We start from the raw sequence: 43,318 nt of genomic DNA on the forward strand, positions 1-43,318 counted from the left end.
GGGGCGGTCTTGATCGCCGTTCCATAGAAGAACTTGTAGGCTTCCTCCATGGAATAGCCGTAGATATGGGCATCCTGTGCCATCTTGTCAGTGATTTGTGCCATGAAGGCGTGGTAGCGATACATGATGCTGCCGCAAGGGATGACTTTCTCATGGTGCTCCACGCCTGTTCATCGTTTACACCCGCTCGAAATCCGCCAGCTTGAAGGTCTTGTGGTTCAACTCGTCGGTCGGGCCATAGAAGCGCATGGCCGGCAGCGGGCGTTTGCCACTGGTCGGGAGCCAGTTGTTTTCCTTGCCTGGCGGGGCGGTCGGGCCCACGTAGAGGGTGACGCCGCCATCCGGGTTCTTGGCCATCTTGTCGAGATCGTAGGAGGAGAGGGTGGTGCGGCCGCTGTCGCTGTAGATGAAGGATATGGAGTCGCGGTTGTAGACGGTCAATGCCCAGAACTGCTTGACCGGCATCTTGGCCGGGATGGTGAGCTTGTACAGTTGTCCTGCCTCCAGCAGCCTGCCCTCGCTATCAGCAAGCGACATCAGGTATTGGGTGGCGGGGGCATCGCTCAGCACCTTGGGCATATAGGTACACCAGAAGTACTCGGCGGCGCGATTGATGAGGTCGTTGCGATCCTCATAGGTGAAGGTCTTGTTGTCATCGCTCTGCAAGAGGGAGGAGTAGTGCCTGTCAGGCCAGTAGCGTTTCTCCTCCGGGAAATTGTCATACCAATGCTGCATGTAGAACCAGGCATCGATGGCCGCCTGGCGCAGCGCCTTGCGGGTTTTCTCATCCGGGTTGAATGAGGTGCCGCGACCTATGCCAAGGGAGGTGAGCATCCCCATCATCACCTTGTCCTGCTCGCGCACGGGCTCGACGCTGGCCACCGCGTGCAGGTCGTCGAAGTGACGCTCGTCGTAGTAGGGCAGGGTCGGGTAGCGCTTGTTGCCAGGATCGACGAAGCGCTGGGTCGGCGGATTGCTCGCCTCAGAGAGAGAGTACATGCGCAGGCGCTTGGAGTAGTGATAGGCATCGTTCGTCGACTTGCCGGGCGCCGGCACAGAGCGAAAGGCAAACGCCACGAGATAATTCGGGGAAGGAACATGCAGATAGCCGGCCGGGATCGGCTCGCTGTAGCCGGGGGGCGTCAGCAAAAACGTGCCGCCCTTGCCTTGGTCGAGCCCCGCCGGGCCTACATCTGCGATGGTGAATTGCCAGGCATCGACAATCTGCCCATACAGGCTGCCATCCGGGCCCGCAGCGGGCACTTCCAGCACGGTGGGGCCGTGTTGCAAGTCGGTGAAGGCCGTGATGTAGGGGGTGGTGCTGTTGGCCGTGATGGCCTCGAGATGCGGGGTGGCAGGCATGGAATAGGCGATGATGTCGTTGTCTTTGAGACCCAGATTGTCGAAGGCGGCGCGCCGGAAGTTGTAAATAGCGACCGCCGGCATGTTCCACAAGACAGCCTCGAAGGCCCGCTGGTACTTGAGCTGGTACTCAAAATCTTCGACCGAGCTGACGGATCCCGCTGGCGGCAGGCCACTCTCGGTTTCACCTGGTTGGCCGGCGCCATGGCGCAGTGGTGTCTTCAGTGACAACCCTTCGGTAAACGCCGGAGTCGGAAGTCTCAATGACGTCAGACCGACGGCGGATCCCAAGGCTAGCTTGTAAAACTCTCTGCGTGTAATTGGTATTTAAACATCCTTGCTGATGTGGGTCGCTTCAATTCTATCCCGATGACTATAGAAGGATTCTTGTGAAGACTCGGGCCTGAGTGTCATACGTGAACATTTCATGGGACGGCGATCATGTCCACTCATTGGAATGGGGTTGTGCCCATGAAGATGAGCGCGTCAGGCCCTGCAGGGGTAATTCCTGGTTTCCCGGGGCTGGGGGCATTGGCCATCTCCCCTTTAGCATCGATAAAAAAGCCCGGTAGTGATACCGGGCTTGGTGGTCGAGCAGTGCTTTAGCCTCAGGCGAGGTCGAAGCGATCCAGATTCATCACCTTGGTCCAGGCCGCCACGAAGTCCTTCACGAACTTCTCCTTGGCATCGGCACTGGCGTAGACCTCTGCCAGGGCGCGCAGCTGGGAGTTGGAACCGAACACCAGATCGACCCGGGTTCCGGTCCACTTCACCTTGCCGTTCTTGCGATCACGGCCTTCATAGACTCCCTGGCTGCCCGCCGCCAGCTTCCACTCCGTGCCCATGTCGAGCAGGTTGACGAAGAAGTCGTTGGAGAGGGTACCCGGGGCGGCGGTAAAGACCCCGTGGCAGTTGCCCGCGTTGGTGCCGAGCACCCGCATGCCGCCCACCAGTACCGTCATCTCGGGGGCACTCAGGGTGAGCAGCTGCGCCTTGTCGATCAGCATGGTCTCCGCGAAGCCCGCGCACTCGCCCGCGTAGTTGCGAAATCCATCGGCGAGGGGCTCGAGCACCGCGAAGGAGTCCACATCGGTCTGGGCCTGGGAGGCATCCATCCGGCCCGGAGTGAAGGGCACGATCACGGCGACACCGGCTCTCTTCGCGGCCTGCTCGACCCCCACGCCGCCCGCCAGCACGATGAGATCGGCGAGGGAGACCCGCTTGCCGCCGGTGGCTGAGGCGTTGAAGGCCTGCTGTATCCCGTCGAGGGCCTGAAGCACTTTCGCAAGCTGGGTAGGCTGGTTCACGGCCCACTCCTTTTGCGGAGCCAGGCGGATGCGGGCACCGTTGGCGCCACCGCGTTTGTCAGAGCCACGGAAGGTGGACGCGGAAGCCCAGGCGGTCGACACCAGCTCAGCCACGGACAGGGAGGCCGCCAGGATCTTCTCCTTGAGCAGGGCCACGTCCTTGTCATCGATCAGGGGATGATTGACGGCGGGGATGGGGTCTTGCCAGATCAGCTCCTCTTTGGGTACTTCCGGCCCCAGGTAGCGGGCAATGGGGCCCATGTCGCGGTGGGTCAGCTTGAACCAGGCGCGGGCGAAGGCATCGGCAAAAGCCTGCGGATCCTCGTAGAAGTGGCGGGAGATCTTGCCAAACTCGGGGTCAAAGCGCAGGGTCAGGTCGGTAGTGAGCATGGTCGGCTTGTGGAACTTGCCCGGGATGTGCGCATCGGGAATGATCTCCGGGGCATCCTTGGCCACCCACTGCTTGGCGCCGGCTGGCGATTTGGTCAGCTCCCACTCGTAGTTGAACAGATTTTCAAAGAAGTTGTTGCTCCACAGGGCCGGTGTCTTGGTCCAGGTCACTTCGAGCCCGCTCGAGACGGTATCCTTGCCATGGCCGCTGCCGTAGTCGCTCATCCAGCCGAGGCCCTGGGCCTCCAGAGGCGCGGCTTCCGGCTCTGGCCCCTTGTGGGATTCGGGCGCGGCGCCGTGGGCCTTGCCGAAGGTGTGGCCGCCCGCGATAAGGGCCACAGTCTCTTCATCGTTCATGGCCATGCGACCGAAGGTGGAGCGGATGTCCTTGGCCGCCTCCATGTAATCGCCGCTGGCGTTGGGCCCTTCCGGGTTGACGTAGATGAGGCCCATGTGGGTGGCGCCGAAGGGGGCCGTAAGCTCGCGATCGCCCTTGACCCGATCGGGATCGACCCCGAGCCAGGCAATTTCATCCCCCCAGTTGACGTCCTGATCCGGCTCCCACACGTCGGGCCGCCCACCGCCAAAGCCGAAGGTGCGAAAACCCATGGTCTCCAGGGCGACGTTGCCGGCGAGGATCAGCAGATCGGCCCAGGAGATCTTGTTGCCGTATTTCTGCTTGATGGGCCAGAGCAGGCGACGGGACTTGTCGATGTTGACGTTGTCAGGCCAGCTGTTGAGGGGGGCGAAGCGCTGTTGGCCACGGCCGCCGCCACCGCGACCGTCGGTGGTGCGATAGGTGCCCGCAGCATGCCAGGTCATGCGGATGAACTGGGGGCCGTAGTGACCGAAGTCCGCCGGCCACCACTCCTGGGAATCCGTCATCAGCTTGACCAGATCTTTCTTGAGTGCCTTGTAATCCAGGCTGGCGAAGGCCTTGGCGTAGTCAAAGTCCTTGTCCATGGGATCGGCGCCGGGGGAATGCTGATGCAGCAGATCCAGCCGCAACTGGTTCGGCCACCAATCTCGATTGGTTCTGCCGACGCCGGCGGTGTGGTTGAAGGGGCATTTGCTTTCTTCACTCATCTCTGTCTCTCCTTGGCAGTCATGTGCAATGCAGACAACTCAGTATGGGAACTTTTCCTGCAACCGGCGGGGCATGTGACAGGTTGGGCCTTGGACCGGCATCGGGGGGTTATCAATAACTCCTTATATTTCAGCTAATTGATTAAGGATGGGATGACCGTATTACGAAAAGATGAATCGGTGCCATCGAATTTGGCTGCTCCTGGACAAGGGATAAGAGAAGGAAGGAGCGCCCTGGCAGCCGTGTTATCAATCTTTTTATCCATAACACGAGGGATCAGACCTGGACTTGCGCTGGGTCATGGCATGAGGAGGGCTTGTCTTGAGCGGGGCAGAAAACCCCATTTTTGTGACGGCGGTCCGGATTGCGTCCTGAGCAGGGCGCCGAGCGCCAGAGGATGGGGTGGGGGCGTTGCGCCAAAAAGCGGACGGCGCAGAAACAAAAAGACCGGCCAGTGGCCGGTCCAAACAGACAGCGTGCTGCTGTCTCATCAGGCTGATCCCAGCCTGGAGGGGAATAATGGGGTGGCTGATGGGGCTCGAACCCACGACAACCGGAATCACAATCCGGGACTCTACCAACTGAGCTACAGCCACCACTGAAATCTGCCTTCGATACAGCAATCAAACTCATGTGTATCGATGGCGCGCCCTGCAGGATTCGAACCTGCGACCCACGGCTTAGAAGGCCGTTGCTCTATCCGACTGAGCTAAGGGCGCGTTGTATCAAGAAATCCTGGGATTTCCCGATGAACCTGGTCGGTGATAAAGGATTCGAACCTTTGACCCTCTGGTCCCAAACCAGATGCGCTACCGGGCTGCGCTAATCACCGAAAATTCGCCATCCAGCATACCTTCGGCGGCACCACTGGGCAACGGGCGGGCATCATACCCAAGCGCCAAAGTCAGCGTCAACGACTTTTTCCACCAGTAAATTCAAGTGCCTACTTATTGCCCTCCCTGCGAGAGCCGCTAACACCCGCGCCAAAAAAATGCGACAATGCGCCGCAGTTGAACACATGGTGAGTGAAGAACGATGTCTGCCAAAATCATTGATGGAAAACAGGTTGCGCAAACGATTCGCAATCAGGTCGCCGCGCAAGTCCAACAGCGGTTGGCGCAGGGGAAACGGGCACCGGGTCTGGCGGTGATCCTGGTGGGGCTGGATCCGGCCTCCCAAGTCTATGTGGGCAGCAAACGTCGCGCTTGTGAAGAGGTGGGATTTGTCTCCCGCTCCTATGACCTCAGCGCCACGGCGACACAAGCGGAGCTGCTGTCCCTGATCGACCAGCTCAACGAGGATCCGGAAGTGGACGGCATCCTGGTGCAGTTGCCCTTGCCGGCTCACTGCGATACCACCCAGGTGCTGGAGCGCATTCGTCCCGACAAAGACGTTGATGGCTTCCATCCCTACAACGTGGGTCGTCTGGCCCAGCGCATCCCGGCGCTGCGACCCTGCACCCCCAAGGGGATCATGACCCTGATCGAGACCACCGGCGTCAAGACCCACGGTCTGCATGCGGTGGTGGTCGGGGCTTCCAACATCGTGGGGCGCCCCATGACGCTGGAGCTGCTGCTGGCCGGTTGCACCACCACCACCTGTCACCGCTTCACCCAGGATCTGGAAACCCAGGTGCGCCGGGCCGACTTGCTGGTGGTGGCGGTGGGCAAGCCCAACTTCATTCCGGGGGAGTGGGTCAAACCCGGTGCCCTGGTGATCGACGTGGGCATCAACCGCCTTGCGGACGGCTCCCTAGTGGGAGATGTGGAGTATGAGACCGCGCGCAATCACGCCGCCTTCATCACGCCGGTACCGGGTGGCGTGGGCCCCATGACGGTCGCCAGCCTGATGGAGAACACCCTGAGCGCCTGCCAGGATTACCACGACGCCTGATGAGGGCGACGGGCAGAAAAGAGAAAGGGAAGGCATTGCCTTCCCTTTTTTTATTGCGTCACTCCCCCGGATCGCTACTGGATATCAGAGGAGGGCCAGGGCGGCGGCCAGATCGGCAATCAGATCGTCGGCGTCTTCCACCCCGATGCTGAAGCGGATGAGATCGTCATTGACTCCGGCGGCGAGGCGGCTCGCCTCGTCCATGGCGGCGTGGGTGGTGCTGGCCGGATGGCAGGCCAGGCTCTCGAGATCGCCAAGGCTCACCGCCTGCACGAAGAGTTGCAGGTTGTCGAGCAGGGTGGCGCAGCGCTCAAACCCGCCTTCTAGCTCGATGCTCACCATGCCGCCAAAGCCGCTGGCGAAGGCGCCGAGGGCATCGTGGCCCGGATGGCTGGCAAGGCCCGGGTAGATTACCTTCTTCACCGCCGGGTGGGCATCCAGGAACTCGGCCACCTTCTGGGCGTTGTGCAGGTGGGCATCCATGCGCAGGGGTAGTGTCTTGACACCCCGTTGCAGCAGGTAGGCCTCCTGGGGGCCGATGGGGGAGCCGATGTGCTTGAGGGCCACGGTGCGAATCGACTTCATCAGCTCATGGCGACCCGCCACCACCCCGGCGATGATGTCGCCGTGGCCGCCCAGGTACTTGGTGCCGCTGTGCATGACGATGTCGATGCCAAGCTCGAGCGGGCGCAGCAGATAGGGGGTGAGGAAGGTGTTGTCACACACCGTGATGGCACCCACCTTGCGGGCCGCCTCCACCACCACCCGCGGATCCACCACCTTGAGGGTGGGGTTGGTCAGGGTTTCGAACAGTACCACCTTGGTGGCGGGGCGGATGTTGGCCAGCAGCGCCTGATCGCTCTCGTAGGCGGTGATCTTGATGCCGGCGCGGCTGAAGGTCTGCTTGAGGAAGGCATCGGTGCCGCCGTAGAGGGGGCCGATATAGGCCACTTCATCACCGCTGTCGGCCAGGGCATACATGATGGCACTCACCGCCGCCATGCCGCTGGCCACCACCAGTGCCTCATCTGCACCTTCGAGGGCTGCCAGCTTCTGCTCCAGTTCGGCAGTGGTGGGGTTGCCAAAGCGGCTGTAGATGAAGCCGGGCGCCTGACCGGCGAAGCGCTCCTTGCCCGCCTGGGCGTTGAAGTAGCTGAAGGTGCTGCTCTGGTAGAGCGGGGTGGTGAGGGCGCCGGTCTGGGGATCGATCCGCTGGCCGCTGTGCACGCTCATGGTCTTGAATTTCATTTTTGTACTCCGTCATTGCCAGGCTGTTGCCCGACTGCTTGTGTTATCCGGGGCGCCATCGCGCCCCTTTTCTCATGTCGTGTGGCGGGTTGTCAGACTAGCGCTGGCTCGCGCTGCGGCTCGCCTGCATAGTGGCGGGCCGCCACATCCGGGTGGGAGCGCAGCCTCCCCTTGAGCACGTTTTCCCCCACCTGATAAAAGAGCGGGTTGGCGGGATCGCTCTGGGGCCCTTCGGCCAGCGCCGCCAGCTCGGGGGAGAGGCTAAGCAGTGGCACAGTCGCATCCAGCCTTGCCGCCATGAAGAAGGCGCAGGAGAGGCGCGATACCCCGGGAGGCGGGCTCACCACCCGGTGCAGGGTGGCCTTGAGGTAGCCGTCGGACGCGAGCTCCAGCAGCTCGCCGATGTTGACCACCAGGGCGCCCGGCAGGGGGGGCGCGGGGATCCAGCCATCTGCCGTCTCCACCTCGAGCCCGGAGTGATCGTCCTGCATCACCAGGGTCAGGTAGCCGGGATCCTTGTGGGCACCTACCCCCTGACCACTACTGCCTTCGGGTTGTCCGGGGTAGTGAATGAGCTTCATGTGCTGGTAGGGGGCACCGCGAATGCTCTCGTCAAATACGCCGGCGGGCTGCCCCAACACCTCTGCGAAGGCGTCCAGCAGGGTGAGGGTGATGTCGCTCAGTCGATCCTGCCATGCCAGCAGCCGTGTTTTCATCTCGGGCAGGGCGGCGGGCCACTGATTGGGGCCGATGAGGCGCTGCCAGGGTTCACGAATATGCGCCACAGGCAGGGCCTGGGCCTCATTCATGATATCGAACTGCTCCCGCAGATCCGGCCGTGCCCGGGTGAGCTCTGCCCCCACCTGGTTGTAGCCGCGAAAGTGCGGGGAGTGAACCATCTGCACCGCCAGTTTTTCTTCAAGTGGCAGGGCGAAGAAGCGGGCGGCGAGCGCCAGGGTCTCCTGGCGCGCCGATTCGCTCAGATCATGGCCCACCAGATAGAAAAAGCCCACTTCGCGGGCGGCCTGGCCAAGCTGCGCCAGCATCTGGCTGCGTGCAGCCGGGGTGCCTTTGAGGGCGGCGAGATCGATGATCGGCAATGATGGGGTGGTCATGGGCATCTCCTCACTTTCCGTGAACGGGGTCTGCGTGCCCCGGCGTGCGGGGTGTTGCGAAACCGGGGCGCACTCTTCTTGAGTGGCGCCGTTTGGGTTGAGGGTGATGCTACTGTTCGAGGTTATAAGGTGGAAGCAACAAAATATTCTTAGTTATATACAAAATTCGAAATGGAATTCGGGCTTGAGCGAATGGAACGAGCAACGGGCGGCTCAGGCGGCGATCGGCCGTACCGGGTTAGAGCGACATTGGCGTGACGGGATAGACGCGGGAGAGAAAAGACGGAGGGAGGCATCCGCCTCCCTCCGTGTGACTGTCATGGGAAGGGTTGCTGGCGCGCCTTTCCTCAATAACCCAGGGTGAAACGCTGGCGCAGGTGAGCCGGTGCTTGCGCCTCGTTCAGCACCCCGTCCGCCAGATCGCCGACCGTGATCCCGGCGGGCTGCTCGCCGCTGAACAGCACCTGATCCGTGCCAAGGCGGTAACCGCCGCGCTTCTCGCCGGGTTCGAGGAACACCGGTGGGGAGATGAAACGCCAGTCGAGGGTGGTTTCCCGGCGAAGGGCGGTGAGACCATCCCGGGCCGCGAGGGCCCCTTGCTTCCACTCTGCCGGGAACTCCGGGGTATCCACCAGCTGCACGCCCGGGGCGATTTCCAGACTGCCGGCACCGCCGACCACCAGCAACCAGCTCCCGGCGTCGTTGGCGGCGGCCACGATAGCGCTGGCCCCCTTGAGGTACTGATCGTAGATGTCCGGGGCACTCCAGCCCGGGTTGTAGGCACTGATCACCCGATCGTGCCCCTTGAGCACCCTGGCCAGTGCCTGGCTGTCCTGGGCGTCCACCGCCACGGCGGTGACTTGCGGGTGAGCGGCGACCTTGCTCACGTCACGCACGATGGCGGTGACCTGATGACCGCGGCTGACGGCCTCCTGGAGGATGGCTGAACCGACAAAACCGCTGGCACCGATGAGGGCAATTTTCATGGGAATTCTCCTTCACTGTGGGAATGGGGCTATCCTACGCCCCCGAGTGTGATTTAATAATCCACTTAAAAATGCATTCACTTGTAAGCAGGGCTTTATAATGGATCAACTCAGACGCTACGCCATCTTCGCCGCCGTGGTGGAGGCGGGCAGCATGACCGGCGCCGCCAAGGCCCTCGGCATGACCCCGTCCGCCGTCAGCCAGCATATCAGTCAACTGGAGAGCCAGCTCGGTCTGCCCCTGCTGCACCGCTCCACCCGCCGCCTCAGCCTGACCGAGGCGGGGGAGGTGGTGTGGCAGGGTTGCCAGTCGTTGCAGCAGACCCTGAACGACACCGAGCTGCGCCTCTCGGAGGTGCGCGACAGCCTGCTCGGAGAAGTGCGGATCACCGCGCCGGTGGGGATGGCGGGCCAGCCCCTGGCGCGGGCGCTCTCGCCGCTGCTGCAGGCGCACCCGGGCCTGGGCATCCAGATCATTGCCGACGACGAGAAGCGGGATCTCATCAAGGATCGCATCGACGTGGCGCTGCGGGTCGGCACGCTTGAAGATTCCACCCTGGTGGCGCGCAGACTGGGTCAGACCCGGATGCTGCTGTGTGCCTCGCCCGCCTATCTGGCACGCAAGGGCACGCCGCGCAGCCCGGCGGATCTGCTGGCCCACGACTGGCTGGCCTCGGACATGCTGGGGGGCGGGATACTGCTGCTGGACGAGAAGGGGGAGGCCCACAAGGTCAAGCCCAAGCCCAGGGTGCTGTGCAACAACGTCTTGCCCCTGCGCCAGTTTACCCTGGCAGGGCAGGGGATTTCGCTGCAACCGGAAGGTGAAATAGAAGAAGATCTCGCCACCGGTCGATTGCTCGCGCTGCTGCCGGGCTTTTTGGCCCCTCCCATGGAGATCCATGCCATCACCCCCCAGCGGGAGATCCCGGAGAAGGTGCGGCGGGTGATCAGCGCCCTTCGCAGCCACTTTGCCGAGCATGGCCAGAGCCGTCTACCCTGAGCGGGGCGGGACGAATAGCCAGGCGGTGCGCCGGCCTTGCGGTCGGCGCGACACCCCTGTTTAATGTGGCCCTCCCGGGCCAGAGCGCCCTCTGCTGGCATGGTCTCAAGCGCATCATGACACCGACTTCTCCCTACCCACTCCGTGAGCCGGCACCCGAGGCGCGCGCCCACCTCACCCGCATCGAGCGAGTGCTCGACTACATCCATGCCAATCTGGATCAGCCGCTCTCCCTGGAGGCGCTGGCCCGGCAGAGCTGCTGGTCCCGCTGGCAGTTGCAACGGGTATTCCTGCATGAGACGGGCCAGACGGTGGCTCACTATGTGCGCGAGCTGAAGCTGAGCATGGCGGCGGAGGCGCTGCTCTCTACCCGGCTGCGGGTGCTGGATGTGGCGCTGGATCACGGGTTTGGCTCGGAAGTGAGTTTCAGCCGCGCCTTCAAGCAGCAATTTGGCTGCTCGCCGCTGGCGTATCGCAAGCGAGGCCTGCGGCTGGGGCTGCGCACGCCCCTGGTGCGGGCGGCGGTCCCCCGCTCTGCCTCTCCCAATCTGGTGCAGGTGCGCATAGAGAGCCTGCCGGCATTCACCTTGCAGGGAGTCAGGGGCACGATCCGGGGGTTGTTCGATGCCTCACCGGATTTTCAGCAGACGGTGCCCGCCATCTGGCGAGCGTTGCGCGAGACGGGGGCGCTGGACCCGTCGAGGGAATGGCTGGGGGTGGTGGACGTGTCGGGGGCAGGGGAGCTGCTGCCTTACTGGGCCGGGGTGGCCACGACGGCGCCTACGCCCGGCCTGTCGAGCCTCAACGTGCCGGCCCAGGAGTATGCCGTGCTCACCCACAAGGGACCCATTGCCCAGCTGGGGGAGAGCCTGCACTGGTTCATCCTGCACTGGCTGCCGGAGTCGGCATACCGGGGGCTGGACGGTTTCGAGCTGGAGCGCTATGCCCCCGGCTTTGACGGCCAGCAGCCCGACGCCACCATGGAGTACTGGCTGCCCGTCGCCCCCCGTTAGGGAAGGAGGCTCACCCCGGCATGGGGCCGGGATGGCTCCGGGCGTGTGGCGCTGGCCAGGAGATCAGTGAACTGGGCCGGTGGCAGCGGCTTGGCGAAGTAGAAGCCCTGCAGGTAGTCGATGCCATAGTGGCGTGCCATCTCGACCTGCTCCTGGGTCTCCACCCCCTCGGCGACCAGAGCCAGCCCCATGCGATGGGCGAGATCCAGGATGTTTTCGACGATATGGCGGGAGGGGCCTTCCTCTTTCATTCCCTTGATAAAGCTGCGATCGATTTTGATGATGTCCACATGGAACATTTGCAGATAGCAGAGGCTGGAGTGGCCGGTGCCAAAGTCATCGATGGCGATGAGCACGCCCAGCTCGTCCAGGGCATCGAAGATGGCGCGGGTCTGCTCGTCCGCATCCACCATCTCCCGCTCCGTCACCTCGAGCACCAGACGCAGATCCTGACCCGGGAAGGCGCGAAGAAAGTCGCGGCACTCGGCGACGATGTCCCGGTTTTTGAAGTGCTGGGCGCAGACATTGACGGCGACGTGAAAGCCGGGGGGTAGCCTGTTGGCCACCCCGACCAGATAATCCCGGGTCTGGGCCATCAACTGGCGGGTCATCGGTACTATGTAGCCGCACTCCTCCGCGAGGGGAATGAAGTGGTTGGGGGCAATCATCCCTTGTGTGGGATGACGCCAGCGCATCAGCACTTCACAACCGCGCAGGCGTCCCTGCCTGTCCATCACGGGTTGCAGATGGGGGATGAACTCCCGGGCCGCCATGGCTCTGGCAAGCTCGCTGCGAGGGGAGCCGCTGCGCCCCCTCAGATAGAAGGTGAGCAGCCCCAGCAACAGCGCCAGCACAGGGGCGGCAAGCAGGTTCTCCTGGTTGTACGCCCAGGCAAACGCCAGCACTTCCTTGTAACCGTTGAGCGCCACCAGGCGATAGGGATGAGCGGTGGGCTCGCTCTGTTGCAGACGTTGTCCCCCTTCCAGCAGGCGGGCTGCGGGCAGGGTCCTGCCGTGGCCATCGAGGGCCTGGTCCCCGAGGAGGAAGAAGAGGTTGTCCTCTCCCATCACGGCCTGCAAGGCGCCGAAGATGTGGAAGCCGTCCAGCTCCACCAGCAGGGTGCGATCGCCGGATGGCTGACGGTAGAGGATGGCGGTCTGCCCGGTGATGGGGCTGTGTCTGGCGAGGATCAGCGTCTGGTTGCCCGCCGGGCCACGGGGAATATCCCGGGTGAGGATGGGCCTGTGCAGAGTGGTACAGCGCAGTTGCTGCCCCTCCAGCACATAGAGTGCCCGCGCATAGGGGGAGGCGGTGATGAGGTCGCGCAGGGCCAGTTGCTCATCCTGGCAGCGGCCCATGGCGAGGGGGCGGGCGGCCTCGACCAGGGACTGACTGTCATTGATGGCACTCTCTATCATGGCCCGGGCATGGTTCAGGCTGCGCGCGTTGTCCTTGCGAAGGCCGCTGGCCGCCTGCAGGAGGTTGAGGGCGGTGAGGCCGACCAGCAAGAGGAGCCCGAGCACGATGGCCAGACGCAGACGCTGTGCCAGGGGATCAGTCGGCATGATGCACCCGATTCTTGCCGGCATCCTTGGCCTGATAGAGCGCCTGATCGACCCGCGCCAGCAGTTGCTCGGCGGACTCCTGTCGCCACAGTCCCAACCCTGCAGAGAAGGTCACCACCAGTTCCGGTTCGCGCCATGGCCGCTGTGCCACCTGGGTGCGCCACTGTTCAATCAGCCTCCGTGCTCTGACGCTGTCATCCCCGGGAATGATGATGGCCAGCTCCTCGCCGCCGTAGCGGTAGAGGGTGGCCTCCTGGGCTGCAATCAGCCGCCCTTCCCGTGCCACCGCCCGCAGGACGTCGTCACCGACCGGGTGGCCGTGGGTGTCATTGATGGATTTGAAGTTGTCCAGATCGATCAACCCCAGACAGAAAGGGCGGCCGGCGATCAGCTGGTCGTCGAGTGCCTTGTCAAAGCAGCGGCGATTGAACAGGCCCGTCAGGGCATCCGTGTTGGACGCCGCTACGGCTTCCAGCATCTGGCGATGGCCGTTCTGGATCTCCTGGCGCAACTGATCCCCCGGTTTGCCCGCGTGGATGCGTCCGGTGCGCATCAGGGCGATGATCTCGAAGATCATCTTGCTGAGCACATGACGCAAGGACCACCAGCAGAGCAGGCAGATCAGCATGCAGCCCACCAGGGTGATCTGGAGCTGGTGGGACTCGCTGCTGCTCACCTCCTTGAACCTGGCATTGCTGACGGCATAGATGACGAACCAGTCCGGGTTGGAGAAGGAGTGGTAGTAGAAGTGGGTCTGGCACTTTGCATCGAAGAGGTGGTCGGCGCCGTTGGTCATCTGCTCGATGAGACGGCGGTCCACGCGATGGCGAAACAGGTTCCCCACATCCGAATGCAGCAGGATGTCGCCCGCCCGATCGACCAGGTAGAACTCCCCCTTGAGAGGGCTCATGAGCTGGCGCAGGGGATAGCTCATCTGCTCGAGATCCACGTTCATGGCCAGGGTGCCGAGGAAGAATCCCTCCCTGTCGAGCAGGGGGCGGGAGACGGAGACGCTGCGGCTCTTGTCGTCGAATTGGCTGGTGTAGTGATCGGTGTAGTGCACGAAGGGGGTTCGCACGGCGGCGGAGAGAAACCAGGGGCGCTTCCTGGCATCAACGTGCTCCTCGACCGGCAGATGGGGAATGGAGTTGAAGCGCCCCAGCGGATCGGCGAGCAGGATGCTCTTCACATAGGGGGTGAGTGCCAACGTTTGCATCAGGGAGAGGCCAAGTGGCGTGTTGCCCTCATTGAGGAAGGCATCCAGGCCTGATTCATCGATGACACTGCCCGTTTCGTTGAGGACATGCTCCAGTGATTTGAACTGTGGCTCGATGGTCTGGGTCGCCATGTTGTGCACGAACATGGCCGCCACCTTGTGGTATTTGCGCTCGGCAGAGGTCCGGATGCTGACACTGACGGCCATCAGGGCGATAAGCAGGGTCAGGATGATGACTCCGAAGGTGAAGTTGAGCTGGGTATCGCAGTGCAGATTTTGGTGGGCGGTCTCATTCATAGGCGTGTGCTGATGGCTTGGTATTGTCTCAATCAGGGCTGATAAAAGGGTGGGCATGCTATCGCCTCCTTTATCAATAGCGATTGACCAGGATCAACAAGGGGAGGGAGAACGCGACCATACTTGTCTGATGAGTGTGAATATGGGGGTGAAAATGCCGCCATGTTCTGAATATGTGATGGTTACTTGCCGATTGGCTGTGAAAGTGAAGGCGGTGACCTTCATCAGGCGGCCATGATGAGCCCTCCCTGAGAGGCTCGACGACGTTGCCATGTTGCCTCCGATAGGAGATGGCATGCCTGCTACCCTCGCTTTTCCCGCTTCCCCGCCAACATGCCCCAAATTGTTAATATCGGGGCAAAATAGAACAATAAAATGCAAATGATATTTGTTACTATTCACATGCAGTAAGTAATCGAGGATCAGATGCAGCTTGTTCACCCCCCTTTGACCCTGGTCGCCGTGACCATCTCCACCCTGCTTGTAGGCTCTGTACAGGCCGCCGCGTCCGACAGCCAGGATACGGCCACCGCCGACGAGACCCTGACCGTGCTCGGCCAGACCTATCGCAACACCGCGACCAAGACCCGGCTCGACCCCATCGAGACGCCCCAGGCCATCTCGGTGGTGGATGGGGAGACCCTGTCGCTGCGCGGTGTCAGCTCGGTGAGCGAGGCGCTGCGCTACGTGCCCGGCGTCAACACCGAGCTGCGGGGCGGGGCGGTCAACCGGCTGGATCTGTTCAACATCCGTGGCTTTGACAACTACCAGAACTTCTATGACGGCCTGCTGCTCCAGTACAACGACTGGAACCTGCAACCCCAGATCGATCCGGTGGCCATCGAGCAGCTGGAGGTGTTCAAGGGGCCGACATCGGTGCTCTATGGCAGCATGCCCCCCGGCGGCATGGTCAACCTCATCGCCAAGCGCCCCCAGCGGGAGAGCAAGCACAACGTGAGCGTGGCGACCGGCACGGGCACCCTCAAGGAGATGACCCTCGACAGCACCGGTGCCATCAACGAGCAGCTCGCCTATCGGCTGGTGGGACTGGCCCGGGAGAAGGATGGCCAGGCGGTGACCTCGAAGGAGGAGCGCTATGTCTTTGCGCCGTCCCTGGACTGGCAGCTCGGCGAGCGCACCCTGCTGAACCTCAACCTTTACTACCAGAAGGATCCCGAGGCCGGCATCTACACCACTGTGCCCGCCAGCGGCTCGGCCAAGTCCAACCCCCTGGGGCAGCTTGGCAGTGACACCTTCCTTGGCGACGAGAACTGGAACGAGTACAACCGGGACGTGACCCTGCTGGGCTACAAGCTGAGCCACGACTTCAACGAGCGCTGGCAGGTGCTGCAAAATGCCCGCTACATGGATGCGTCCGCCTATCAGCGCAACACCTACAACGCGGCCCTGGCGGCGGACAACCGCACCCTGGCCCGCAACGCCTATCTCACCGATGAAGACTCTCGCGGCGTTGTCATCGACAACCAGCTGGCGGGCAAGGTACAGACGGGCTCTGCCCAGCACAACCTGCTGCTCGGGGTCGATTACCAGTACCTGGATGCCCATATCCTCTACCGGGATACCCTCGACTACTCGGCGCCCAGCATCGACATTTTCAACCCGAACCATAGCCAGATAGTTCCAGGGGCACTCACTTTCAACTACCAGGATAAAAAGGTGATCCGTCAGTCCCAGACCGGCGTCTATCTGCAGGATCAGGTGCGCCTCGATCGGCTGGTGGCCATCGGCGGCGCCCGCTACGACCGCTACCGGATGGACACCGACAGCCGGACCCTCTATCAGGGGGCGGACAGCCAGTCCCTGGCCCACATCGATCAGGACAACCTCTCCTTCCGCGTCGGCGCCCTCTATGAGCTGGATGGCGGCTTCTCCCCCTATGCGAGCTATGCCGAGAGTTTCGAGCCGGTGCCGGGGGCGGACAAGCAGGGCCAGGCGTTCAAACCGGCGACCGGTCATCAGTGGGAAGGGGGCGTCAAGTTCCTCTCCGACGACATGAGCAAGACGGCGACGCTGTCGGCGTTCCACATCACCAAGAAGAATGCCCTGGTGACGGATCCGGACAATGTCTACGGGCCCAAGCTGCAGACCGGGGAGACGGTCTCCAGGGGCATCGAGCTTGAGGGGAGAGCCGATCTCACCAGCCAGCTGGATCTGGCCCTCAACTACACCCTGATGGACATGGAGATCACGCGTGACACCACCACGTTGCAGGGCAAGACGCCGGTCTGGGTCCCCAGACAGATGGCGTCGCTGTGGAGCAACTACTACCCCGGCGGCAACCTCGAGGGGATGCGAGTGGGCGCCGGCCTGCGCTACGTGGGGGAGGCCGAGATGGATGCCGCCAACACCGACAAGGTACCGGACTACCTCCTGATGGACATGTCCGCCTCCTACGATCTCGCCGCCCTCAGCGCAAGCTTGAAGGGGGTGGGGGTATCGCTTGGCGCCAGCAACCTGTTCAACAAGACCTACTACTCCTGCTACGACCAGAACAACTGCTGGTTCGGGGCCGAACGAAGCGTGGAGGCGCGACTCAAATACGCATTCTGACCTTGCGCCCCGGCACGCGCCCGGGGCCCTTTCAACGAATGGGCGAGGAGAGGGCGCGCGGTGTGCCGCGCGGCCTTGGCCGGGAGAAAGCGGACGCGGAACGCGCCCTCGTCTCGGATCACCAGGCCCTGTTCGCGGCGGCGGCCAGCCTGATCCCATCCCTCAAGGGGAACCTGGTGGCGGCCGGTGACGTGCGCCCGCCACTGACGGATGCCGCCGGGGCGGCGTCGGCCGAGGTGGCCGCAGCCCTCCATGCGCACTTGCAGCAGGCACACCCGGAGGCGGGGCCCGCCTACTGGCTCACCCGCAGCTGGGGCATGCTCTGCTGGCAGTCCATCTATCTCGCCATGGTGGCCGTCTACCGCCATCAGGCCGTGCCTGCCCTCGACAGGCTGGGACAGGGGCATGAGGCCGGCGTGGTGTCGGGCTTTACCCTGCCGGCCGAGCCCATGATCAGAGGGGAGGCCGGCGTGTTGATCAAGACGGCCGGGGAGCGACTCCAGGCGCACTGGCAGGGGCTGTTCACCCTCCTTGGGACGGCGCAGCGGCTGCGCCCCGGTTTCGTGCGCCCGCTCCTGGCGGACGATCTGCTGGCGGCCCTGGTGCGGGTGCCCGATTTCTTCGGGGAAGTGAGTCGGGAGGAGGTGAGGGCCCATGCCCCCCTCTGGCTTGAATCCTGTGGCCTGCCGTCGGCACATCTGACGGGTTGGCGCGAGGCGGGACTGCCCCGGGACGAGGCCTTCCCGGGCTATGTGCGCCAGCGCTGCTGCCTGCACTACAAGCGCCGGGATGGGGAACTGTGTGGCAACTGCCCGCGAAGGCTGGGTGGGGCGAGGGGTGATGAGTGCTGATACCCGACTCTTCGTCTGCGCGGGCAACCCGTGATGAAAGCCGCCGGATCCTGGCGGCTTTTTTGTGTCCGGCTTACTGGGCCGCCATCCGGGTGCGGATGCGCTCGAACAGGCTCTGCAGGCAGGCCTGATCTTTGTCGGCGGCGCGCACGGCGCCATACATGTGGCGGCGAATGCCCTCCCCGAGAGGGCGCGCCTCAAGCAGGCCCTGGCGCACGAACTCCTCGCTGGCCCAGCGGGGCAGGGCGGCGAGCCCGAGCCCGGCGGCGGCCATCTGCAGCATGACCGAGGTGTTGTCCACCGGTTTGCAACGGGCGGGCTCCACCCCGGCCGGTTGCAGGAAACGGCTGAACACGTCCATGCGCGCCCGCTCCACCGGGTAGACCAGCAGCACCTCCGGTCGCAGATCGTCCGGTGCGATGCGCCGCTGCTGGCAGAGGGGGTGATCCGGCGCCATCACCAGGGTGAGATCGAAGGCGAACAGCGGCTCGAAATGAAGATCTCCGCGGGCCTGCACATCCGAGGTGAGCAGCAGGTCGAGCTGGCCGCCAAGCAGGGCACTGATGGCATCGAAACCCGGCACCGACTCCACCTCCAGATCCACCCCGGGCCACTGGCGGCGAAAGTCCGGCAACAGCGGGAGCAGCCACTGGATGCAGCTGTGGCAATCGAGGGCCAGATGCAGCCTGCCCGCCTCGCCGCTGTGCAGGGCGACCAGCTGGCGCTCGGTCTGGGCCAGGGCGGGCAGCACCTGACGGGCCAGGGCCAGCAGATGCTGGCCTGCCGCCGTCAGCACCAGCGGGCGGCTTTTTCGAAGAAACAGCTCCAGATTGAGGCGGGTCTCCAGCTCCTTGAGCTGGTGGGAGAGGGCGGACTGGGTGAGGTTGAGGGTGAGTGCGGCCCCGGCCAGGGACCCTTGCTCGGCCAGGGCGCTGATGGTCTTCAGGTGTTTGAGATCGATGCCCAGATTGCTGCTCTGAGGGGGGCTGGATGGGGTGGGCGCGACCATGGCACTGCTCCTTTGTGCGTCAGTTGAGAAATTCTTGAGAGCCAGTTGAAGAGGATTCAATAGCCAAGGTCACCTTATCTTGTCATTTTGGATGTGTAAACATCTGGATGGCCAAACAATCCAGATCCTCATCAGATAAACGAGCATAAGGAATGGAACCTATGACCTTCGCACACACCCTGGGCTTTCCCCGTATCGGCGCCAAGCGCGAACTGAAATTTGCCCTCGAATCCTACTGGCGTGGCGAAACCACCCAGGCCGAGCTGGTCGCCGTGGGCAAGAGCCTGCGTGAGCGCCACTGGCAGGCCCAGCGTACCGCCGGGGTCAACCTGCTGCCGGTGGGGGATTTTGCCTGGTACGATCAGGTGCTGGGTACCAGCCTGCTGGTGGACGCCGTGCCTGCCCGTCACCGCCACGGCGACACCGACCTCGACACCCTGTTCCGGGTGGCCCGTGGCCGTGCGCCGACCGGCCCGGCGGCGGCCGCTGCCGAGATGACCAAGTGGTTCAACACCAACTACCACTACCTGGTGCCGGAATTTTACCGTGACCAGCGCTTCAAGCTGGGCTGGAGCCAGCTCTTTGACGAGGTGGAAGAGGCGAAGGCCCTTGGGCTGCCGGTCAAGGCGGTGTTGCTGGGCCCCGTCTCGTACCTGTGGCTTGGCAAGGAGAAAGAGAGCGGCTTCTCCCGCCTCGAACTGCTGGATCGCCTGCTGATCGTCTACCAGGAGATCCTGGCCAAACTGGCGGCCCAGGGGGTGGAGTGGGTGCAAATCGACGAGCCGGCTCTGGCGCTGGACCTGCCGGATGAGTGGCGCCTGGCCTACCTCAAGGCATATGAGCGCCTGAGCGGCCCCTGCAAGCTGCTGCTCACCACCTACTTCGGGTCCGTGGCCCATCAGCGGGACATCATCACCAGTCTGAAGGTGGACGGCCTGCACCTGGATCTGGTGGCTGCCCCCGAGCAGCTCGAGACCCTGGTCCCGCACCTGCCGGCCCAGTGGGTACTCTCGGCGGGTGTCATCAACGGCCGCAACGTCTGGCGTGCCAACCTGGCCAAGCTGGCGCCGACCCTCAAGGCCTTGAAAGAAAAGCTTGGCGAGCGCCTCTGGGTGGCCTCCTCCTGTTCCTTGCTGCACAGCCCGGTGGATTTGACCCTGGAGCACGAGCTGGATCCCCAGACCCGCAGCTGGTTCGCCTTCGCCCTGCAAAAGTGCTATGAGCTGGGGCTGCTGTCCGACTACCTGGACGGTGGCGCCCTGGACAAAATCGAGGCTTACAGCCAGCCCATCGTGGATCGGGTGTCCGACAGCCGGGTTCACAAGAAGGCGGTGCAGTCACGACTCGCCAGCCTGACCAACAGTGACTTCGATCGCCAGAGCGCCTACCCGGTGCGTGCCGACGCGCAGCGCTCGGATCTGAAGCTGCCGCTCCTGCCCACCACCACCATCGGCTCCTTCCCGCAGACCTCTGAAATCCGGGTGCTGCGCCAGGATTGGCGTGCCGGGCGCATCGATGACCAGGCCTACGAGGCGGGCATCCAGGCCCAGATCAAGGACGCCATCGAGCGCCAGGAGGCCATCGGGCTCGACGTGCTGGTGCACGGTGAAGCGGAGCGCAACGACATGGTGGAGTATTTCGGGGAGCTGCTGGACGGCTTTGCCATCACCCGCTTTGGCTGGGTACAGAGCTATGGCTCCCGCTGCGTGAAGCCGCCGGTGATCACCCGTGACATCGACCGCCCCACCCCCATGACCCTTGAGTGGACGAAGTTTGCCCAGAGCCTGACCGACAAGCCGGTGAAGGGCATGCTGACCGGCCCCGTGACCATTCTCTGCTGGTCCTTCCCGCGCGAAGACGTGAGCCGCGAGCAGTCCGCCCTGCAGATTGGCCTGGCCATTCGCGACGAGGTGGCTGACCTGGAAGCCGCCGGCATCAAGATCATCCAGATCGACGAGCCGGCGATCCGCGAAGGGCTGCCCCTGCGCAAGCAGGATCACCAGGCCTATCTCGACTGGGCGGTGCGCGCCTTCCGCCTGAGTGCAAGCCCGGTGGTGGACAGCACCCAGATCCACACCCACATGTGTTACAGCGACTTCAACCTCATCATCGAGGCGGTGGCGGCGCTGGACGCGGATGTGATCACCATCGAGACGAGCCGCAGCCAGATGCAGTTGCTCGAAGCGTTCGAGCGCTTCAACTATCCCAACGAGATCGGCCCGGGCGTCTACGACATCCACTCGCCGAACGTACCGAGCCAGGGCTGGATTGAAGACCTCATCCGCAAGGCTGCGCAACAAATCCCGGCAGACCGGCTCTGGGTGAACCCGGACTGCGGCCTCAAAACCCGCGGCTGGGAAGAGACCACCGCAGCCCTGAAGGTGATGGTCGATGCAACCCGTGCGCTGCGCGCCGAGCTGGCCTGAAGGCTTCCATTCACCCGGACGAGCGCCCGGTGAGTGTCACCAAGACGAGAGAGGGAAGGCGACAGCCTTCCCTCTTTTTTGCATGGCCGCTCCCTAGAGGGGGATCAGGGCGGGGCGGGAGGCGGGCTGGTAGCGGGTGGGGGAAACCGACATCGTCATCGGGTGAGGGGCGCTTGCGAGCGCCTCGGCCAGCCACTGTTGGTCGAGGGGGATGGCATTGCGATCCTCGATCACCAGATTGAGGTGCTGGGCACCCAGGCACCCGTAGCGGACGGGGTCGGTCTGGGTAAAGAGGCCAAGACAGGGCACACCGCTGGCGGCAGCCAGGTGCAGGGGACCGGTGTCGGCGCTGACGAAGAGGGAGAGGCCGCCCGTGAAGCGGGCCAGCTCCCCCATGTTGCCAAGGGAAACGTGCACGTCCCCGAGCGGGTGCTCGGGGGCGGCGGGATCCGCGAGCTGGATCAGCAGGGCATCCGGGCTGTGACGGCGCAGATCCCCAAGCAACCGCTGCCACTGGGGCTGGGAGAGCCCCTTGCCCTTGCGGGCGCCGGTGAAAAAGCCGATCAGAGGACGGCCAGGATGGGCTCGTCGCAGCGCACTCAAGGCCGGGCTTGGCCCCTGCAACAGGCTGCCAAGGGGGATGGGGTCGGCCGGATTGCCCGGTATGCCGAGCAGTTGCAGGGGCTGGTGGGCGTAGTGGCACTCACTGTCCGCAGCCCGCGGACGCGGGAAGATGAGATCCCCGTGGCCATCGTCGAAGCCGCATTTCTCCCGGGCCTGTACCCAGGCGGCGATGAAGTGATCCGTACTGGAGGCGAAGGGGACGTAGACCCTGTCGTAGTGCTGACGGCGCAGACGCGAGAGTGCCGAGAGGGCGCCCGGCAGGTGTCTGCCCTGCAACCGGATCTGATGAATGTGCCGCAGGGGCAGATCGGCCAGGAAGGAGAGCAGGGCGGTGGGGCTGCACACCAGCTCCAGCTCGGCGTGGGGATGGGCGCGATGAAGCTGGTGCAGGAAGGGCAGCAGGAAGAGGTTGTTGCCGATGCGGTTGGTGCTGCGAATGACCAGGATCCGGCGGGGTGCCTGCGAAGAGGGCGGCAATGCGCTGCGACTGGCAAGCCAGCCGAGCAGGGTTCGCTCCAGTCCCGCCGTCCAGACCCGGCGTTGGCCGTCGAAGCGGCGCAGGGCATCGTTGAGGTGAGTCATACCGTTGGGCTCCAGTGTTGGGATGGCGTAAAGGGTGCCAGCGGACTCTTAAGACAATGTTAAGAAGGGAAAAAGCGTGTGGATGATGGCCATGGCGGAGCGGGGTGCTGGTGCGGGACGGGGGAAAGTGGCTAGAATTGCGCATTTGAAATAAATGTTATCGCCAGCGGGAGCACCATGCAGTTCAGGGATTTTTTGCCGGTATCGACCAATACCAGCGTCAAAGAGAGTTGTTACGGCGCCCTTGGCGCCCTCATCGGCTTGCTCGGCACCGCCTTGCTGTGCCGCTGGGGGCTGGGGCTCGAGGTGCACTGGCTCATCGCCCCCATGGGGGCCTCCGCCGTGCTGCTGTTTGCCGCGCCCGCCAGCCCCCTGGCCCAGCCCTGGTCCATCCTTGTGGGCAACGGGGTGTCGGCCCTGATGGGGGTATTGAGTGCGAGCCTGGTGCCGGACATGGCTATCGCTTCGGCCCTGGCGGTGATGCTGGCCATCGCCGCCATGTTCCTCACCCGCAGCCTGCACCCGCCCGGCGGCGCCGTGGCCCTGACCGCCGTCATCGGCGGCGAGGGGATCCGGGCGCTCGGGGTCGGCTACGTGCTGCTGCCGGTGCTGCTCAACTCCCTGTTGCTGCTGAGTCTGGGCTTGCTCTACAACCGCGCTCTGGGGCGTCGTTATCCCCATGGCGGCAAGGCGGCGCCCAATCGCCACCAGACGGCGGATCCCCAGCCGAGTGCCCGACTCGCCACCCAGGACATCGACTTTGCCCTGCAAAAGCACGGGGAACTGCTGGACATCAGCCGCCAGGATCTGCAAGAGCTGCTGCAGGAGGCCCAGTTGCACGCCCTGCGCGAGCGGGTGGGGACGGTACGGTGCCAGGATGTGATGTCGCGGGATCTCGTCGTGACGACGCCACAGGCGCTTGCCATGGAGGCGTGGCATCTGCTCTCCCACCACCAGATCAAGGCGCTGCCGGTGGTGGATGAGGGGGAGAGGCTGGTCGGCATCATCACCCTGCACGACCTGATGATCGACCGGGCGGGTCACCAGCCGAGGGCGAAGGAGGCCCTCGAGCAGCAGCAGGTGGCAGATCTGATGACCCGGGAGGTGCAGACGGCGCGGCGCTACCAGCCTCTCTACGATCTGGTGGATGCCTTCTCCGACGGGGGGCTGCACCACATGCCGGTGGTGGAAGGGGAGCAGCTGGTGGGCATCATCACCCAGTCCGACATGGTGGCGGCGCTCTTCACGCTGGCCCTGCAACCGGGGCTGGTGGAGGGGGAGACGCCTGTGAGCAATAAGAATGAGCCATAAGAAACGGGCCCCTTGCGGGGCCCGTGTCATTCAGGGTCTGGGATAGACGGTCTCCCCCATGAAGACCGTCTGCTCGACCTGGGTATCGGCGATCTGCTCCGGGGTGCCGGCCTTGACCAGGGCGAACAGGTCCCTGTCCAGCACGATGAAGTCCGCCGACTTGCCCGCCTCGATGGAGCCGGTGATGTCGCCCTGACGCACCGCCCTGGCGCCGTTGATGGTGTAGGCGGCCAGCATCTCGGCCAGCGAAGTGCGCTGACTGGCCCTAAAGCCGTCGCCGCTGCCTGCCGCCTTCACGATGCCGGCGGCCATGTTCTCGAACGGACGCGGGTCCCGGCTGTCCACCGGGGCGTCGCTGCCCGCCACCAGCACGGCGCCAGCCTGGCGCGAACGCTCGACCGGGTAGAGGGCGTCATGAAGATAGCCCATGGGATCGTAGATGGCCTCGCTCAGGGACTGCCCTGCCTTGGTTGGCTGGATGAAGGGGCTGACCAGCATGTCATAGGCAAGCTGGGGCGTGGTCCAGGCATAGGTGAAGGTGAGGTAGAGACCCAGCTCGCCGAGGCGCTGCTGATCGTCCGGGTGCACTACCTGCAGGTGGGCCAGGGTGTGGGGAATGCCGCTGTTGCCGTTGCTGGCGCGGGCCGCCTCCAGGGCATCGAGGGCCACCCGGGTACTGCGATCGCCGATGCTGTGCATGTGGATGCCAAACCCGGCCCCATCCAGCGCCGTGACGTAGCGCGTCAGATCCGCCTCCTTGTAGTTGACGATGCCGTTGCTGCCCGCATCCTCGCTGTCGGCGGTGATGCTCACCTCGCCGCTGGCGGGATCCAGGGCCAGATGGGGATGCTGGTAATTCTCCAGCATGCCGGCATTGGGCAGGAAGGGGGGGCTGGTGAAGGGATCCCCCTCCAGCACGCCGTCGAGGAAGATCTTGACCGCATCGGCCTTGATGAGGGGGTTGCCTGCGAAGGCGTCGCGCACTTGGTTCGCCTTGGCCAGGTGCCCGTCGATGTCCAGCTTGCCGCTGTAGTCATCCTGGTTGAAGCAGGTGGCGGCGGTGACGCGCATGTGCAGCAGATCCTGGTCCTGCATCTTGAGCAGCCGACCCCGGATGAAGTCGTTGGCGCAGGCATCCTGCACCCCCGTGATGCCGCGCGACGCCATCAGCGTCGAGATGGCGGGGAGTATCTTGTCATACTGGGCCGCTGCCTGTTCACCCTCCGCGCTCAGCACCCCGGTGTCGGGGACCGCAATGGCGCTGCGGGCCGCGTCCCGGACCACGCCGGTTGCGAGATCCACATAGGGGATGAAGGCCTCGAACACGCCGCCCGGAGCCAGGGTGGTGGCATTGAAGCCGACCACATTGCCGTCTTCGTCCTGTGCCTGCGCCAGGGCCTGGGAGTTGTAGCCGCCGGCATGGCCGTCGACCCCGGCCAGCATCACGGGGTTGTTCGGCGCCGCCGCATCCAGGGCCGCCAGCAGGGTGGCATGGGTGGCGGTGGGGGTGTTGCCGTCATAGGGCGACCACTGGTTGACCACCAGCCACTCCCCGGGAGCCGGGGCGTAGCGGGGCAGGCACTCGCCGATCTTGGCCGCCAGCTGATCCAGGTTGACGCTCTGGCCGTCCAGATCGCACATGTCCAGCGCCACGGTGCCTAGCAGATGGATGTGGTTGTCGTGCAGGCCCGGCAGCACCATTTTGCCTTGCAGATCCACCACCTGGGTCGCACTGTTTTTCAAGGCCTCGGCCCCTTCGCGAGTGCCCACGTAAGTGAACTTGCCCCCTTGCACCACCATGGCCTCGGCCTGGCTGCGTTGCCCATCCTGGGTGTGGATCTTGCCGTTGAGATAGAGGGTGTTGCCGAGGGATGGCTCACTGCTGTCTTGCTGGCAGCCGAGCAGGCCACCTAGCAGCAGGGCGATGGTGCCCAGCCTGAGATTGGGGTGTTTGCTATCCATAGCGCGCTCTCCTTGGGTTAATTGCAGTTCTTACTGCAGATATGAGCACCTATGGTTATTGCAGCTATTCTGAAAAATGCCAGTTATTACTGCGCTTTTTTTGACTTGTGTTTACCTTGTCTCATCATGTAGTTATGAACACCAGTCGCCCCTTGGGGGCGGATACCGCATCGGGGGAAGAAAATGTCACAACACGTGCTGCCGGCCGAACTTTGCATGCGGCGCCAACCCAGGCAACTGCGCAGCCAGGAGGTGGCGTGCCGCATCGAGCAGGCCACCCTGGCCCTGTTGCAGGAGCAGGGGTTTGCGGCCCTCAACACCAATGCCATCGCCGCCCGCGCCGGGGTGGGCATCAAGTCGCTCTACCACCTCTACCCCAACAAGGAGGCCATTATCTGCCGGCTGGCCATGGACTGGCTGGCGGCGGTGTGCGAGGCGCAGGAGCGCATCCGCGAGCAGGCCGACAACTGGCCCCAGACCCTGCTGCTGCTGGATCAGGCGCTGGAGGCGCTGGATGAGCGCTTCGTCGGGTATGGGGCACTGTGGCAGGCGATGGATCTCATCCCCGCCCTGCACGGGGTCGAGCAGGAGCACGAGGTGCGCCAGATTGCGTTCTGGTCCGAGCGGCTGCGCCACTTTGGCTGTCGCTGGCCCGAGCCCGAGCTCACCACCCTGGTGCGCTACTTCTATCGGACTGCGGACGTGGCCAAGCAGTGCACCAAGGGGCAGGGGGAGGCGGGCAGCGCGCTGTGGCAACTCCATAGACGCTGGAGCGAGCAGCTGATGATGGCGGCCATCGAGGAGGCGGATCCCGCCCGGGTCTGGCAGTCGATGCCGGGGCTGGCGCCGGGTTGCCAGACCCCTGCGAAGAGGAGCGAATAGAAGGGGGGCGAATAAAGAGAGGGAGTGCCAGGCACTCCCTCTCTTGTCCTGGGCGCGGCGGGTCAGCCGTAGCGGGCCAGGGTGAGCCCCTCGTCGCTGATATCCGGGGTATTGCCCGAGATGAGATCGCTGAGCAACTGGCCCGATCCTGCCGCCATGGTCCAGCCAAGGGTACCGTGGCCGGTATTGAGCCAGAGCCCGGGGATGGGGCTTGGGCCGACCAGGGGCGTGCCGTCCGGCGTCATGGGGCGTAGCCCGGTCCAGAAGGTGGCCTGCTCCAGATTTCCCCCCTGGGGGAAGAGATCCCTCACCACCATGGCCAGGGTATCGTGGCGTCTGGGGTTGAGCGCCAGGTTGAAGCCCGAGAGTTCGGCCATGCCGCCCACCCGGATCCGTTCGTCGAAGCGGGTGATGGCGACCTTGTAGGTCTCGTCCAGCACAGTGCTGCGCGGGGCACCCTCGGCATTCGTCATCGGCAGGGTGAGGGAGTAGCCCTTGACCGGGTAGACGGGGAGCTCAATTCCGAGGGGGCGCAGGAAGCCGGTGCCATAACTGCCGAGGGCACAGACGATGGCGTCGGCCTGGAAGCGCTGCTCGCCGGCACGGACCGCCACGGCGCATCCCTTTGCGATCTCGACCTCGTCGATGGCGCAGTTGAAGACGAAGCTCACCCCGAGCTTGCGCGCCTCGTCCGCCAGGGCCTGGGTGAAGCGGAAACAGTCACCGGTTTCATCTCCCGGCAGGCGCAGGCCCCCCACCACCTTGCCACGCACCCTTGCCAGGGCGGGCTCGACCTCCTCGCAGCCGTCGGCATTCAGAGACTGATAGGGGACGCCGTACTCCTCGAGCACGGTAATGTCGCGCTGGCTGGCATCGAGCTGGGCCTGACTGCGAAACAGTTGCAGGGTGCCGAGCTGGCGCCCTTCGTAGTCGAGCGCCAGCTCGCCCCGCAACTGCTTCATGCAGTCGCGGCTGTACTCGGCCAGCCGTACCATGCGCCCCTTGTTGACCGCATAGGCCGCCGGCGTGCAGTTGGCGAACATCTTCAGCATCCAGCGCAGCTGGAAGGGGTCCGAGGTGGGCCGCACCGTGAAGGGGGCGTGCTTTTGCAGCAGCCATTTGGCGGCCTTGAGGGGAATGCCGGGGGCAGCCCAGGGGGAAGCATAACCCGGGGAGATCTGACCCGCGTTGGCATGGCTGGTTTCAAGGGCCACCCCGTCACGCCGCTCCAGCAGGGTCACTTTGTGACCGGCCTTGGCCAGATACCAGGCGCTGGTCACACCGACCACGCCACCACCGAGTACCACTATGTCCATCTTGTCTCTCCTTGACTGGGGCCTCCACCTTAATCAGCCGCCACAGGATATTCAACTGGTGTCGATGTCATTGGTGGTTATCGCTATTCACATTTTGTTAACTGGCTCTCAATGTTGTCATTTTCTCACTTTCTGGCATGAAATCCGGTCGATTCAGAGCCGCTCCAGGTGGAGCAGATGATGCTCTGCCGTCGTCAGGATGGCTTGCTGCTGTTCTGTGGTTTGGCCATCCCAGTTGGCATAGGGCAGGGCGAGGCGAGGGTTGTTGCCAAGTTTGTCCCGGTTGCGCCAGAGAAAGTGCCAATAGAGGCTGTTGAAGGGGCAGCTGTCCGGCCCGCTGCGGGCCTTCACCTGATACTGACACCCCTTGCAGTAGTGGCCCATCCGCTCGAGATAGGCGCCGCTGCTGGCGTAGGGCTTGCTGCCCATCAGACCGCCATCGGCAAACTGGCTCATGCCGCGGGTGTTGGGCAGCTCCACCCACTCGATGGCATCCACATAGATACCCAGATACCAGGCATCCACCTCGTCAGGGTGGATCCCCGCCAGCAGGGCGAAGTTGCCGGTCACCATCAGCCGCTGGATATGGTGGGCATAGGCGTGCTCCAGAGACTGTCGAATGGCGTGACGCACGCAGGCCATGCTGGTTTCTCCATTCCAGAAAAAACCGGGCAGTGGTCGCTCGGCCCCGAGAAAGTTGGTGCGCCGATACTCGGGCATCTTTTCCCAGTAGAGGGCGCGGACAAACTCGCGCCAGCCGAGGATCTGGCGGATGAACCCCTCCACCTGCGCCAGGGAAATGGTGGCCTGATTGGCCTGCCAGTGAGCTTGCGCAGCGCGGATCACCTCGAGGGGATGGAGCATCTTGCTGTTCATGGAAAACGACAAGCGGCTGTGGAACAGGCTCCAGCCCCGCTCGCTCAGGGCGTCCTGATAGCGGCCGAAGTGGGGCAGGCAGTGTGCAAGGAAGTGCTCCAGCAGTGCGCGGCTCTGGCGCCGGGTGACGGGCCAGGGCAGGGCTCCCGCATCGGCTGTGCCAATGGTGGCGACGCCGTGGCGGGTCAGCATGGCATCGATGTCGCTCACCTCGTTGGCAAAGGTGAGGGGCGCCGGGATGGGTTGGCTCGCCGGCAATTTGGCGCGATTCTCGGCATCGAAGTTCCAGCGCCCCCCAAGGGGTTGGCCGCGCTCATCGAGCAACACCCGGTACTGCTTTCGCAGGGCGCGGTAGAAGAACTCCATCCGGCTGTGAGGGTAGCGTCGCCAGCCATCGCGGGGGGTGAGAAAATGTTCGCTGTCCACCTCAGCGGTCGGGATGGCAAGGCCTGAGGCCAACTGGGTCAGCTGGCTTGCAAGGCGCCACTCGTCCGGGCTCTGCCAGGCGAAGCGATCGGCCTGATGCGCTTCTAGCTGGGCCGCCAGCAAGCTCGGCAAATCGGGCCAGGGGGCGCTCTCATCGAGAGTCAGGTAGCAGACCCGGTGGCCCGCTTTGGTGAGGGCGGCGGCGAAGGCGCGCATGGCGGCAAAGAAGGCGAGCACCTTCTGGCGATGGTGGCGGCAGTAGTCCGTCTCCTGACGCAGCTCCGCCATCAGGTAGCAGACAGCGGGATCCGGCGTGCGAAACCAGCTGTGACCTGCGTTCAGTTGATCCCCGAGAATGAGGCGTAGCTCCATCAGGGGTGCTCCTTCCGACGACGGCAGCGTTCGCTGCAATAGCGCACTTCCTGCCAGCAGCGGGCCCACTTGCGCCGCCAGGCAAAAGGACGCAGGCAGACGGGACAGATCTTCTCGGGTAGATGGGGTTTGAGGTGCATGTGGCGGCCCTGTTGATGCCCTTGGTTTCTCTCTGCCTCCTTAACGAAGCACCATACGGTCGGGATCACTGGGGGAGCAGAAAGAGGCAATAGGGGGTGATTGCCACTCATGAAAAAGGCCCCCGCACCTGCCGGTTCGGGGGCCCTTGTTCTCGTAGCCGTTACTGGCTGCTGAAGAGCCTGGGCTGGGGAGTGGACTGCGCCGTCAGGGTCATGCGGCCCGAGGTTTCCAGCCAGCTCTTGATCTTTCTGGCATCGGCGACCCGTTCATCCGTGGTGTTGGCGTGAAGCAGTACCATGACCACGGGCTCGTTGTTGACCCGGGTTCCCATCACCAGGCAGCGCCCCGCCTCGCGGATATAACCGGTCTTGGAGACCAGAATGGGCCAGCTTCCTTCCCGTACCAGGCGGTTGGAGTTGAGGTAGTGCAGCTGGCGCTTGCCGTTGCGTACCAGACGCTGCTCGGAGGCTGTGTACTGGCGGATCAGCGGGTAGGTGGATGCGGCAGCAGCCAGTTTGGCGAGATCGTGTGCGGTGGAGACGTTGCGGGGGTTGAGCCCGGTGCTATCGGCGAAATGGGTGCTCCACATGCCGAGCATGCGGGCCTTGGCATTCATTGCCTCGATAAAGGCTTTGCGGCCACCCGGGTAGTGTCGTCCCAAGGCGGAGGCGGCGCGGTTTTCAGAGGACATCAGTGCGATGTGCAGCATGTCGGCGCGACTCAGACGCGAGCCCACCGCGAGGCGCGACCCCGTGCCCTTGAGTCTGTCCACGTCATCCATGGTGACGGTGAGGGTCTCGTTGAGGCGCTGATTGCCATCCAGTACCACCAGCGCTGTCATCAGCTTGGTGATGGAGGCGATGGACATCACCCGGTTGGCGTTGCGCTCTGCCAGTGTCTCGCCGGTTTTCGGGTTGACGACCACGTAGGCATCGGATCTCAGCGGAAGGTTGCTGCGGGGTTCGAGCAGGCTGTTGGTGGAAGAAGAGGTCGCAGAAAACGGGTTGGCATGGGCGCTTTCCATGCTGGCGGGAAGGAGGAAGGCGCCGAGCAGCAAGGGAAGAAAAGGACGAAGGTTCATGGTTTGACTCTACTACGACTCACAGGGACATTTGGCTAAGTTATATGACGGTAATTGACGCTTCACAACGTCTGGTGGCCGGATATTTCCATTTTATGGGTTGGCGCACCTTGAAATCCCCCGCATCGGGGCTATCGGGCCCGCAAAAGGGAGTCATAGAGGCCTGTCAGGCCATGGCAGACACGCCACTACGGGGGCGCACTATATGCTGGCGAGGGGCGGGATGACGACTCTTTTTGCACCTTTCGGTGCCTTGGGATGATGAAGGGGTCGTTAATGGCGACCATGGCGATAAAAACGGCGCCCGGCAGGGAAGATGGTCCGCTGCATTATCGCCGTTTTGCCCCGCGTCATCCTCCCATCATCCGCGCGGTCTGAATGGCCTCGATCAGCGCGGCCCGATTGATGCGGGGGCGCTCCTCGTCCAGCAATTGCTGCCAGAGGGCGATGGCCTGGCTGTAGCGACCGTGCAGGAAGTGATCGGAGGCGAGCAGCATCAGGGCGCTCACCTCGCCCTTGTCCTGCTTGAGGGCGCTCTCCAGCAGGCGGGTTGCCTCGGGAGTCAGCTGCTGGCCCGCCTGGTAGTAGAGCACAGTCGCCTGGGCGGCCTGGGTCGCCGCACTGGCCCCCCCTTCTTGCAGAGCGAGGCGCTGGTAGGCGAGCAGGGCGTTGGCGTACTCGTCCCGATAGAGATAGAGCTGGCCGAGCGCCGCCCAGCCGTCGAGATCGGCAGGGTTGGCTTGCAGACGCTGGTGCAGGGCGCCCAGCTCCTTGTCCTGCAGATCCCGCGGGCTCAATCCCGCCAGCGGATCGGGGCGTGACTGATAAGCCTGCCACGCCTGATAGCGGCCGGTGCCGGCATAAATACCGACCATCAGCGCCAGTAGCAGGCCCCCAAGCAGTATCCAGGTGCGCAGCCAGAGCTGCGGACGAGCGGTGCGATCTCTTACCAGCCGCTCGCGCAGGGCCTGCTCGGCAGGTGGGGTGGCGTTGGCGAGGCGGGCCAGTTCCAGCTCCCGGTAGAGGCGGCTGTGGGGGGCAAGCCCTGCCTGCTGCTCGGCCATGATCAGCCGGTTCAGCTCGGCCCTGGGGTCGTGGGCGAGCGCCCCCTCGGCTCTGTCGCCGATAAGCGGCACCCGCGCCGGTTGCCGGCGATGCAGGCTCCTGCGCAGGCGACTGAGGGCCAGCAACAGCAAGAGGGCGGGGCCGCCCCACAGCAGGGCCGTGCTGCGCTTGAAGGGAGGATCGTAGCGCACGAAATCGCCGAAGCGCTCCGTCATGCGAGCGATCACCTGCTCATCAGACTGCCCCTCGTCCACCCAGCGGTAGACCTCGAGCCGCAGATCCCGGGCGATGGGGGAGTTGGACTCCACCAGGTTCTGGTTCTGACACTGGGGGCAGCGCAGGGCGCGGGCCAGTTCCTGAGCGCGGGTCTGCCGCTCGGGGTGGCGAAACTCATAGGTGTCGACCCCGCTGGCAAGGGCCCCGAGGCTCAAGGCCAGCAAGAGCGGCGCGATCAGGGCGTGGCCGAGACGGCTCATGGCTTGCTCTCCCGCACTTGTCTCTCTACTTCTCTCTCCACTGCTCTTTCCACTTCGGGCTGGCGAGCGGTGTTGCTGCGGGCCTTTGCAAGCAGGGGGGCAAACTGGCGTTGCCAGACTTCCCGTGTGAGCTCACCCGTGTGGCGGGTCAGCAGGGTGCCGTCGCCGGCAAAGAGATAGGTCTCCGGCGTGCCGAAGACGCCGAGCTCCAGTGCGAGTCGGCCGTCGGGGTCGGCCAGCACGGCGCGATAGGGGTTGCCCGCCTGGGCAAGCCAGGCGCGGGCGGCATCCCCCTTGTCCCGGTAGTTGAGGCCGTAGAGGGGCACGGCGCTAGCCAGCTCACCCAGCAGCGGATGCTCGGCGCGGCAGTTGGGGCACCAGCTGGCCCAGACGTTGAGCACGAAGGGCTCCCCCTTGAGCGCCTCGGTGTGGATGGGGGCGCCGCCAAACAGATCGGCACTCTGCCAGGCGGGCAGGGAGCGCCCGGCGACGGCCTCATCCTGGCTGTAGGGGTTGTTGCCAAGGCCGAGCCAGAGCAGAGCACCGAGCCCCAGGGTGAGCACGAGCGGCATGAACAGGAGCAGACGGGCGTTCATAAGGACTCCTGTTCAAGCCGAGGGTAGGGGGCGGCCGCTGCCGCAGGATGGTTAGCCAGCAGCGGCCGGCGGGCGAGCAGGCGCAGGGCGCCGCCCGCCATCATCAACAGGCCGCCGAGCCAGATCCAGCGCACCAGCGGCTTGTAGTGCAGCCGCATGGCATAGGCGCCGGGCCCCATCTTCTCGCCAAGCACCACGTAGAGATCGCCGAGCATTCCCCACGCAATGCCGGGTTCGTTCATGTTCATGGTGCGCACGCTGTAGTGACGCCGCTCCGGCGTCAGCCGCGCCACCTCTTTACCGTCCTTGTGCACGCTGAGCGTGATGTGCTCGGCGGTGTAGTTGGGGCCGATGATCGGCTCGCTCCCCTCATAGCGAAACTCGAAGGCGCCGAGCCGATAGGGTTGGCCTGCGGCGAGCACGGCGCCCCCCTCCTGACTGTGGTGACTCACCTGCGCAATGCCGAGGGCGCACACCGCCACCCCGAGGTGGGCCAGCAGGCTGCCAAGCCGATTGAGGGTGAGCTCGCGCAGGGCGACCGGTTGCAAGAGCGGGAGCAGCAGGCTGGCCATCAGCCAGAGGCTCAGCACGTTGGCCGCAAGCCCGAGCCAGCTTGCCCGCAGCGGCTCTGGATAGGCGAGGCTCAGCAAGGTACCCCCCAGCAGGCCGAGCAGGCATGGGAGCAGCACCCTGATGCGGCGCTGGGCTGCCAGATGCTGCCAGCGCAGGCGCGGCAGCTGGGTCATCAGCGCCATCAGGCAGAGGGCCAGCGGCACGAAGATGGTATTGAAATAGGGGGCGCCCACCGAGAGTGAGCCCAGATGGAGCGACTGGAACACCATGGGGTAGAAGGTGCCGAGCAGCACGCTGGCGCAGGCCACGCAAAGCAGCAGGATGGCGGCGCCGAGCAGCCCCTCTTTTGACAGCAAGCCAAAGCGGGCATAGGGGGCGCGAATGTCCGCCCGCAGGGCAAACAGGGTGAGGGCGCAGGTCAATAGCAAGCCGAGCAACAACAAGAGGGTGAGGCCGCGGCTGGGGTCCACCGCAAAGGCGTGCACCGAGGTGAGCACCCCGGAGCGCACCACGAAGGTGCCGAGCAGGCTCAGCGAGAAAGTAAAGATGGAAAGCAGCAGCACGGCGTGGCCGTAAGCGCCGCGCTTCTCGCACACCACCAGGGCGTGCAGCAGGGCGGTGCCGAGCAGCCAGGGTAAGAGGGAGGCATTTTCCACCGGATCCCAGAACCACCAGCCCCCCCAGCCGAGCTCGTAATAGGCCCACCAGGAGCCCAGCACGATGCCGGCGGTGAGAAACACCCAGGATCCGAGCGCCCAGGGGCGGCTCCAGTGGGCCACGGCGCCATCGAGCCGACCGGAGTGCAGCGCCGCCATGGCGAAGGCGAAGTTGACCGCAAAGCCGACGTAACCGAGATAGAGCAGGGGCGGGTGGATGATGAGGCCGATATCCTGCAGCATGGGGTTGAGATCGCGCCCCTCCAGCGGCCCCGGGAACTGGCGGTCAAACGGGCTGGAGAAGATCAGGGTATAGAGGCCGAACAGCCCGACGATCAGCCCCATGATGGCCAATACCCGGGTGCGGATCAGCGGATCGACCCGCCTGGAGCAAAGGGCCACCAGGGCGCCCCACAGCCCCAGCGCAAAGACAAAGAACAGCATGGAGCCCTCGTGGCCGCCCCACACGGCTGCCAGCTTGAAGCCAAGAGGCAGGGCGCTGTTGGCGTGCTGGGCCACATAGACCAGGGTGAAGTCATCGAAGCCAAAACAGCTGGCGAGCAGCAGCAGGGCGGCCCCGAGCAGGAGCGCGACCAGGAGGGCCAGCGGTGATGCGCAGCCCAGCAGCGGGCGTGAGGCGAGCCGCAGTCCCAGCCAGGGCAGCAGCCCTTGCAGCAGGGCGAGCCCGGTCGCCAGCAACAGTGAGAGATAGCCGAGCTCCGCCAGCACACAACCTCCAGTCAATCATTCGTCTATGTTATGCCGCAGCGTCTGCTGCCGTACCGGCGCTGGGGGATAACATCCACATTTCTGGCAACAATCAATCGCAACAACTCATCGCAACAAATAAGCGCCAGTCTCCCGAAGGGCGGCTGGCGCTTATCCCCAGCTTTCAATAACCGATTCACGATCCGTCGTGAGAGGTCGTCAGCAAGGTAAAGAGCAGCGCAGGAACCGGAGTGTATGTTAATACATGAGGATTCCGAGCAGCACATGAGCCTTGATCACGGCCTCGCAACAGGAGCGTGAACCGGTTTTTAAACTACCGTCATCTGGCCGGCATAAAGCACGAAGTAGCGCAGCAACAGGATCCCCACCAGGGTCAGGCTGCAGACCAGCACCAGATAGCCGTTTTTGGCCCGCAGCGGTGCGGGAGCCAGCAGGGCCAGCAACTGGGGCAGCAGCATGCCGATGCCCACCACCCCGAGCCAGAACACCTGAGCCCAGAAGCCGCTGCCGATGGCGGCCCACATGGCTGCCTCCTTCTGGCCGCCACCGAAGTAGAGGCCGGTAAAGAAGCAGACCAGCAGCAACACCTCCACCGCCAGCACTGGCCGCTCGAAGCGGTGGACAAAGCTCACCCCCTGGCTGTGATGGTTCTCCTTGAACAGGGTGACCGCCAGCAAGATGGTGGAAGCGATGCCGGAGCTGACGCCGGAGATGAGGAACAGCACCGGCAGCACCGGGTTGTTCAAGAGCGGATAGGTCTTGAGCGCCGACAGCAGAAATCCGGTGTAGGCCCCCAAGAGCACGGCAAGCAGCAGCAAGAGCGGCGCCAGCAGCCGCTCGATGCGGGCAAGCCAAGCGATGAGATCATCCACAAAGGCGAACTTCTCTTGCAGCAGGTGACGGCGCAATGTCTCGATCTCGGAGCGAAACACCACCGCCAGCCAGGCGAACAGCACCGCCATGTAGACCTGGAACAGCATGACCCCCATCGACATCACGGAGTCGAACTGGTAGTGGAACATCAGCTTCCAGAAGGTCCAGGGACGGGCCAGGTGGAAGATGAGGATCAGTAACCCCAGCACCACGCTCACCGGCGCCAGAATGGCAGTCGCCTTGATGATGCCGCTCTCGCTGCCGGCTCCCTTGCGGCGCAGCAGCACCGAGAGGGTGGTGGCCCCGGCGGAGATGCCGAGCAGAAAGAGATAGATGGCGATCGGCCAGTCCCACACCAGCGAGGAGAAGTGAAATGCGTCATGCAACATGATCCATTCCTCCTTCTGTTACTGCGGTAGATGGCGATCGGACAAATCCCCACACGAGGGAAGGGAAGTGAAACGCCTCTTGCATCGTCATGACTTTATCTCCCCTTTGGGCACGCGATACATCTTGGGCGAGGTGCCGAGTGCCTGCTTGTAGCGATAGGTGGTCTCCTTTACCAGCCGTTTGGCGATGGGGCTGTCCGGGTCATCCAGATTGCCGAACACCAGCGCTTTGGTGGGACAGGATTCCACGCAGGCTGGCTCCTTGCCCGCCGCCAAGTTGGTCTTGCGGCAAAAGTCGCACTTGTCGGCCACCTTGGTCACAGGGTTGATAAAGCGCACCTGATAGGGGCAAGCGGCCAGACAGTACATGCAGCCGACGCAGAGATCCGGGTTGACGTCGACGATGCCATCCTCCTTGCGAATATGGGAGGCACCGGTGGGGCAGACGTGCACGCAGGGGGCGTTGTCGCAGTGCTGGCAGGACTTGCGAAAGAAGTGGTACTCGGCATCGGGGAATTCACCGATGGGGCCGGAGCGGATGATCTCGAGGCGCGAGACCCCCTCTGGCAACTGATTCACCTCCCGGCAGGCATCCATGCAGGCGGTACAGCCGATGCAGGCCGTCTCGTCGTGGAGCATGCCAAAGCGTACCCCGTCGATGGTCTGGCTGTGGGCGAGGGGGGTGGCAAGGGAGCGGGTGTTGGCACGAGCAGCCCCCGTCATCATGATGAGTGCCCCCGCGCTCATCCCCGCCATGAAGTGACGGCGAGAGCAGCTCATGGTGCCTCCTTGCCCGAGGTGGTGTTCGCCTTGGCCGCCTTGACGGCCTCATGCTGCTTGCTGTGGCAGTCGACGCAGAGCTTGATGCGGGACTTCTCCGGAATAGCCACCATGGGCTCCTTGGCCGGGTGCAGCTGGTGGCAGCTGGTGCAGGTGAGCTTGGTGGCGTGCACGTCGTGGGCCCAGAGCGCCTCGCGCAGCACTTTGGGCTCGTGACAGCTCATGCAGACCCCGTTCTGCTCGGCGATGGGGTAGCGCTCGGTGCTCTGTTTGTTATTGAAGCTGTCGCTAAAGCGCATCACGTCCTTGACCCCTTCCCGGTGTTGGGGGGAGGGTTGACCGTGGCAGTTGGTGCAGGTTACCGGCGCCAGGTTGTTGGGGTTGGTCGCCTGGCCGTGCTTGCCGTGCATGCCTTCGACCTGCTCCTTGTGGCAGTCGGTGCAAGCCTTGTCGGCACTGCGCAGAAATTCCACTTCATGTGTAGTCGGTGCCGGGGCGGTTGCCGCATCGGCCGCCTGGCCCTGCAGGCTGGTGAGCAGCATGGCTGCCATCAGCATCAGTCGTAAGAAATCCATCGTTAAATCACCCATAGGAAGCCTCCATCCGGCTGCGGGCCCGACACTGCGGGCCCGCATGCCTCGTCATTGTGCGAGCCGTCCGGCCGCTTTGGCCTCGGCATCCCAGGCGGGGACTGTGGTCTTGAGGAACTGGGCCTTGTCGCTGTTCATCTGCTTCATGTCCATGCCAAGAGCGGCCTGGGCCTTCTCCTTGCTGGAGATGTCAGGAATGGCGATCTCGTGGCTGATCCCCTTGGCGGCCAGCAGGCGTGCCAGCTTGGTGCGGGCGTCGGCGGCCTTGTCCAGGGCGGTTCCCAGCATGCGCAGCGCCACTTCCGGGGCGTGCATCTGCACCCCGTGGGAGGCGATGGAGAAGTCCCAGCGCCATTGGGCGTGACGGATGTCCTGCAGAATGTCCTTCATCTCGGCTTCGGTGGCGCCGGCATCCCAGGCGGCCTTGGCTTCAAAGTGGGCGTGCACCAGCTGCTTCTCGACTTTGAGTTTGATCTCGGTGACGGCATCCTTGCGTTGCTTGACCACCCCTTGCAGCATCTCTTTGCTCTGGGTGTGGCAGTTGCGGCAGGTCTGATCGAAGCGATCGAAGGGGTTGCCTACCTTGTGATCGGTGTAGACCTTGCCCTGCTCGTTCTGCACCTTGGGCATGTGGCAGTCGACGCAGGCGACGTTGTTCTGGCCGTGAATGCCGGCGCGCCAGGTCTCGTACTCGGGGTGCTGGGCTTTGAGCATGGGGGTTTTGGAGAGGGCATGGGTCCAGTCGGCAAAGCCGATTTCATCGTAATACTGCTCCATCTGCTCAACTGTGGTGCCCTTGTCCCAGGGGAATTTCACCGCCTTGGTGGGGCCGCTGAAGTAGTACTCCACGTGGCACTGGCCGCACACCTGAGACTGCTGATCGAAGCGTCCCTGCTCCTTGAACGGCTTGCCGATGGCGGTCATGGCCCGGTCGGCATAGGGACGGGAGAGGTGCAGGGCGGGCTTGCCCTCCTTGAACTCTTTCGAGGCGGTGTCGTGGCAGTCGGCGCAGCCGATGGTGTTGACGATTTCCGGTCCGCCTTTTGCCCACATCCCCTTGAAGTAGCCATCCTCACCCTTCTCGTCGATGACGCGGGCCACGTCCGGGCCTTTGCAGCTCCAGCAGGCCATGGGCAGCGGACCGTCTTCGGCGGTCTTGGGGGCGCCGGTACGCAGGGTTTCCCGCACGTCGGTCAGCGCATAGAAGTGGCCGCGCGGCTTGTTGTAATCCTTGGAGAAGGGGTAGCCGGCCCAGAGCACCACCATCTGCGGATCTTCCGCCAGGGCGTCGGTGCGCTCGCGGCTCTCGCTGGTGCCTTTCCAGCTGGTGAACTGATCGGCGTGATCCTTGGCGAACAGCTCGCTGCGCGCCTCAATCTTCCCTTTGGGGGCACTGTCGTCTGCCTGTGCCAGACTGCCTGCACCCAGCAGGACGGTCAGCAGCAGGGCCGCCAGCCCTGGTCGAAATAGCTTGTCATATGAACCCACGGTCATCACTCCCAGATAAAAAGTCCATGTCGGGCCTGACCGTTCCATCTTGGTGTGGACATCTGTGCTCATCTTCGACGGGCATGGCAGGCCGATCCATTGTTATGGCTGCATATAAATCGGTGTTTATGCAATTGCTCGGGGGAATAATACCAAATGGGTAAAATGGATAATCATTTATCCCCGTGGGAGTTGCGCTAGATCAATTGAGGGGATGGAGGGATGCCAAAAGTGCGATCCAGGTGGAATTATTGAACCTCATCCGAGGGTTATTTCCACCCGTTCTCTTTTGATGAAAATAGGTAAAAACGATGTTCATCATGCTGGCTAGGGGGGGAAGGGCGAGAGGCGGCGGAGAGATACACCGCCTGAAGAGAGAGAATGAACTGCTGATGTTGAATTTAAATTCAATATTAAGCTTGCGAAGGGGTGAGGGGGAGGCTTCGGTTTTCCATCCCCATGGCCCCTGTCAAGGGGCTCTGTGACAGAAGCTGTCGTAGAAATGGGTGCCAAGAGAGCCATCTATTTTTATAAAAGAGAAATTAAGGGCTTTATTCCAGCATATTCGCGACCTGGTAGCGTGTTATTGAATTTAATAGGACGGTTGGCGGCATTTACTTTCGATATTATCGAAAATGACGAAGGGTTATAGGGGGGGATTGACGGTAAAATAGCCGCCTGTCACGGAGACTTTCCCTTTACGCTTCATGTGCTGGGAAGTCTGTGTTTACCCGTTGGAGGATATATGGCCGAGCTGCGAATCGATAAACCGACTCTTATTGCCAAGGTGGAGGGCGCCGTGTTTGTGATGGATGCGGACGGCTCTTTGCGCCGTGCCACCCCTGGCATGCAACTGGAGCCCGGGATGCGCCTGCTCACCGAATCCGACGGACAGGTGGAGCTGGCGGAGGCGGGCAGCGAACGCCCCGAGCCCGCCCGGCCCGAGGCGGCACTGCCCGCCGGTGCCGATGCCGAGCTGGCGAGCCTCCAGGAGGCGATCCGTCAGGGGGCAGACCCGACCAAATTGTTTGAAGAGACGGCGGCGGGCAACGCCGGGGCCGGTACCACTGGTGGCGTGGTCGGCTCCAGCGCCGGCGGTTTCGTGGTGGTGGATCGCATCAATGATGCGACTCTGGCCGAGGCGGGATTTGACACCAGCCATGAGGCGCGTCAGCCGGGCGACGAGCTGCTCTATGCCGAAGATCAGGATCTGCTGGCCGCCATCACCATCACAGAGCCCCAGACCGACGACAACATCATCAATGCCGACGAGGCGACCGGCGTCATCATCCGCGGCTTTGTCGAGGATGTGGAAGTCGGCCAGACCGTCACCGTCACCCTGATAGATCAGGATGGCAACCGCCTGACCACCACCACAGTGGTGCTGCCCGGCTTCGTCTGGGAGGCAAACTTCGGCGACGTCACCGGCAAACTGGTGGACGGCCCCCTGACCATCCAGGCCGATACCCAGGACGCGGCTGGCAACCGGGCCAGCGACACCGGCCAGACCCTGCTCGACACCATCACCACCATTACCCTGGATTTGGCGGACGAGAGCGACACCGGCACCAGCCAGACCGATGATCTGACCCGCGACACCACACCGCTACTGCAAGGGAAGGGGGAGCCTGGCGCTACCGTTACCCTGACCCTGGAAGGCAAGGTGATGGTCGTGCTCACCGTGGATGGCAACGGCAACTGGCAATATCAGATCCCCGATACCCTGGCCGATGGCGCCCATGATTTTCGCGTCGATGCGGTGGACATCGCGGGCAACCGGGCCAGCGACACCCTGACGGTGACGGTGGATACCCGTGCCGCCATCGACATCGACGATCTCGATACCGACAGCATCCTCGGCCATGACAAGGTCACCCTGAGCGGCAGTACCACGGACGTGGAGGCGGGGCAGCGGGTGACCATCACCCTGGTTGGCCAGAATGGCCAGACCCTCTTCAGCGGCAGTGCCCTGGTGGGCAGTGACGGCCGCTGGCAACTGGGAGGCCTGGATCTCTCCAGCATCCAGGGCCCCTACGAGGTACGCGCCGAGGTGACGGATCTGGCGGGCAACCGGGTGATCGACGGGGCTCCCCTCATTGGTCAGAGCGATACCCTGACCCTCTCCGAGGCGGATCTCGCCAAGGGGCCGGTGAGTGCCACCGGATCCCTGCACACCGGTGCCGGGCTTGATGGCAACCTGCAGGTGAGTTTTTCCGCCGATCAAGGTGCCCTCAATCAGCTTGGCCTGACCAGCCACGGGACGGCGCTCGCCTACCAGGTCAGCGGCCAGACCCTCACCGCCAGCGCGGGGGGCGTGACCGTCTTCACCCTGACCCTGGCCAACGACGGCAGCTATCGCATCGTCTGGAACCAGAGCCTGGATCACGGCCAGGATAGCCTGAGCCTGCCCTTTGCCCTGGAGTACCGCGACAGCGACGGGGATCGGGTGAGCGCCAATCTCACCGTCAACCTGGAGGACAGCACACCGCCGGACTTCACCATCGCCCCCATCAGCCTCACGGAGGATGATTTCACCAATCCGGCGGCGGTGGTGGGACAGAGCCAGTTCGTGGTGGGCCATCAGTCCGATCCCTTGGTGGCAACAAGTGCCGTCTTCGCGGATCAGAGTGCAACCCTGGCCCGTCTCAACGGCAGCGGCATCAGCAGCGACGGCCACGCCTTGACCTTCGAATTCACCGGCGATCGCCTGCTGACGGGGTATTACCTGGATGGCAATGGCAAGCGGGTCGAGGTGCTGAAGGCCGAGCTGACCGCCAGCCAACATGGCAGTGATATCGACGGCAATGTCACCGTCTCCCTCAATGGGCCTCTGGATCATCAGGGCAGCGACCAGCTCTCCCTCGGGCTCACCGTTTCCGCCAAGGAGATAGACGGCGACGAGACCCGCGCCGACCTGGTTGTCTCCATCAGCGACGGTGTGGATCCCCGCCTTGGCATCGATAGCGGGGTCACCTTGCAGGAAGGGGCCTCTGGCCAGACCCTGGATGGCCAGTTGCCGGTGAGCGTGGGGAGCGACCGCCTGGTGTCGCTGAACTTCGAGGCAAGCCAGCCCGGCCTGAATGGCCTCACCAGCGGCGGCCAGCCGACCCACTATCAGGTCAACGGCAACGTCATCACCCTGCTGGATGCGGGCGGCAAGACCATTCTGACCGTGACCCTGGGGCTGGATGGCAAGTACCAGGTGGTGCTCGACGGCGTGCTGGATCAACCGGCCAGCACCAACAGCGTCAATCTGGGGCTGCAGGTGCAAGGCACCGACTTTGACGGGGACAAGAGCAACCTTGGCACCCTCAATATTCATATCACCGACGGCGTGCTGCCCCAGGTCGACCCCGTCTCCCTCACCCTGGTGGAGGACAGCGACTGGAGCGCAGCCCAGACCCTCACCGGGGATCTGGCCATCACCGCCGGGGCCGACCCTCTGGTCAACATCGCATTCGATGCCAGCCAGCCCGGCCTGCAGGGGCTCACCAGCGGCGGCCAGCCCGTGGTCATCACCATCAGCGGCAACAGCATCAGCGGCACCGTCAACGGCCAGAACGTCTTCACGTTGACGCTGGATCAGAACGGTCACTACGTCTTCACCCTGAACCAGCCGCTGGATCAGGGGAGTGCAGACAGTCTACTCAAGGCGGGCTTTACCCTGACCGACAGTGACGGAGATAAAGTCTCCTCCACCCTGAGCGTTGCCATCGGCGACGGGGCCAATCCGGTCATCAGCGCCGTGACCGGCACCGAGATGACGGAGGCGAACCAGGGGGCGAAGGATGTGGTGAGCCACATGAGCTTCACCGTGAACCACGGTTCCGATGCCTTGGCGCCCGATAGCCTCAAGTTCGATATCGCAGCCATTCAGCAGAGCCTGGATGGCAAGTACAGCAGCCACGGCAGCCCGGTTACCTTCACCCTGGATGCCAGCGGCGAGCTGGTGGGGACCAGCGCGGACGGCCGCGAGGTGCTGCGGGCCGAGCTGGATTTGGTGGAGAGCAACGGCAACTGGAGCGTCACCGCCAAGGTGACCCTGGGGGCCGAGCTGGATCACCAGGGCAGCGAATCCCTCGACCTGCCGCTCACCGTCACCCTGACCGACAAGGATGGGGACAGGGTCTCCACCGACTTGCCGCTCACCATCAAGGACGGCCATGCACCGCACTTCGTGGCGGGCAGCGGGGT

At 63.8% G+C, this 43,318-nt stretch carries 30 protein-coding genes and 3 tRNA genes; 9 read left to right on the plus strand and 24 right to left on the minus strand.

The window, feature by feature from the left end; genetic code table 11:
- Window positions 1–177: 177 nt before the first annotated feature.
- The 5 genes from AB5Y93_RS11330 to AB5Y93_RS11350 all read right to left on the minus strand — a co-directional run bounded on the left by AB5Y93_RS11330 (window position 178) and on the right by AB5Y93_RS11350 (window position 4,978).
- Window positions 178–1,626 (minus strand): DUF1254 domain-containing protein, encoded by a 1,449-nt coding sequence (locus AB5Y93_RS11330; protein ID WP_368229353.1) that lies wholly within the window; start codon window positions 1,624–1,626, stop codon window positions 178–180.
- Between the two features lie 344 nt (window positions 1,627–1,970).
- A complete protein-coding gene (gene katG, locus AB5Y93_RS11335) occupies window positions 1,971–4,145 on the minus strand; it encodes a catalase/peroxidase HPI (protein WP_368229354.1) in 2,175 nt (724 codons plus the stop codon).
- A gap of 521 nt (window positions 4,146–4,666) precedes the next feature.
- Window positions 4,667–4,742 (minus strand) — tRNA-His (locus AB5Y93_RS11340).
- 46 nt (window positions 4,743–4,788) lie between these two features.
- Window positions 4,789–4,865: transfer RNA gene (locus tag AB5Y93_RS11345), tRNA-Arg, on the minus strand.
- Between the two features lie 36 nt (window positions 4,866–4,901).
- Window positions 4,902–4,978: transfer RNA gene (locus AB5Y93_RS11350), tRNA-Pro, on the minus strand.
- A 203-nt stretch (window positions 4,979–5,181) separates the two neighbouring features.
- Here AB5Y93_RS11350 and folD point away from each other — a divergent pair.
- On the plus strand, window positions 5,182–6,039 hold the full coding sequence (gene folD / locus AB5Y93_RS11355; protein ID WP_010674955.1) for a bifunctional methylenetetrahydrofolate dehydrogenase/methenyltetrahydrofolate cyclohydrolase FolD: 858 nt from the start codon (window positions 5,182–5,184) through the stop codon (window positions 6,037–6,039).
- Between the two features lie 84 nt (window positions 6,040–6,123).
- On the opposite strand, the gene AB5Y93_RS11360 is transcribed toward folD, so the two are convergent.
- The 3 genes from AB5Y93_RS11360 to AB5Y93_RS11370 form a co-directional block, all read right to left on the minus strand.
- Window positions 6,124–7,287, minus strand: a complete 1,164-nt coding sequence (locus AB5Y93_RS11360) for a PLP-dependent aspartate aminotransferase family protein (protein WP_042863960.1) — start codon at window positions 7,285–7,287, stop codon at window positions 6,124–6,126.
- A gap of 92 nt (window positions 7,288–7,379) precedes the next feature.
- Window positions 7,380–8,402 (minus strand): isopenicillin N synthase family oxygenase, encoded by a 1,023-nt coding sequence (locus AB5Y93_RS11365; RefSeq protein ID WP_103260261.1) that lies wholly within the window; start codon window positions 8,400–8,402, stop codon window positions 7,380–7,382.
- Window positions 8,403–8,749: 347 nt separating this feature from the next.
- A complete protein-coding gene (locus AB5Y93_RS11370) occupies window positions 8,750–9,388 on the minus strand; it encodes an NAD(P)-dependent oxidoreductase (protein WP_323934127.1) in 639 nt (212 codons plus the stop codon).
- Between the two features lie 100 nt (window positions 9,389–9,488).
- Between AB5Y93_RS11370 and AB5Y93_RS11375 the strand changes: the two genes are divergently transcribed.
- Window positions 9,489–10,388: a LysR family transcriptional regulator gene (locus AB5Y93_RS11375; protein ID WP_323904278.1), complete on the plus strand. Its 900-nt coding sequence runs from the start codon at window positions 9,489–9,491 to the stop codon at window positions 10,386–10,388.
- Window positions 10,389–10,504: 116 nt separating this feature from the next.
- Window positions 10,505–11,401, plus strand: coding sequence for a helix-turn-helix domain-containing protein (locus AB5Y93_RS11380; protein WP_368229355.1), 897 nt, complete (start codon window positions 10,505–10,507; stop codon window positions 11,399–11,401).
- On the opposite strand, the gene AB5Y93_RS11385 is transcribed toward AB5Y93_RS11380, so the two are convergent.
- On the minus strand, window positions 11,398–12,966 hold the full coding sequence (locus AB5Y93_RS11385; protein ID WP_368229357.1) for an EAL domain-containing protein: 1,569 nt from the start codon (window positions 12,964–12,966) through the stop codon (window positions 11,398–11,400). The genes AB5Y93_RS11380 and AB5Y93_RS11385 overlap by 4 nt on opposite strands.
- Window positions 12,956–14,479 carry a diguanylate cyclase gene (locus AB5Y93_RS11390; RefSeq protein WP_368229358.1) on the minus strand — a complete coding sequence of 508 codons (1,524 nt, stop codon included), beginning with the start codon at window positions 14,477–14,479 and terminating at the stop codon, window positions 12,956–12,958. Before AB5Y93_RS11390 ends, AB5Y93_RS11385 begins: the two co-directional genes overlap by 11 nt.
- A gap of 426 nt (window positions 14,480–14,905) precedes the next feature.
- On the opposite strand from AB5Y93_RS11390, the gene AB5Y93_RS11395 reads away from it, so the two are divergent.
- Both AB5Y93_RS11395 and AB5Y93_RS11400 read left to right on the plus strand, forming a co-directional pair.
- Complete coding sequence (locus AB5Y93_RS11395) at window positions 14,906–17,050, plus strand: TonB-dependent siderophore receptor (RefSeq protein ID WP_368229360.1); 2,145 nt, start codon at window positions 14,906–14,908, stop codon at window positions 17,048–17,050.
- Window positions 17,051–17,088: 38 nt separating this feature from the next.
- Window positions 17,089–17,901, plus strand: a complete 813-nt coding sequence (locus AB5Y93_RS11400) for a siderophore ferric iron reductase (RefSeq protein ID WP_368229362.1) — start codon at window positions 17,089–17,091, stop codon at window positions 17,899–17,901.
- Window positions 17,902–17,974: 73 nt separating this feature from the next.
- Here AB5Y93_RS11400 and AB5Y93_RS11405 read toward each other — a convergent pair whose 3' ends face one another.
- Entirely contained in the window at window positions 17,975–18,910 is a 936-nt protein-coding gene (locus tag AB5Y93_RS11405; protein ID WP_039041273.1) for a LysR substrate-binding domain-containing protein, read from the minus strand.
- Window positions 18,911–19,071: 161 nt separating this feature from the next.
- On the opposite strand from AB5Y93_RS11405, the gene metE reads away from it, so the two are divergent.
- Window positions 19,072–21,336 (plus strand): 5-methyltetrahydropteroyltriglutamate--homocysteine S-methyltransferase, encoded by a 2,265-nt coding sequence (gene metE, locus AB5Y93_RS11410; RefSeq protein ID WP_368229364.1) that lies wholly within the window; start codon window positions 19,072–19,074, stop codon window positions 21,334–21,336.
- Between the two features lie 93 nt (window positions 21,337–21,429).
- On the opposite strand, the gene AB5Y93_RS11415 is transcribed toward metE, so the two are convergent.
- Complete coding sequence (locus AB5Y93_RS11415) at window positions 21,430–22,542, minus strand: glycosyltransferase family 9 protein (RefSeq protein ID WP_368229365.1); 1,113 nt, start codon at window positions 22,540–22,542, stop codon at window positions 21,430–21,432.
- Window positions 22,543–22,719: 177 nt separating this feature from the next.
- On the opposite strand from AB5Y93_RS11415, the gene AB5Y93_RS11420 reads away from it, so the two are divergent.
- The gene (locus AB5Y93_RS11420; protein WP_368229367.1) at window positions 22,720–23,853 is read left to right on the plus strand and encodes an HPP family protein; all 1,134 of its coding nucleotides are present in this window, start codon (window positions 22,720–22,722) and stop codon (window positions 23,851–23,853) included.
- A 30-nt stretch (window positions 23,854–23,883) separates the two neighbouring features.
- Here the strand turns inward: AB5Y93_RS11420 and AB5Y93_RS11425 are convergent, their stop codons facing one another.
- A complete protein-coding gene (locus AB5Y93_RS11425; protein ID WP_368229368.1) occupies window positions 23,884–25,815 on the minus strand; it encodes an amidohydrolase in 1,932 nt (643 codons plus the stop codon).
- Between the two features lie 183 nt (window positions 25,816–25,998).
- Between AB5Y93_RS11425 and AB5Y93_RS11430 the strand changes: the two genes are divergently transcribed.
- On the plus strand, window positions 25,999–26,697 hold the full coding sequence (locus AB5Y93_RS11430; protein WP_368229369.1) for a TetR/AcrR family transcriptional regulator: 699 nt from the start codon (window positions 25,999–26,001) through the stop codon (window positions 26,695–26,697).
- 62 nt (window positions 26,698–26,759) lie between these two features.
- On the opposite strand, the gene AB5Y93_RS11435 is transcribed toward AB5Y93_RS11430, so the two are convergent.
- The 11 genes from AB5Y93_RS11435 to nrfA all read right to left on the minus strand — a co-directional run bounded on the left by AB5Y93_RS11435 (window position 26,760) and on the right by nrfA (window position 39,130).
- Window positions 26,760–28,013, minus strand: a complete 1,254-nt coding sequence (locus AB5Y93_RS11435) for a D-amino acid dehydrogenase (protein WP_368229370.1) — start codon at window positions 28,011–28,013, stop codon at window positions 26,760–26,762.
- Between the two features lie 153 nt (window positions 28,014–28,166).
- Complete coding sequence (locus AB5Y93_RS11440) at window positions 28,167–29,687, minus strand: cryptochrome/photolyase family protein (RefSeq protein WP_368229372.1); 1,521 nt, start codon at window positions 29,685–29,687, stop codon at window positions 28,167–28,169.
- The gene (locus AB5Y93_RS11445) at window positions 29,687–29,827 is read right to left on the minus strand and encodes a DUF2256 domain-containing protein (protein ID WP_080768040.1); all 141 of its coding nucleotides are present in this window, start codon (window positions 29,825–29,827) and stop codon (window positions 29,687–29,689) included. Before AB5Y93_RS11445 ends, AB5Y93_RS11440 begins: the two co-directional genes overlap by 1 nt.
- A 161-nt stretch (window positions 29,828–29,988) precedes the next feature.
- On the minus strand, window positions 29,989–30,909 hold the full coding sequence (locus AB5Y93_RS11450; RefSeq protein WP_029314613.1) for a serine hydrolase: 921 nt from the start codon (window positions 30,907–30,909) through the stop codon (window positions 29,989–29,991).
- 350 nt (window positions 30,910–31,259) lie between these two features.
- Window positions 31,260–32,450 carry a heme lyase NrfEFG subunit NrfF gene (gene nrfF / locus AB5Y93_RS11455; RefSeq protein WP_368229374.1) on the minus strand — a complete coding sequence of 397 codons (1,191 nt, stop codon included), beginning with the start codon at window positions 32,448–32,450 and terminating at the stop codon, window positions 31,260–31,262.
- Window positions 32,447–33,046: a DsbE family thiol:disulfide interchange protein gene (locus AB5Y93_RS11460; RefSeq protein WP_368229375.1), complete on the minus strand. Its 600-nt coding sequence runs from the start codon at window positions 33,044–33,046 to the stop codon at window positions 32,447–32,449. Before AB5Y93_RS11460 ends, nrfF begins: the two co-directional genes overlap by 4 nt.
- Window positions 33,043–35,004, minus strand: a complete 1,962-nt coding sequence (nrfE, locus tag AB5Y93_RS11465) for a heme lyase NrfEFG subunit NrfE (protein WP_368229377.1) — start codon at window positions 35,002–35,004, stop codon at window positions 33,043–33,045. Before nrfE ends, AB5Y93_RS11460 begins: the two co-directional genes overlap by 4 nt.
- A 308-nt stretch (window positions 35,005–35,312) precedes the next feature.
- Window positions 35,313–36,266: a cytochrome c nitrite reductase subunit NrfD gene (gene nrfD, locus AB5Y93_RS11470; protein WP_017409582.1), complete on the minus strand. Its 954-nt coding sequence runs from the start codon at window positions 36,264–36,266 to the stop codon at window positions 35,313–35,315.
- A gap of 87 nt (window positions 36,267–36,353) precedes the next feature.
- The gene (gene nrfC / locus AB5Y93_RS11475; RefSeq protein ID WP_368229379.1) at window positions 36,354–37,046 is read right to left on the minus strand and encodes a cytochrome c nitrite reductase Fe-S protein; all 693 of its coding nucleotides are present in this window, start codon (window positions 37,044–37,046) and stop codon (window positions 36,354–36,356) included.
- A complete protein-coding gene (nrfB, locus tag AB5Y93_RS11480; RefSeq protein ID WP_319901777.1) occupies window positions 37,043–37,636 on the minus strand; it encodes a cytochrome c nitrite reductase pentaheme subunit in 594 nt (197 codons plus the stop codon). Before nrfB ends, nrfC begins: the two co-directional genes overlap by 4 nt.
- Before the next feature lie 51 nt (window positions 37,637–37,687).
- The gene (nrfA, locus tag AB5Y93_RS11485; RefSeq protein ID WP_223919561.1) at window positions 37,688–39,130 is read right to left on the minus strand and encodes an ammonia-forming nitrite reductase cytochrome c552 subunit; all 1,443 of its coding nucleotides are present in this window, start codon (window positions 39,128–39,130) and stop codon (window positions 37,688–37,690) included.
- A gap of 739 nt (window positions 39,131–39,869) precedes the next feature.
- Here nrfA and AB5Y93_RS11490 point away from each other — a divergent pair.
- Window positions 39,870–43,318 (plus strand): retention module-containing protein (locus AB5Y93_RS11490; RefSeq protein WP_368229381.1); only part of this gene is annotated, 3,449 nt, incomplete at its 3' end.

Source organism: Aeromonas sp. R10-1 (assembly GCF_040908465.1).
Classification (GTDB): Bacteria; Pseudomonadota; Gammaproteobacteria; order Enterobacterales; family Aeromonadaceae; genus Aeromonas; species Aeromonas caviae.

Excerpts from the sequence above, each read along its gene's own strand:
- AB5Y93_RS11380 (WP_368229355.1), top strand. The coding sequence starts at position 10,505 with ATGACACCGACTTCTCCCTACCCACTCCGTGAGCCGGCACCCGAGGCG.
- AB5Y93_RS11435 (WP_368229370.1), bottom strand. The coding sequence starts at position 28,013 with ATGGACATAGTGGTACTCGGTGGTGGCGTGGTCGGTGTGACCAGCGCC.
- AB5Y93_RS11360 (WP_042863960.1), bottom strand. The coding sequence starts at position 7,287 with ATGAAATTCAAGACCATGAGCGTGCACAGCGGCCAGCGGATCGATCCC.
- nrfA (WP_223919561.1), bottom strand. The coding sequence starts at position 39,130 with ATGACCGTGGGTTCATATGACAAGCTATTTCGACCAGGGCTGGCGGCC.
- nrfC (WP_368229379.1), bottom strand. The coding sequence starts at position 37,046 with ATGAGCTGCTCTCGCCGTCACTTCATGGCGGGGATGAGCGCGGGGGCA.
- AB5Y93_RS11445 (WP_080768040.1), bottom strand. The coding sequence starts at position 29,827 with ATGCACCTCAAACCCCATCTACCCGAGAAGATCTGTCCCGTCTGCCTG.
- AB5Y93_RS11420 (WP_368229367.1), top strand. The coding sequence starts at position 22,720 with ATGCAGTTCAGGGATTTTTTGCCGGTATCGACCAATACCAGCGTCAAA.
- AB5Y93_RS11400 (WP_368229362.1), top strand. The coding sequence starts at position 17,089 with ATGGGCGAGGAGAGGGCGCGCGGTGTGCCGCGCGGCCTTGGCCGGGAG.
- AB5Y93_RS11370 (WP_323934127.1), bottom strand. The coding sequence starts at position 9,388 with ATGAAAATTGCCCTCATCGGTGCCAGCGGTTTTGTCGGTTCAGCCATC.
- AB5Y93_RS11390 (WP_368229358.1), bottom strand. The coding sequence starts at position 14,479 with ATGAATGAGACCGCCCACCAAAATCTGCACTGCGATACCCAGCTCAAC.
- AB5Y93_RS11450 (WP_029314613.1), bottom strand. The coding sequence starts at position 30,909 with ATGAACCTTCGTCCTTTTCTTCCCTTGCTGCTCGGCGCCTTCCTCCTT.
- AB5Y93_RS11365 (WP_103260261.1), bottom strand. The coding sequence starts at position 8,402 with ATGACCACCCCATCATTGCCGATCATCGATCTCGCCGCCCTCAAAGGC.
- AB5Y93_RS11375 (WP_323904278.1), top strand. The coding sequence starts at position 9,489 with ATGGATCAACTCAGACGCTACGCCATCTTCGCCGCCGTGGTGGAGGCG.
- nrfF (WP_368229374.1), bottom strand. The coding sequence starts at position 32,450 with ATGAGCCGTCTCGGCCACGCCCTGATCGCGCCGCTCTTGCTGGCCTTG.
- nrfB (WP_319901777.1), bottom strand. The coding sequence starts at position 37,636 with ATGGGTGATTTAACGATGGATTTCTTACGACTGATGCTGATGGCAGCC.
- nrfD (WP_017409582.1), bottom strand. The coding sequence starts at position 36,266 with ATGTTGCATGACGCATTTCACTTCTCCTCGCTGGTGTGGGACTGGCCG.
- AB5Y93_RS11425 (WP_368229368.1), bottom strand. The coding sequence starts at position 25,815 with ATGGATAGCAAACACCCCAATCTCAGGCTGGGCACCATCGCCCTGCTG.
- AB5Y93_RS11430 (WP_368229369.1), top strand. The coding sequence starts at position 25,999 with ATGTCACAACACGTGCTGCCGGCCGAACTTTGCATGCGGCGCCAACCC.
- AB5Y93_RS11385 (WP_368229357.1), bottom strand. The coding sequence starts at position 12,966 with ATGCCGACTGATCCCCTGGCACAGCGTCTGCGTCTGGCCATCGTGCTC.
- metE (WP_368229364.1), top strand. The coding sequence starts at position 19,072 with ATGACCTTCGCACACACCCTGGGCTTTCCCCGTATCGGCGCCAAGCGC.
- AB5Y93_RS11440 (WP_368229372.1), bottom strand. The coding sequence starts at position 29,687 with ATGGAGCTACGCCTCATTCTCGGGGATCAACTGAACGCAGGTCACAGC.
- katG (WP_368229354.1), bottom strand. The coding sequence starts at position 4,145 with ATGAGTGAAGAAAGCAAATGCCCCTTCAACCACACCGCCGGCGTCGGC.
- AB5Y93_RS11395 (WP_368229360.1), top strand. The coding sequence starts at position 14,906 with ATGCAGCTTGTTCACCCCCCTTTGACCCTGGTCGCCGTGACCATCTCC.
- folD (WP_010674955.1), top strand. The coding sequence starts at position 5,182 with ATGTCTGCCAAAATCATTGATGGAAAACAGGTTGCGCAAACGATTCGC.
- AB5Y93_RS11460 (WP_368229375.1), bottom strand. The coding sequence starts at position 33,046 with ATGAACGCCCGTCTGCTCCTGTTCATGCCGCTCGTGCTCACCCTGGGG.
- AB5Y93_RS11405 (WP_039041273.1), bottom strand. The coding sequence starts at position 18,910 with ATGGTCGCGCCCACCCCATCCAGCCCCCCTCAGAGCAGCAATCTGGGC.
- AB5Y93_RS11415 (WP_368229365.1), bottom strand. The coding sequence starts at position 22,542 with ATGACTCACCTCAACGATGCCCTGCGCCGCTTCGACGGCCAACGCCGG.